The organism is Gordonia sp. 852002-51296_SCH5728562-b, from assembly GCF_001665475.1.
Taxonomy (GTDB): domain Bacteria; phylum Actinomycetota; class Actinomycetes; order Mycobacteriales; family Mycobacteriaceae; genus Gordonia; species Gordonia sputi.
This window is the reverse complement of record NZ_LZMI01000084.1, coordinates 1-57,671: the sequence shown is the minus strand read 5'-3', so window position 1 is coordinate 57,671 and position 57,671 is coordinate 1. Positions and strand designations below refer to the sequence as shown.

At 64.5% G+C, this 57,671-nt stretch carries 48 protein-coding genes (1 of these 48 running past the window's edge); 18 read left to right on the top strand and 30 right to left on the bottom strand.

Annotated elements, in window-relative coordinates; all coding sequences use genetic code 11:
* A protein-coding gene (locus A5766_RS15715; protein WP_005205445.1) for a fatty acid desaturase family protein crosses the window boundary here: on the top strand, positions 1 to 718 show its 3' portion. The gene continues 524 nt to the left of window position 1, outside the view; 718 of the gene's 1,242 nt are visible here — the last part of the coding sequence; the start codon falls outside the window, past its left edge; it ends in the stop codon at positions 716 to 718.
* Between the two features lie 225 nt (positions 719 to 943).
* Here the strand turns inward: A5766_RS15715 and A5766_RS15710 are convergent, their stop codons facing one another.
* Positions 944 to 2,149, bottom strand: a complete 1,206-nt coding sequence (locus A5766_RS15710) for a PucR family transcriptional regulator (protein WP_197501476.1) — start codon at positions 2,147 to 2,149, stop codon at positions 944 to 946.
* A gap of 143 nt (positions 2,150 to 2,292) precedes the next feature.
* On the opposite strand from A5766_RS15710, the gene A5766_RS15705 reads away from it, so the two are divergent.
* Positions 2,293 to 3,822 (top strand): flavin-containing monooxygenase, encoded by a 1,530-nt coding sequence (locus A5766_RS15705; protein WP_064905324.1) that lies wholly within the window; start codon positions 2,293 to 2,295, stop codon positions 3,820 to 3,822.
* Between the two features lie 68 nt (positions 3,823 to 3,890).
* On the opposite strand, the gene A5766_RS15700 is transcribed toward A5766_RS15705, so the two are convergent.
* From A5766_RS15700 to A5766_RS15690, 3 genes are all read right to left on the bottom strand, one after another.
* Positions 3,891 to 4,541 (bottom strand): DUF3558 family protein, encoded by a 651-nt coding sequence (locus A5766_RS15700; protein ID WP_039855383.1) that lies wholly within the window; start codon positions 4,539 to 4,541, stop codon positions 3,891 to 3,893.
* The gene (locus A5766_RS15695; RefSeq protein WP_005205451.1) at positions 4,542 to 4,970 is read right to left on the bottom strand and encodes a hypothetical protein; all 429 of its coding nucleotides are present in this window, start codon (positions 4,968 to 4,970) and stop codon (positions 4,542 to 4,544) included.
* Between the two features lie 206 nt (positions 4,971 to 5,176).
* Positions 5,177 to 6,820: a DUF6777 domain-containing protein gene (locus A5766_RS15690; RefSeq protein WP_005205453.1), complete on the bottom strand. Its 1,644-nt coding sequence runs from the start codon at positions 6,818 to 6,820 to the stop codon at positions 5,177 to 5,179.
* A gap of 260 nt (positions 6,821 to 7,080) precedes the next feature.
* Here A5766_RS15690 and A5766_RS15685 point away from each other — a divergent pair, with 260 nt between their 5' ends.
* The gene (locus tag A5766_RS15685) at positions 7,081 to 7,713 is read left to right on the top strand and encodes a pyridoxamine 5'-phosphate oxidase family protein (RefSeq protein WP_442902962.1); all 633 of its coding nucleotides are present in this window, start codon (positions 7,081 to 7,083) and stop codon (positions 7,711 to 7,713) included.
* 107 nt (positions 7,714 to 7,820) lie between these two features.
* Here the strand turns inward: A5766_RS15685 and A5766_RS15680 are convergent, their stop codons facing one another.
* Entirely contained in the window at positions 7,821 to 9,578 is a 1,758-nt protein-coding gene (locus tag A5766_RS15680; RefSeq protein ID WP_064905348.1) for an AMP-binding protein, read from the bottom strand.
* Positions 9,579 to 9,689: 111 nt separating this feature from the next.
* On the opposite strand from A5766_RS15680, the gene A5766_RS15675 reads away from it, so the two are divergent.
* Both A5766_RS15675 and A5766_RS15670 read left to right on the top strand, forming a co-directional pair.
* Positions 9,690 to 10,493 carry a LuxR C-terminal-related transcriptional regulator gene (locus tag A5766_RS15675; protein WP_064905320.1) on the top strand — a complete coding sequence of 268 codons (804 nt, stop codon included), beginning with the start codon at positions 9,690 to 9,692 and terminating at the stop codon, positions 10,491 to 10,493.
* Between the two features lie 2 nt (positions 10,494 to 10,495).
* Entirely contained in the window at positions 10,496 to 11,290 is a 795-nt protein-coding gene (locus A5766_RS15670) for an IclR family transcriptional regulator (RefSeq protein WP_064905318.1), read from the top strand.
* 151 nt (positions 11,291 to 11,441) lie between these two features.
* On the opposite strand, the gene pcaC is transcribed toward A5766_RS15670, so the two are convergent.
* From pcaC to A5766_RS15640, 6 genes are all read right to left on the bottom strand, one after another.
* A complete protein-coding gene (gene pcaC, locus A5766_RS15665) occupies positions 11,442 to 11,810 on the bottom strand; it encodes a 4-carboxymuconolactone decarboxylase (protein WP_005205463.1) in 369 nt (122 codons plus the stop codon).
* Positions 11,807 to 13,045 carry a lyase family protein gene (locus A5766_RS15660; RefSeq protein ID WP_064905316.1) on the bottom strand — a complete coding sequence of 413 codons (1,239 nt, stop codon included), beginning with the start codon at positions 13,043 to 13,045 and terminating at the stop codon, positions 11,807 to 11,809. The genes pcaC and A5766_RS15660 overlap by 4 nt, the downstream gene beginning before the upstream one ends.
* Entirely contained in the window at positions 13,042 to 13,593 is a 552-nt protein-coding gene (gene pcaG / locus A5766_RS15655) for a protocatechuate 3,4-dioxygenase subunit alpha (RefSeq protein ID WP_064905314.1), read from the bottom strand. Before pcaG ends, A5766_RS15660 begins: the two co-directional genes overlap by 4 nt.
* Complete coding sequence (gene pcaH, locus A5766_RS15650) at positions 13,590 to 14,432, bottom strand: protocatechuate 3,4-dioxygenase subunit beta (RefSeq protein ID WP_197501473.1); 843 nt, start codon at positions 14,430 to 14,432, stop codon at positions 13,590 to 13,592. The genes pcaG and pcaH overlap by 4 nt, the downstream gene beginning before the upstream one ends.
* Positions 14,417 to 15,604, bottom strand: a complete 1,188-nt coding sequence (locus A5766_RS15645) for a 4-hydroxybenzoate 3-monooxygenase (protein WP_064905312.1) — start codon at positions 15,602 to 15,604, stop codon at positions 14,417 to 14,419. The genes pcaH and A5766_RS15645 overlap by 16 nt, the downstream gene beginning before the upstream one ends.
* Before the next feature lie 152 nt (positions 15,605 to 15,756).
* Positions 15,757 to 16,026, bottom strand: coding sequence for a DUF7218 family protein (locus A5766_RS15640; RefSeq protein ID WP_064905309.1), 270 nt, complete (start codon positions 16,024 to 16,026; stop codon positions 15,757 to 15,759).
* Between the two features lie 187 nt (positions 16,027 to 16,213).
* On the opposite strand from A5766_RS15640, the gene A5766_RS15635 reads away from it, so the two are divergent.
* Positions 16,214 to 16,732 (top strand): Rho termination factor N-terminal domain-containing protein, encoded by a 519-nt coding sequence (locus tag A5766_RS15635; RefSeq protein WP_064905307.1) that lies wholly within the window; start codon positions 16,214 to 16,216, stop codon positions 16,730 to 16,732.
* A gap of 26 nt (positions 16,733 to 16,758) precedes the next feature.
* Here A5766_RS15635 and A5766_RS23980 read toward each other — a convergent pair whose 3' ends face one another.
* Positions 16,759 to 16,923: a hypothetical protein gene (locus A5766_RS23980; protein WP_082965535.1), complete on the bottom strand. Its 165-nt coding sequence runs from the start codon at positions 16,921 to 16,923 to the stop codon at positions 16,759 to 16,761.
* Positions 16,924 to 17,088: 165 nt separating this feature from the next.
* Between A5766_RS23980 and A5766_RS15630 the strand changes: the two genes are divergently transcribed.
* Positions 17,089 to 18,144, top strand: coding sequence for an alcohol dehydrogenase catalytic domain-containing protein (locus A5766_RS15630; protein ID WP_064905305.1), 1,056 nt, complete (start codon positions 17,089 to 17,091; stop codon positions 18,142 to 18,144).
* A 10-nt stretch (positions 18,145 to 18,154) separates the two neighbouring features.
* Entirely contained in the window at positions 18,155 to 19,450 is a 1,296-nt protein-coding gene (locus A5766_RS15625) for a helix-turn-helix transcriptional regulator (RefSeq protein ID WP_231894672.1), read from the top strand.
* A 125-nt stretch (positions 19,451 to 19,575) separates the two neighbouring features.
* Here the strand turns inward: A5766_RS15625 and A5766_RS15620 are convergent, their stop codons facing one another.
* The gene (locus tag A5766_RS15620; protein WP_064905303.1) at positions 19,576 to 21,381 is read right to left on the bottom strand and encodes a sigma-54-dependent Fis family transcriptional regulator; all 1,806 of its coding nucleotides are present in this window, start codon (positions 21,379 to 21,381) and stop codon (positions 19,576 to 19,578) included.
* A gap of 191 nt (positions 21,382 to 21,572) precedes the next feature.
* Here A5766_RS15620 and A5766_RS15615 point away from each other — a divergent pair, with 191 nt between their 5' ends.
* The 9 genes from A5766_RS15615 (at position 21,573) to A5766_RS15570 (ending at position 33,417) form a co-directional block, all read left to right on the top strand.
* Entirely contained in the window at positions 21,573 to 23,174 is a 1,602-nt protein-coding gene (locus tag A5766_RS15615; RefSeq protein ID WP_064905301.1) for a flavin-containing monooxygenase, read from the top strand.
* A 46-nt stretch (positions 23,175 to 23,220) separates the two neighbouring features.
* Positions 23,221 to 24,426: a serine hydrolase domain-containing protein gene (locus tag A5766_RS15610; RefSeq protein ID WP_064905299.1), complete on the top strand. Its 1,206-nt coding sequence runs from the start codon at positions 23,221 to 23,223 to the stop codon at positions 24,424 to 24,426.
* 276 nt (positions 24,427 to 24,702) lie between these two features.
* Positions 24,703 to 25,797 carry an S-(hydroxymethyl)mycothiol dehydrogenase gene (locus A5766_RS15605; RefSeq protein ID WP_064905297.1) on the top strand — a complete coding sequence of 365 codons (1,095 nt, stop codon included), beginning with the start codon at positions 24,703 to 24,705 and terminating at the stop codon, positions 25,795 to 25,797.
* Positions 25,794 to 26,423, top strand: coding sequence for an MBL fold metallo-hydrolase (locus A5766_RS15600; protein WP_064905295.1), 630 nt, complete (start codon positions 25,794 to 25,796; stop codon positions 26,421 to 26,423). Before A5766_RS15605 ends, A5766_RS15600 begins: the two co-directional genes overlap by 4 nt.
* A gap of 204 nt (positions 26,424 to 26,627) precedes the next feature.
* Complete coding sequence (locus A5766_RS15595; protein WP_442902964.1) at positions 26,628 to 27,917, top strand: MFS transporter; 1,290 nt, start codon at positions 26,628 to 26,630, stop codon at positions 27,915 to 27,917.
* 102 nt (positions 27,918 to 28,019) lie between these two features.
* Complete coding sequence (locus A5766_RS15590) at positions 28,020 to 28,478, top strand: DoxX family protein (protein ID WP_064905291.1); 459 nt, start codon at positions 28,020 to 28,022, stop codon at positions 28,476 to 28,478.
* 55 nt (positions 28,479 to 28,533) lie between these two features.
* Entirely contained in the window at positions 28,534 to 30,327 is a 1,794-nt protein-coding gene (locus A5766_RS15585) for a SulP family inorganic anion transporter (protein WP_064905290.1), read from the top strand.
* Positions 30,324 to 31,838 carry an ATP-dependent DNA ligase gene (locus A5766_RS15580; RefSeq protein WP_064905288.1) on the top strand — a complete coding sequence of 505 codons (1,515 nt, stop codon included), beginning with the start codon at positions 30,324 to 30,326 and terminating at the stop codon, positions 31,836 to 31,838. The genes A5766_RS15585 and A5766_RS15580 overlap by 4 nt, the downstream gene beginning before the upstream one ends.
* 1,288 nt (positions 31,839 to 33,126) lie before the next feature.
* A complete protein-coding gene (locus tag A5766_RS15570) occupies positions 33,127 to 33,417 on the top strand; it encodes a GIY-YIG nuclease family protein (protein ID WP_064863110.1) in 291 nt (96 codons plus the stop codon).
* A gap of 53 nt (positions 33,418 to 33,470) precedes the next feature.
* On the opposite strand, the gene A5766_RS15565 is transcribed toward A5766_RS15570, so the two are convergent.
* The 13 genes from A5766_RS15565 to A5766_RS15505 all read right to left on the bottom strand — a co-directional run bounded on the left by A5766_RS15565 (position 33,471) and on the right by A5766_RS15505 (position 51,659).
* On the bottom strand, positions 33,471 to 34,268 hold the full coding sequence (locus tag A5766_RS15565; RefSeq protein ID WP_156527472.1) for an IclR family transcriptional regulator: 798 nt from the start codon (positions 34,266 to 34,268) through the stop codon (positions 33,471 to 33,473).
* Positions 34,269 to 34,430: 162 nt separating this feature from the next.
* The gene (locus A5766_RS15560; RefSeq protein WP_064864781.1) at positions 34,431 to 36,005 is read right to left on the bottom strand and encodes a GMC family oxidoreductase; all 1,575 of its coding nucleotides are present in this window, start codon (positions 36,003 to 36,005) and stop codon (positions 34,431 to 34,433) included.
* A complete protein-coding gene (locus A5766_RS15555) occupies positions 36,002 to 37,549 on the bottom strand; it encodes an APC family permease (RefSeq protein ID WP_064864784.1) in 1,548 nt (515 codons plus the stop codon). Before A5766_RS15555 ends, A5766_RS15560 begins: the two co-directional genes overlap by 4 nt.
* A 17-nt stretch (positions 37,550 to 37,566) precedes the next feature.
* Positions 37,567 to 39,072, bottom strand: coding sequence for an aldehyde dehydrogenase family protein (locus A5766_RS15550; protein ID WP_064905284.1), 1,506 nt, complete (start codon positions 39,070 to 39,072; stop codon positions 37,567 to 37,569).
* Positions 39,069 to 40,781 (bottom strand): BCCT family transporter, encoded by a 1,713-nt coding sequence (locus A5766_RS15545; RefSeq protein ID WP_064905282.1) that lies wholly within the window; start codon positions 40,779 to 40,781, stop codon positions 39,069 to 39,071. The genes A5766_RS15550 and A5766_RS15545 overlap by 4 nt, the downstream gene beginning before the upstream one ends.
* A gap of 31 nt (positions 40,782 to 40,812) precedes the next feature.
* Positions 40,813 to 43,269, bottom strand: a complete 2,457-nt coding sequence (locus A5766_RS15540) for a GcvT family protein (protein WP_064905280.1) — start codon at positions 43,267 to 43,269, stop codon at positions 40,813 to 40,815.
* Positions 43,270 to 43,577: 308 nt separating this feature from the next.
* The gene (gene purU / locus A5766_RS15535; RefSeq protein WP_064905278.1) at positions 43,578 to 44,426 is read right to left on the bottom strand and encodes a formyltetrahydrofolate deformylase; all 849 of its coding nucleotides are present in this window, start codon (positions 44,424 to 44,426) and stop codon (positions 43,578 to 43,580) included.
* 10 nt (positions 44,427 to 44,436) lie between these two features.
* Positions 44,437 to 45,036 (bottom strand): sarcosine oxidase subunit gamma, encoded by a 600-nt coding sequence (locus A5766_RS15530; RefSeq protein WP_064861280.1) that lies wholly within the window; start codon positions 45,034 to 45,036, stop codon positions 44,437 to 44,439.
* A complete protein-coding gene (locus A5766_RS15525) occupies positions 45,029 to 47,833 on the bottom strand; it encodes a 2Fe-2S iron-sulfur cluster-binding protein (protein ID WP_064905275.1) in 2,805 nt (934 codons plus the stop codon). Before A5766_RS15525 ends, A5766_RS15530 begins: the two co-directional genes overlap by 8 nt.
* Positions 47,830 to 48,096, bottom strand: coding sequence for a sarcosine oxidase subunit delta (locus A5766_RS15520; protein WP_005207632.1), 267 nt, complete (start codon positions 48,094 to 48,096; stop codon positions 47,830 to 47,832). Before A5766_RS15520 ends, A5766_RS15525 begins: the two co-directional genes overlap by 4 nt.
* A gap of 44 nt (positions 48,097 to 48,140) precedes the next feature.
* The gene (locus tag A5766_RS15515; RefSeq protein WP_064905273.1) at positions 48,141 to 49,349 is read right to left on the bottom strand and encodes a sarcosine oxidase subunit beta family protein; all 1,209 of its coding nucleotides are present in this window, start codon (positions 49,347 to 49,349) and stop codon (positions 48,141 to 48,143) included.
* Positions 49,350 to 49,356: 7 nt separating this feature from the next.
* Positions 49,357 to 50,388 carry a hybrid-cluster NAD(P)-dependent oxidoreductase gene (locus A5766_RS15510; protein ID WP_064905271.1) on the bottom strand — a complete coding sequence of 344 codons (1,032 nt, stop codon included), beginning with the start codon at positions 50,386 to 50,388 and terminating at the stop codon, positions 49,357 to 49,359.
* On the bottom strand, positions 50,388 to 51,659 hold the full coding sequence (locus A5766_RS15505; protein WP_197501479.1) for an aromatic ring-hydroxylating oxygenase subunit alpha: 1,272 nt from the start codon (positions 51,657 to 51,659) through the stop codon (positions 50,388 to 50,390). Before A5766_RS15505 ends, A5766_RS15510 begins: the two co-directional genes overlap by 1 nt.
* Before the next feature lie 400 nt (positions 51,660 to 52,059).
* On the opposite strand from A5766_RS15505, the gene A5766_RS15500 reads away from it, so the two are divergent.
* The gene (locus A5766_RS15500) at positions 52,060 to 53,769 is read left to right on the top strand and encodes a flavin-containing monooxygenase (protein WP_064905341.1); all 1,710 of its coding nucleotides are present in this window, start codon (positions 52,060 to 52,062) and stop codon (positions 53,767 to 53,769) included.
* On the opposite strand, the gene A5766_RS15495 is transcribed toward A5766_RS15500, so the two are convergent.
* The 4 genes from A5766_RS15495 to A5766_RS15480 all read right to left on the bottom strand — a co-directional run bounded on the left by A5766_RS15495 (position 53,766) and on the right by A5766_RS15480 (position 57,574).
* Positions 53,766 to 54,662: an anti-sigma factor gene (locus A5766_RS15495; protein WP_064905267.1), complete on the bottom strand. Its 897-nt coding sequence runs from the start codon at positions 54,660 to 54,662 to the stop codon at positions 53,766 to 53,768. The two genes, A5766_RS15500 and A5766_RS15495, sit on opposite strands and share 4 nt — an antisense overlap.
* Positions 54,655 to 55,224, bottom strand: coding sequence for an ECF RNA polymerase sigma factor SigK (gene sigK / locus A5766_RS15490; protein WP_005207638.1), 570 nt, complete (start codon positions 55,222 to 55,224; stop codon positions 54,655 to 54,657). Before sigK ends, A5766_RS15495 begins: the two co-directional genes overlap by 8 nt.
* A gap of 152 nt (positions 55,225 to 55,376) precedes the next feature.
* Positions 55,377 to 56,207 (bottom strand): DUF1295 domain-containing protein, encoded by an 831-nt coding sequence (locus tag A5766_RS15485; RefSeq protein WP_005207639.1) that lies wholly within the window; start codon positions 56,205 to 56,207, stop codon positions 55,377 to 55,379.
* Positions 56,204 to 57,574, bottom strand: coding sequence for an SAM-dependent methyltransferase (locus tag A5766_RS15480; protein WP_064905265.1), 1,371 nt, complete (start codon positions 57,572 to 57,574; stop codon positions 56,204 to 56,206). Before A5766_RS15480 ends, A5766_RS15485 begins: the two co-directional genes overlap by 4 nt.
* Positions 57,575 to 57,671: the final 97 nt, after the last annotated feature.

Genomic DNA, 57,671 nt, shown 5'->3' with positions numbered 1-57,671 from the left:
GGGCGTGGCGCTGCACCACCTCGAGGCGGAGAAGCTTCGTACCGGCCAGAAGTCGTATCGCGCTGCGCTGAAGGACCTTCGGGTCATCGGGCGGAAGGTCGGGAAGCAGGCCGCCAAGGACTACCTGATCTTCCCCGCGCTCGCCGGACCGAACTGGTTCACCACGCTGACCGCCAACGCGACTGCGAACTTCATTCGCAACTACTGGTCGTACGCAGTGATCTTCTGTGGTCATTTCCCCGATGGGGCCGAGAAATTCACTGTCGAGGAGTATGAGGAAGAAGATCAGCCCCGCTGGTACCTGCGACAGATGTTGGGATCAGCCAACTTTCGCGCAGGCCCGCTGATGCGCTTCATGAGCGGCAACCTCAGTCATCAGATCGAGCACCACCTCTTCCCGGATCTGCCGAGCAACAGGTACGAGGAGATCGCGGTCCGCGTGCGCGAACTGTGCGACAAGTACGACCTGCCGTACACGACGGGTTCGTTGCAGCATCAGTACTGGTTGACGTTTCGCACAATTGCCAAGCTGTCGCTGCCCAACGCGATGCTGAAAGCCAGCGCCGACGACGCGCCGGAGACGGCATCGGAGTTGCGGTTCAACATCATTGAGGGGACCAAGACTCACTTCGGCGTCGACCCGCAGACCGGCCGCAGGCGCGGGCTGCGCTCGGCCCTGCGGGAGCTGCGGTCGTCGCGGGTGGCTGTCAACCGCTGATCGAGCTTGCCTACCGCTGATCGAGCTTGCCCGCCGCTGATCGAGCTTGTCGAGATCCGTCGGGTCGAGCTTGTCGAGACCACCTCCTCGCTGGGGTGGTTTCGACACGGCTGCTCGCTCCGCTCGCGGCCTGCTCAACCAGCGGTGGGTGCCCGCTGCGCTCGTCGTCCACTCAACCAGCGGTGGGTGATCGAGCTTGCCCGCCGCTGATCGAGCTTGTCGAGATCACCCCCGCCAGCGCAGCACCTCCAGCGCGACGCCGACGTCGAGCAGGCTCTCGTCGAGCGGACGGGGCAGTAGCTCGTCGGCGCGGGCGAGGCGTCGAATCACGGTGTTGCGATGCGTATAGAGCGCTTCTGCGGTGCGAGAGGTGTTGCACTGCAGCTTGATCCAAGTTCGTACTGTGTCGAGTAGAGCTGACTCGGCATGTGCGAACTCGCCGAGAGTGTCGTCGACGAATGCCGCGGTGTCCTCGGCGGACGACATCAGCAGCGAGACCAGCCGGACGTCGTCGTACCTCACGAATCCGTGCGAGCCGCCTAGCTGCGCGACGATGCGCTGGGTCGCGAGCGCTTGGAAGTGGCTGTTGCGAAAGCCGTCGACACCGTCACCCGTTCTGCCGACGGCGACGTCGATCAGCGGGGATGGCGAAACACGCGCGATGTGTGTCTCATCGGTAGGCAGCCACATCCACAGCGACGCGGCGCTGGCCACGACGGTGAGTCGGTTGGCGCACCCGGCCGAGGCGGCGAGCGTGTCGGCGGCAGATTCGAGTTTTGCGGCCTGTTCGGGATGTGTGCTCCACAGGACCAACGCGGTGTGCGGGCCGAGGAGTCGGTAGCCGAGTTGGGTTTCGGCGCGGTCAATGGGGATGGGTGCGCCCTCGAGTAGCAGGGCAACCGCTTCTCGACGCTGCGCGTGGGTGCCGCGGGTGAGTTCGCCGCGTTCGCTGCGCATCCTGTTGCTCGTGGCCTCGACAGTGTCGTCGATGTAAGTCGAGATGGAAACGAGTGTGATGTCGAGGAGTTCGCGCAGTTGTTGTGGGTCGTCGGTGAGGGTGAAGCAGACCTGCATCCACAGCCGCCATGCGACGCTTTGTGCGGTGCGGAAGGCGTCGAGCGCTGATTCATCGAGGCCGCGCCGGACGAGGTCGCGAGCGGTGGTGAGGATGTCGGGGCTGATCTCGGCGGGTACGCGTTCGCCGGGATGGATAACGTTGCTCCTCGCCCAGCGCAGGGTGTTCGCGAGGTTGGTGCGTCGCGTTCCCTCGGCGAGCACAGGGTCGTCGGCGATGGCCTTCATGCGCATACCACCCAGTGAAGCGTCGTGGATGGCTTCGATCCACTCCTCGGGCGGGTCCAGGATGAGTTCGGCGCCGCGTCGGATCAAGCTCTTGATCTCGGGGGATACGTATGGCCACTCATCGGACATCCGAACAGTATGCACCTTGCGCGACCTTCATCGTGGGCACTTGGCACCTGGTGCGGCGGCGAGGTGTGACGCACTCTGGAATGTAACAACGTATGGTGTCATATTTGCCGTGCGGGAAGTCGAGCAAACCTAAGGAGGCGCAGGTGCCCACAACAGCCACACCTGTCGAAACGTTGGACGTTCTGATCGTCGGGGCGGGTGTCTCCGGTATCGGGGCCGCTCACTATGTGACCAAGGAGATGCCGCAGAAGACCTACGCGCTTCTCGAGGGCCGCGAGTCGATCGGTGGCACCTGGGACCTGTTCCGGTATCCGGGTATCCGTTCTGACAGTGACCTGCATACCTTTGGATTCGAGTTCAAGCCGTGGGTCGACAAGCAGTCGATCGCCGACGCCGACCGCATCATGCAGTACCTGCGCGAGGCCGTTGACGAGGACAAGATCAACGAGCACCTGCGCTTGCAGCACAAGGTAACCGCGTTGAACTGGTCGTCGAATGAGCAGTTGTGGACGGCCGAGGTCGATCGCCTCGACACCGGTGAACACATCCAGCTGAAGGCTCGTTGGGTGTACTGCGGGTCGGGCTACTACAACTACGACGAGGGATTCACACCCCACTTCGAGGGTCGCGAGCGGTTCACCGGGCAGGTCGTGCATCCGCAGCACTGGCCGGAAGATCTCGACTACAAGGGCAAGAAAGTCGTCGTGATCGGAAGTGGCGCAACGGCTGTCACGCTCCTCCCCGCGATGGCGAACGAGACCGAGCACATCACGATGCTCCAGCGCACGCCCACCTACATCCTGCCGCTGCCCAAGCACGACCCGTTTGCCAACGTGGCGCGACGCATCCTCGGCGACGAGCGCGGCTATGCCGTTGCGCGGTGGAAGAACATTCTGCAGCAGCGTGTGTTGTACGAAGCGGCACAACGATTTCCGAAGACGTCGCGCAAGGTGATCCGCAAGGTTAACCAGGTTCTGCTGCCCGACGGATACGACGTCGACACGCACTTCAATCCGCCGTACAACCCGTGGGATCAGCGGTTGTGTGCGGTCCCGGATGCCGACCTGTTCAAGACGATTCGCTCGGGCAAGGCGTCGGTGGTCACCGATCGAATCAAGTCGTTCACCGAGAAAGGCCTCCTGCTCGAAAGCGGTACCGAACTCGAAGCCGACATCGTCGTGACCGCAACGGGTTTGAACGTACGACTTTTCGGTGGGATGGAATTGTCGCTCGACGGCGAGCCCGTGGTGCTGCGTGACCACGTCATCTACCGCGGCATGATGCTGAGTGGTGTTCCGAATCTCGCACTCGCCGTTGGGTATACGAACTCGTCGTGGACGTTGAAGATCGGTCTGATCGGCGAGTACTGGTGCAGGCTCATGGCGTACATGGATGCGCGTGGGTACCGCGAGGTGGCGCCTGTAGTGGACCCGAACATGGAGACTCGCCCTGCGCTGGACTTCGGAGCCGGCTACATCAAGCGTGTCGAGGACCAACTGCCGCGCCAGGGTGCTGAGGAGCCGTGGAAGATGTCGATGAGCTTCTACAAGGACCGCAAGGCCCTGGGCGCTGACGTCGCGGACTTCGAGAACCTGCGGTTCAAGAGGGCTGCCTCGCCGGCTGGTGTCGTCTCGTCCGAGGGCTCCGAGCGCGTGGAGTCTGCCGTCGGCTGACCAATCTTCTTATGGCGCAGGCGCGGGAGTCCGAGGGGGCTCTCGCGCCTGCGCTGTGGGTGTCTCGTCTATTCGGGCATCTGATCGATAGTCGCGCGCGTGAAAGCGATTGCCTTGTCGCAGATTTCGTTGATGGGCGGAGCGTCAATGGAGATGGAGAGGTCGGTAACAACGATTGCGTCACCAGAGCGAACAAAGGTTGTGCACTCCGGGATGGATGGGGTCGTGGACACTGCCACACGACGGCCAGACATCGAAATGTCCGCTCTCCAAGTGACGAACTGTGCGTTCATCTGCTTGTACGTATCAAGGTCGGGTTGGTTGCCGACAAACTGAGAGAGAGAAGCGAGGTTTCGATCACTCAGTGACCACATGCAGCCCCGTGCGGTTTGATGATCAGCGGCGGCAGCGTCCCGCGCGGAGCGTGGGTCAAGGCTATTGGCGATTAGTATTGACTCGGTCGCTGCGGTGCAAGGTTCGTACGTAGTTCCATCATTCCCGTTACTCCATCTGCGCGGAAACTTGGTACTGAAGGGAAGGGAGCGCCCATGGTCATCGGTCTGCCGGATAGTGTTCGTTGAAGGCGTCGCTCCGATCGAAGAGGTAGGTGAGAATTCGGCCCTCGGCTGGCCATCAACGCTGTAGCACGAGCTGAGTGTGAATAAGCATGCCGAAAGCAGCAGGGTTTTTGTGACCCCCGAACTGAACGCAGAACTCATCTATGACCGCATGCCGTCTGCGGTGGAAGAGTCCGCATCAGCCAGTTCTGCGCCTGCCGATCGGCAGGCTTGTGCGAGTGAAGTCAGGTCACCAATTTGTTCCTGCAGGGTCGTTCGCCAGGAGCCAACTAGAGCGGTGAGTCGAGCGTGAACTTCGCGTCCTTCTACGAGTTCTCCGAAATGGTTAGTCCTTGCAACAGACTTTAACTGGGCGAGTGCCTCCTCCAACCCCGCCGCCCCGTCGGCGGCGACCTTGGCGCGTCGCTCCCAGTCGATGGTGTTGAAGCGGACGGTGCCGCCGTCGTCCGTGGTGTTGCCAGGTGGTTGGACGTACGTCATCGAGCTGCGTTCTTTGCCGTCGAGGTTCGCGATCCCGTCCTCGGACTGCAGGTTCACAACTCCACCGGGCATGGTGAAGAAGTCGGTCATGTCCTTACCCCCTCGCAGCAGACTGTCGCGCAAGCGCCAAGACAGTTAACCATGACAGTAGGTGGTCTGTGTGTCGGAATTGTCAGGCTGTGGATGAGCTCATGGCGGCCTGCCACGAAGCCCGACGTCGACCCTCGTCCCCGTCGCAAAGAAGAATCCCCTCCGAGGGCGGGTTGCCTCCGAAGGGGATCTCTCCGTGCGGTGTGTCAGCTCGTAGGAACTTCCGTCGTCGTGGTTGTTGTCGTCGTTTCTTCCGGAGTTGTGGTTTCCATCGTCGTCTCCGGTGTCGTCGTCTCCGGAGTGGTTGTCTCCGTTGTCGTTTCCGGAGTGGTCGTTTCGATCGTCGTTGTCGTCGTGGTGGTGCTCGACGTTTCGACTGTGCGCCAGGTCGCCGATTCGACGTCGACCGACACCGATGACGATGAGTTCTCGGTCAGGCCGAGCTTCCAGACCTGAGTCGTCGAGTCGGTCGATGAGGTGACCGATGATTTCTCCAGCGACGATGAGGACACCGTGCGTGCGACGTTGTCGCTGCAGGTGAGGTCGATCGTGCCGGTCGACGCGGACGTCGGTGCCTGGCAGCTCACGCTGCGATCATCGACGCGGAACGTAAAGCTGCCGATGGCATCTCCCGTTCCGGAGAACTGCGTCGGGCTGGGTGCGGCGCTGCTCGATGAGCTGGCACTCGACGATTCAGACGATGTCGACTCCGCTGCGGATGCGCCAGGAGTCTCCGACGCTGCAACGTTCTGCTGTTGCTCCGATGCGGCCGAAGAGTCGGGTGCACCTTCCGGCACACCACCATTCGACTCCGCACGCTGGGCAACTTCTGCGGCGGCTTCGGTGCTGCCGGCCCGCGCCAGCCCGTTTTCGGCTGCCGCCTCGTCGGACTTCGCGACGAACGGAGTGTTCAACGCGGCAGGAGTCGGCAAGGCGGTCGCAAGCGGCGGAAGACCACTCACGTCGATGATTCCGCCGACCGGACGTTCGAATTGCTGTCCATTGGCCAGGTTGAGCAGCGTGAGTACCGCCGCCGCTGGGGTTGCTGTGTTCTGCGGCGCCTGATTGATCACGGTCGTCGTGTTGTTGACGACGGTGACGTTCTGGTTGTTGTAGGCGATCCGAGTGACCTCATGCGAGTGGTAGTCGTGCCAGGGATGTCCGCTCAGGCGATAGCCGCCGAGGGGCGTCGACGCCGGCGGTGCAAGCGGATTGCCGCACGCGCATCGCACACGTGGGACACCCGCGCCGTCGACGAGAACCGCTGTGCCGGATTGCAATACCGACTGGAACGCGTAGGCGCTGCCACCCTGGTACGAGTGATTGGTCACCCACGTGTCGGCGGTCAACACGACCGGGGTGAGCGTGTTGAGGTAATAGGGAATCGAGGCGGTGTCGATGCCGAAGACGCTGGCCCAGGCACGGGCTTGGCTCGGGTTGTTGGACAGGTAGTTTCCGAGAGCTGCTGTGTCGCAGGTCGAATCGCCACCCGCGTACAGGCCGGGCTGAGTGCCGGAGACCACGCGAGCGCCATTGTCCGGAGCGCCCGAGCTCCGCGCGAGCTTGATATTGCTCGGCAGCTCCTTGTTGGTCAGTGCGACGTTGGGCCCGAACGGATCTGGGCCCGCCTCACCGGATGTCAGGAGGCTGAGGCCGGGTATGCGAAGGCCGCCGTCCTTGCCTCGCAACACAAGAACGAGAACAGTGGCCAGAACCAACGCGAACACCACGACGATCGCGACCAGAGCGATGGTGCGATTGCGTCGCTTCTGTTGGTCCCGCATCGGCTGGAACGGCCCGGTGGGTGGCATCGCCGGAGCGCCGAAGGTTCCGGAAGGGGGGTAAGACAATGGATACTCTCCTGGTGTGCAGACGTGTAAGCGCGCATCACCGGTTCCCGCGACCGATGTCAGACAGGCATCAGTATCGAAATGTCTGAATCGCAGGGCAACTGTTTGATCGTAAATTCACCCGTTCGGCCCAAGAACTCACATGTTCGGACTACACCGACCAGACCACGTCATTGTGCAAGAAGCGTCGAACTCGATAGCGACGGTGGGTCTCCGTAAACGAGTGGCGCCGACGGCGGTCGTCGCGAACGATGGTCGGTATGTCTACAGCCCCTGACACCCAGCCCGATGCGTTGACGACGTTGACCCGCAAACCCGAGCGTCAAGGCGATCGCGCATTGCTCGACGACATTCTCGACACGGCACAGGTCGGAACGCTCTCGACCGTCGTCGACGGGTGGCCCTGGTCGGTGCCGATGTTGTTCGCACGTGTCGGCGACGACATCATCCTGCACGGCTCCACCGGCGCAGGCGCACTGCGACAGGTGGGGTCCGGTTCTCCGGTCGCGTTCAGTGTGTTTCTGCTCGACGGAATCGTGGTGGCCGAGACGCTGTTCGACCATTCCGCCAACTATCGGTCGGCGGTGGTGCGTGGTGCGGCACGAAACGCAGAAGTTCCAGCCGAAGTATTGGATGCGCTGAGCGACAAGCTGATTCCCGGTCGCGTGGCCGAAACACCAACGACCACACGTAAGGAACTCGCCGCGACGACCGCGTTGCGACTGCCGATCGTCGACGGCGAGTGGATTGCCAAGGCGCGGACTGGCGGACCCGGCGCCGACACCGACGCATGGACCGGAGTGGTGCCCGTGCGCACGGTGTTCGACGACCCGATCACCTACACCGGCGACCCCGGCGCGATCCCGGCGTCGGTGCGCGCGCTGGTGGGGTGAGACAGCGTCGGGCGGGGTGGTCTCGACTCGGGTGCTCGCTGCGCTCGCGCCCGCTCGACCAGCGGGAAAAGGGTGCCTGCCCGACTAGCGGGGAAGGTGGCGGCCTGTCAGCGCTGACGCAGGACGAACCGCTGGATCTTTCCGCTCGGCGTCTTCGGCAGTGCGTCGACGAAGTGCACCGTGCGTGGGTAGGCATGCGCGGCGAAGCCGGTCTTGACCAACTGCTGCAGCTCGGTCTCCAAAGCGTCGTCGCCGCTGACGCCGTCGGCGAGCACGACGAACGCCTCGAGTACCTCACCGCGCAGGTCGTCGGGCCGGCCGACAACCGCGACGTCGATAACCGACGGGTGGGTGATCAGGACGCTCTCGACGTCGAACGGGCCGATGCGATACCCGGCCATGATGATGACGTCGTCGTCGCGGGAGCTGAAGAAGAAATTGCCGTCGGCGTCGAGGTGCCCTGTGTCGCCGGTGAGGTACCAACGGCCGTCCTCGGTGTAGCGCGATGCGGTCTTCTCCGGGGCGTCGAGGTACCCGGCGAACCAGTAGCCGATGCTGGCGGGGACGTCGATCGCGATCTGACCCGTGACGTTGGGTTCGCTGACCGGTGCGCCGGCGTCGCCGACGATTCCTGCAGCGAATCCGGGCATCGGCTGCCCCATCGAGCCGGGGATCAGTGGTCGACGCAGGTCGTCGGCCCAGTGATTGTTGATGAACATGCCGTGCTCGGTCTGGCCGTAGTGGTCGCGGACTTCGGTGCCGAGAGATGTTCTCGCCCAGGTGATCACATCGGGCGTGAGTGGCTCGCCCGCCGAGGATGCGCGACGAAGCGAGAATCCGTTGATCGCGGGGTTCTTGCTCAATGAGCGGTATACGGTGGGCGCGGCGGCGAAGTTCGTGACGCCGAGTTCGGTGAGCACGGTGGCGGTGACCTCCGGGGTGAAGCCCGCCTGCAGCAACACATTTGGCCGCCCGATCGCCATCGGACCGAGGATTCCGTAGTACAGGCCGTAGGCCCAGCCGGGGTCGGCGGCGTTCCAGAAGACGTCGGTGTCAGCGACGTCGAGTCCGTAGCGCATGTAGCAGGAGAACGACGCCAACGCGCGCAGCGGAACGGGCACGCCCTTGGGCGCACCTGTCGTGCCGCTGGTGAACAGCAGGATCAGCGTGCCGTCACCGCCGACGGAGACGGAGTGGTCGAGGGGATCGTTGTCGGCGATCAGAGCGTCGAACTGCTCGCCCGCGACGATCGTCGTGAGGCCGTCGATGTCGTCGAGCTTCGACGCCTGGCTCGGCTCGGTGATCACGATGGAGGCGCCGCCCGCCCGCAGTCGCATCTCGATCGCGGGGGTGGCGAAGGCGGTGAAGAGCGGAATGTAGACGGCCCCGAGCCGGGCGAGTGCCAGCAGCGAGACGACCAGCTCGGTGCGCTTACCCATGAGGACGCCGACACGGTCGCCGCGCTCGACACCCATACCGGCGAGCGCGGTGGCGAGGCGTCGGGACTCCGCTGCGAGCTGGCCGTAGGTGATCTCGACAAGCTCGATCAGCGGGGGTTGCTCGATCAGCGGGGGTTGCTCGATCAGCGGGGCCTGCTCGATCAGCGGGGGCTGCTCGGCGTGCGTGGAGTGCGGGGGTTGCTTGGCCTGCGGGGGCTGCTCGGGCTGCGCAGAATCCCGTAGCGAGACCGTGGTGAACGCGACGGCTTCGGGATCGTGGCGGTCTACCAGCAGCGACGCCGCGTTGGCGTCGGGTGAGCCGAAAAGCTCCAGCCAGGCGTCGAGGTCGGCGGTGACAGCCGGGGTCAACTGCGCCTGAATCGACTCGCGTCGCGCGCGGTCGCCGGCCAAGGACGTCTGTGTCATATCCACACCTTTACTGCCAGAGTAAGCTGAATCACATTCGAGAAGTGATTCTCGAATGTGACGTCGCATGGGCAGAACCCCCCGAAGAGGGGTCAGGAGGTAGGTGGTGACATGGCTGAGTCGTTGACAGCGCCGGTCACCGATGCGTTGCGTCGTCTGCGTCGCGGCACGGGTGTGTCGTTGGCGTTCGGTGGTGTGGTGCACGGCTCGCGCGGTCTGCGTCTCCGACATTTCGTCGGCGACACCTACGGTGCGTTGAACGGCGTTGCCGTTGATGCCGGGCACGGACTCGGCGGCAAGGTCATCGCGCTCAATCGCCCGATGGTCGTCGACGATTATCTGCGTACCCCGCGGATCACCCATCGGTACAACGCGATCATCGCGGCCGAGGGCCTGCGTGCGATGGCGGCCGCTCCGGTCATCGTCGAACGCAGGCCTGTCGCGGTGATCTACGGGGCATTGCGGACCGACGAGGCCATCGGCGACAGGACGTTGGACGCACTCGCTGTCGAGGCGCGGGAACTCGAACAGCAGATCGTCGCCTCGCGCGCGGCGGTCGCCGCCGACGCCGCTGTAGGCGATGGACTTCGAGATCGGATCACCGAGGCCTACGCACAGCTCCGCACGCTGGCTAGAGACGTCGACGACGACGCCGTCGCCGATCAGATCGCACGTATCTCCGACCTCCTGCTCGACGTCGAGTCGGACGGACCGACGACACTCACCCTGACCCGTCGCGAACAGGATGTGGTCACCCTCGCTGCACTCGGCTACACCAATGCGAGAATTGCTGAGGAGTTGAATATCGGAGTGCAGACCGCCAAGGGATACATGAAAGACGTATTGCGCAAGCTCGGTGCGTCGAGCCGGCTGGAAGCCGTTGTCATTGCTCGACGCTCAGGGCTACTTCCGTAGCTATGGCCGGAAACACTTCGGTGCCCGGAGCATCGGTTGCGGCGCGAACTCTAGCTCTACTCAGCACATTCGACGCGTCACATCGCGCGCTGACGCTCAGCGAGATGGCGCAGCGCGCCGATCTCGCGGTACCCACCGCACATCGGCTCGTCGGCGAGTTGGAACGGTGGGGTGCCCTTGTTCGACGCCCCGACGGGCGGTATGTCATCGGCAGGCGGGTGTGGGATCTCGGGCTGCTTGCTCCGATCCAGACCGGCGTGCGTGAGATCGCCGAACCGTACGTCTACGACCTGTACGCCGCGACAAAGGCGACGGTGCATATCGCGGTGCGCGAGGGAACGTCGGTGCTGTACGTGGATCGGATTTCCGGGAACGAGTCGGTGCCGGTGGTGAGCAAGGTGGGTAGCCGGCTACCGATGCCGCCGACCGGGGTGGGCAAGGTGCTGCTTGCGTACGCGCCCAAGGAGATTCGCGATGAAGTCATGGCATCGTTGACGCGGGTTACACCGCGGACTCTGATCAGTCCGCAACTTCTGGAGCAGCAGTTGCAGCGCGTGCGCGACGAGGGCTTCGCAACGACGGCTGAGGAGATGACCGCGGGCGCGTGTTCGATCGCGGTACCGGTGTGGGGACCCGACGGGGTGGTCGCGGCCCTCGGCGTGGTGGTCGGGACTCTTCGCGGAAACCGCCCGCGGCTTCTTGCTGCGCTGCAGGTCGCGGCGCGGGGCATCGGTCGGCAGCTCGGCGCTCCGGGGCCGGTTCCGCCCGAGCGCGCGGGGGTTGCCGACAGCGCGTAGGTGGTCTCGACAAGCTCGACCAGCGGTAAGGGCTCGACCAGCGGTAAGGGCTCGACCAGCGGTAAGGGCTCGACCGGCGGGGTGGTCTCGACAAGCTCGACCAGCGACTGAGGGCTCGACCAGCGGTTGGGGCTCGACCAGCGGCGTCGGGCTAGGCCTCTTCCGCGAACGTCTGCTGCGCGATGCGGAAGGCCGTATTGGCATCGGGCACACCGCAATAGATCGCCGACTGCATGATGACTTCCTTGATCTCGTCCAGGGTCAGTCCGTTGCGGCGGGCGGCGCGCAGATGCATCGCGAGTTCTTCGTGGTGCCCGCGGGCGATGAGCGCGGTCAGCGTGATCATCGAGCGGCTGCGGCGGTCGAGGCCGGGGCGCGTCCAGATGGTGCCCCAAGCGTATTCGGTGATGAACTCCTGGAACTCACGCGTCAGATCGGTTGCGGCAGCGGTCGCGCGGTCGACGTGGGCGTCGCCAAGCACCTCACGTCGTACTGCCATGCCGTCGTCGTAGCGGCTCATCGGGGCCTCTCTGCTAATCGGGTTCGGGTCAGCTCTTGTGCTCTGCGCAGCGTCGCGTCGACGAGAAGTGGTGCCACACCGACTGTTTCACCGCTCGGTTCATGGCCTGCGAGCTCGGCCATAGATCGTTGCTCCGACAACACCGCAGTCCCGGCGGCCGATAGGTTGAACGCCATCGCATCTGCATGAACGTTGAGGTTGCGTACCAGGTCCGTGGTCTGCGATGCCGCGACGACGCTACGCCGCAGCAGGATTCGCAGGGTTGCCCATTCCGCGTGCCAACTGCCGGGTGTGCGCTCGTCCACGGCGTCGGCCGACGCGAGCTGCAACGTCGACGCCAGCGCGGGAGCGGTCAGTGCGGCGCGTCGAATCAGCACCGACAGTACCGGGTTGGCTTTGTGTGGCATCGTCGACGACCCGCCGCCCGCACCCTCGGTGACCTCACCGATCTCCGACCTGCTCAGCGTCAGAACGTCGTTGGCGATGTGACTCCACGACGACGTCGCGGTGGTTGCCGCGGCCGCGAAGCGGGTGAACGGAGTACGTACGACGTGCCAAGGCGATGCTGCGTCGAGGTCGAGAAAGTGTGCGGCGCTCCGTGTCACCGCCAGCGCAGTCCCTTGCGAATTCGCTTGTGCAGCGGCTAATTCGACAAGTGCGGACAACGTGCCCGCGGCACCACCGAACTGGGCGGGGAACTGCAGTCCCGAGGTTTCGTCGTATGCGTCGAGGACGCCGTCGAGCCAGTGCGCGACCTTCATCCCGAAGGTCGACGGCACTGCCTGCTGGGTTAGCGTCCGAGCGATCTGCGGGGTCTCCCGGTGTGTGTCGGCGAGGTCGCTGAGCACATCGATCTGAGTGAGCAACTCGGCAGTGACGTGAGTGAAGGCGCGTCGTGATTCGAGGACAAGCGCGGCGTCGACGACGTCCTGGCTCGTCATGCCGCGGTGGAGCCACCTCGCAGCTGTGGGACTCAGGCCCTTGCGGAGCGCCGAGACGAGCGGGATGACCGGGCTGCCTCCGGCCTCGGCGTCGGCCGAGAGCTGATCCACATCGAGATTAGCTGCAGCAGAGCCCAATTGGTCGACGGAGACCATGGCGTCTGCCGGTGCCACCCCGTGTTCGACGAGGGCGCGAGACCACGCCGACTCCACGCGCAGCATCGCGTCGCGGATGGCGGCGTCGGTGAAAAGGTCTCCGGCCCGGTGGTCGCCGGGCCACAACAGATCGCTCACGACTTCCAGTGTTGCAGGAACACCGTCTCCGAATCGCCCTGTAGGTGAATGTCGAAGCGGTATCCGGTGTCGTCCGGGACCGCGATCAGTGTCGCCCGACGACCGGCATCAACACCCGAGAGCACGGCGTCGTCGTCGAGATTTTGGTGGCCAGGTACGTAGGCGCGGGTGAGCAGCCGGTCGAGCAGGCCGCGAGCAAAGACGCAGACCGCGAAGAACGGCGCCTCGCCGGGACGCGTCGCGCCCGGTGTGACGGTGCTGAACGAATAGTGGCCCGCCCGATCGGTTTTCGCGCGACCCCAGCCGGTGAAGGTGAAGCCGTCGCGCCGCAGGGAACCGGGGGCGGTCGGGATGCTGCCGACGGTGTCGGCTTGGCGGATCTCGATCAGGGCGTCGGGAATCGGCATGCCGTTGCCGTCGAACACAGTGCCGTGCAGACGAATTCGATCGGGATGACCTGATGGAACGAGTTCGTTGTCGCCCGGGTAGGGCAGGGCGTAGTGGAAGAACGGTCCGACCGTCTGGCCGGGTGTTGGGGCGAGGCTCATTCTGCTTCCTCCATCGGGGTGCGCGCGCTACCGGTGAGCACGATGTCCCAGCGGTATCCGGTGCACCATTCGTGCTGCGTCAGGTCGTGGTCGTAGTTGGCAACGAGTCGGGCGCGCGCGGCGGGGTCGACGATCGACTGGTAAATCGGGTCTAGGTCGAACAGCGGGTCGCCGGGGAAGTACATCTGGGTGACCAGTCGTTGCGTGAAATCGGTTCCGAACAGCGAGAAGTGGATGTGCGCGGGCCGCCACGCATTGTGGTGGTTCTTCCACGGGTACGGTCCGGGCTTGATGGTGGTGAAGTGGTAGTTGCCCTCGTTGTCAGTGAGGCAGCGGCCGACTCCGGTGAAGTTGGGGTCGATGGGCGCATGATGCTGGTCGCGCTTGTGGATGTAGCGCCCGGCGGCGTTGGCCTGCCAGATCTCCACCAATTGGTTGCGCACCGGACGGCCGTCGGCGTCGAGCACGCGCCCGGTGACAACGAGTCGCTCGCCGACGGGATCTCCGTTGGCCTGGATGGTCAGATCGGCTTCGAGGGGGTCGACGTCGCGCTGTCCAAATGCGGGCGCCCACAGTTCGATCCCCTCGGGGTCGGCGTGGTGCGGGTCCTTTGTTGGATGCCGAAGGATGCTCGAGCGGTAGGGGGTGTAGTCGAGTCGGGGCCTGAGTTCTTCAGCGGCTCCGGTGGTACGCTCGCGTCGGTATTCGGCTGCGAGCGAGCCGATTTCGGCGTTGATCTGGGCTTGTGTTCCTGCCGCGGCGTCGGACGAGATGACGGGTGGGGCGGCGTCAACGTCGGGTGCTGACTGCGCCTGACGCGGGATCAGTGGTGTGGCCATCCTGTGTAACCTTCTGCGAGATAGGTGGATCCGGCCTCGGACGAGACCAGGGTGGTGAGCTCACCGAGCTGTCGGAGCTCATCGAAGTCTGTGGTGTCGGGGATGCGGTGGAGCATCGTCGTCATCCAGTACGAAAAGTGTTGCGCCTTCCAGACGCGTTCCAGGGCGCGCGTCGTGTAGGAGTCGAGCGCGGCGTCGTCGTTCTTGAGGAGGGCGCGCTCGATGACGTCGGCGAGGACGCGGACGTCGGCGAGAGCCAGGTTGAGTCCCTTGGCGCCGGTGGGTGGCACCGTGTGGGCGGCGTCGCCTGCGAGGAGCAGCTTGCCGTCGCGCATCGGTGACTGCACGAAGCTGCGGAAGGGCAGCACACTCTTCTGGATGATCGGCCCCTCCTTGAGCGCGAAGCCGTCGCTGCCCGCAAGGCGGCGCTGCAGTTCTGCCCAGATGCGGTCGTCGGACCAGTCGGCTGGGTTCTCGGTGGGGGCGCATTGGAAGTACATGCGCTGCACGCTCGGGGTGCGTTGGCTGATGAGCGCGAAGCCGTGCGGCGATCGGGTGTAGATGAGTTCGGGTGCGCTCGGCGGCGCCTCGGCGAGGATGCCGAACCACGCGAACGGGTACTCCCGAAAGTAGCGCTGCGGGTCTTCGACGAGATCGCGGCAGATGCTGCGTGAACCGTCGGCCCCGACGACGAGTTCAGCGGTGATCTCGTGGCGCGCGCCCTCGGCATCGGCGTAGGTGACGTGTGGCTCGTCGCGATGGTCGGTGACCGCAGCGTCGGCGATTCCGTACCGCAGATCGCCGCCGTCGCGGGTGCGTGCCGCGTGCAGATCGATGAAGACGTCGGTCTGTGGGTAGAGCCAGCACGACGCCCCGACGAGCTTCTGGAAATCGATGCGGTGGCTGACGCCGCCGAAGCGGAGGTCGATGCCCTGATGCTCGTGACCGTCACGCAGGACTCTGTCGGAGACGCCCGAATCGAGTAGCAGTCGAACGCTGTCGCGCTCCAGAATGCCTGCGCGATGGGTGGTTTCGATCTCGTGGTGGGTTCGGTTGTCGATGACGACGCTGTCGATCTCGGCCACCGAGAGCAGATGTGACAGCGCGAGCCCGGCTGGGCCGCCACCGACGATGGCGACCCGCGTGCGTGTCGTGCTGGCGTAGCTGGTCATCTGTGACCTCCCTTCTGGAAGAACCATAGGGAGAGCTGGGTCACAGAACCTAGCATCAGATTCCACTGAGCGAAAAGGCGCAGCTAGAAATGCAGCATTTTGGCGTTCGACCGCTGGTTATGGGCGATTCGAAATGGCTCGGCGGCGCTGCCTCAGTGCTCGCGCAACTTGTCAATCAGGTCGTCCTTCTTGAGGTCCGAGTAGTTGCGTAGCCCGAGTTCCTTTGCCCGCGAGCGCAGTTCGTCGACAGTCCAGTCTTCGTACGATCCGGACTCGCCGCCCTTCTCGCCGATCTTCGAACGGCCCTGCGCGGCAGCGGCATTGGCGATACGGGCGGACTTCTCCTTGGAGTTGCCCTCGTCGCGAAGCTTCTCGTAGAGCTCGTCGTCTTTGATGGACGGCCCGGGATCGCGCTCTGGCATGGCTGCCTCCTCGTCGGAATGAATCTCGGATTGGGGCGTTTTCCACGCTACGCGCCGAGCGGGTACGCGACGACGTGCTCACGATCGCGACACGACAAGGTCGGCGATAATCCGCCTCTAGCAGCGGTGGAGTGCCTACCCTCGGGTACGGGGGTCCTGCAATCTACGGCGACGAAGGGCACAAGGCATGGGCGAGAAGAAGGCGATCAAACGTCTGCAGAAGCAGATCGGCGAACTCCAACAGAGCCTCGACGACGTGCGGAAGTTGGCAGAGAAGCAACTGGGCAAAGCAGCGAGCGAAACCGACGCGCTGCGTCGAGAACTCTTGAAGCGCATCGGAGCGATCTCCGGTGATTCCGACGACAAGAAGGTCGAGTCGTCGGACGCGCCGCGGGCCGTCGTCGCACCGAAACCCACACCGAGCGCGTCGGCCTCGAAGCCGAAGCCTGCGGCGAGTGTGAAGCCCGGTGAATCGAAGAAACCCGTGCCTAAGACAGCGACGCCGAAGACGGCGGCAACCAAGACGTCGACACCGAAGACTGCGGCACCCAAGGCCAAGCCATCTGGGACCACGCAGGCGGCGAAGTCGTCGGGAGCCAAGTCGCCGACGGTCAAGGAGTTGCGCGAGCAGGCGAAGGCCAAGGGCATCAAGGGTTACTCGTCGATGACCAAAGCCGAGTTGCTGAACGCGGTCGGCGGAGCGTGACCTCTGCCGATACCCCGTGGTGACGTTTACGGGACAGAGACGACCGACGCGGTGTCGTCCTTGGTGTTGGTGATATTGACGAGGCTGCCCGCATGATTCACGTTCAGACCACCGGGAAACTGGCCCACGGGAACAGTCTCGAGCGCCTTGTTCGACGTCGTGTTGATCACCGATATCGTGCTGTCGGCCATGTTTGAGACGTAGAACCCGCACTACTCAAGTGTGGGCCAAGGTTGTTCGTCTCAACATGAGATCGCGCTCGCGAAGCCAACCATCATTCATGCGGTTCATCGCATACTGGGATGGGGAATCCGGGGGACACGCCGCACCGTCGTGCGGCCCTAAGGAGGCCAGGTATGAAAGCGCTTGTCTATCACGGTCCGGGAAGCAAGGCGTGGGAGGACGTTCCAGATCCTGTTCTGAAGGACCCGACCGATGCGATCGTCCGCGTCGAGACGACGACCATCTGCGGCACCGATCTACACATTCTCTCCGGCGACGTTCCGGCGGTGACCAACGGGCGCGTGCTCGGGCACGAGGGCGTCGGAGTGGTCACCGAGGTGGGGCCGGAATGTACCCGCGTCAAAGTAGGTGACCGCGTCATCATTTCGTGCGTCACCAAGTGTGGCTACTGCGAATACTGCAAGCAAGGGATGACGTCGCACTGCCAGACGGTCGGCGGGATCGGGTGGATTTTCGGCCATCTCATCGACGGCACGCAGGCGGAGTTCGTGCGGGTTCCATTCGCCGACAACGGACTCATCCCGCTACCGGCGGGCGTCACGGCAGAGCAGGGCGTGATGCTCAGCGACATCCTCCCAACAGGTTTCGAGATCGGTGTGCTCTACGGGGCCGTCAAGGAAGGCGACGTGGTGGCCGTGATCGGTGCGGGGCCGGTGGGTCTCGCGTCGGTGATGACCGCCCGCTCACGCGGGGCGTCGAAGGTGATCGCGGTGGACGGCAACAAGTTTCGTCTCGAGCGTTCGCTGGACTTCGGTGCGACCGACACCATCGACATTCTCGCGGGAGGCAACGTCGTCGAACAGATCAAGGAACTCAGTCGCGGTGGACTCGGCGTCGACGTCGCAATCGAAGCCGTCGGTCTTGGCCCCGCGTTCCGCACGTCGCTCGACTGTTTGCGCCCCGGCGGACATCTCGCGAACGTCGGTGTGCACGGGAAGCCCGTCGAATTTCCGATCGATCGGGATTGGATCAACAACCTGACGCTGACGACGGGGCTGGTCAACGCGACGACTGCTCCCGAACTGCTCACGGAGATCGAAGAGGGAAAGATCGCGCCCGAGAAGTTCGTGACGCATCACTTCACCTTCGACGAGTTCGACCGCGCCTACGACACCTTCTCCAACGCTGCCGACGAGCACGCACTGAAGGTGATCATCAGCAACGGGTGACAATGGTGAGGTGACGATCGAAGGACTGTCCGAACGCTCGGGCGACGTGACGACCACGCTGTCGGCAAGCCGGTGGCAGCAGTTCGCGGCCGTCGTGGATGGTCCGTTGCCGCAGATCGCCGAACGCTTCTCGAGGTTCCTGGCATCGGCGTATCCGCACGACGCGCTGATCATCTACACCCGCGAGTGCACCGGCCGCCCACGCAAGGTGGCCGGTGCCCCGGCGGTCGTCGAGCGTGCGACCATCGCCGAACTCGACGCGATCAAGGAATCGGTTCAGCGAGGGGACACGCTGCGCGGACAGGCGGTAGTCGGCGGAGCGCGTCGAAAAGTTCTCGCAGTCCGCGATGCCACCGACACGTTGCTTGTACTGGTACCCAAGTCGGCCAAGTCGCAGGCCACGGGCATCGATGAACTCCTGACCGCCTGGTTCGCGCTGGTGGCGACATCGATTCGGCAGCAGGTAGCCCAGGCGAGTCCCGATTATCTGGCCGAGTCGCGGGCGGCGTCGACCGAACGGGCTCGGACGATCACCCAACTGACCGAAACACACGAGGACACATTGTCGTCGATTCTCGGGACGCTGCGATCGCGCGACCTCGACGACGCCGTCGCACGCACGGTTGCGGCGGAGACGGCGTCGGCCGCATTGATTGCGTTGCGGTCGGTCGGTGACACCGATCGCGCGCTTGCGACCGAACCGATCGGCGTTTCTTTTCGACGGCTCCGGGCCGAGCTCGAACCGGTGCTACGTGACCTCGACGCCGACGTCGAGTTTGTGGAACCGGGGGTCGACGCGACGTTGTCGGGCGAGATCGCGCACGCCGCGAGAGCCATCGTGCGCGCGGTCGCCGTGGCCGTCGCCGCCCAACCGGCCGTCGAACGGCTGCGGGTGGCGTGGGAAATCAGTGGTGACGATCTGGTCGTCGACGTACGTGATCGGGGTCGCGGTGAACTCGACGGCGACGCGTTATCGCGACAGCTCGCAGGACGGTTGCGCGCGGTTGATGGGACGCTGGACGTCGAGTCGATTGCCGGTTGGGGGAGCCGGGTGTGCGCTCGAATTCCGTTGGAAGCGAAGGTCTCTCGTCCCGAGAAGGATCTGCTCGCATCGTTGAATCCGCGTGAACTCGAGGTGCTCGGACATCTCGCGCTCGGTCGGCGGAACAAGGCCATCGCGGCGGAACTCGGCGTGAGTGAGAGCACCATCAAGTTCCACGTCGCGGCGATTCTGCAGAAGCTCGGGGTCACCAATCGCGGTGAGGCAGGGCTGCTCGCCGCAGGCGCCGGGATCACGGCGGGGTGATCTCGACAAGCTCGATCAGCGGGTAGGGCTCGATCAGCGGGTAGGGCTCGATCAGCGGGTAGGGCTCGATCAGCGACGGGGCGCTCGATCGGCGGTAAGGGCTCGATCTGCGTGGAGAGGGTAGATCAGATCCCGGTGATTCCATAGGTGTGGATCTTGCGGTAGATCGAACTGCGCGACATGCCCAACTGCTCTGCCGCACGAGCGCGGTTACCCGCGCACTCTCCCAGTACGCGAATGATGGCGTCACGCTCGGTGATCTCCAACGTGGTGAGCACCCGGTGAGCAGTGGTGCGGCAGAATCCCGGGAGGTCTGCGGCTTGTATCTCGCCGACTGGCCGCTGACGCAATGCGGAGCGCAGCGCCGCGTGTAGTTGGGTGAGGTTGTTCGGCCACGAGTAGGCGGAGATGATGCGCATGGCCTGCGGACTGATACGTGTATGGCGTCGCGGTGCGAGCATCGTCAGCACTCGTTCAACCAACGGGACCAGGTCTGGGCCCCGAAGTCGAAGTGGCGGAAGCGTGACGGACTCGTCGAATCGTCTGAGCAGACCACCGTAGTTTGTGTGGGCACCGCTCCGCGCCGGAGAAGCGGTGGCGGCGAGAACATATCCGGCCGCCAGCGCGTCGTCGACGAATCTGGCCACATGTGTTGGCGTGTGCTCGCCGAGTCGGTCTATGTGTCGTAGAACGACCAGGCCTCGTTCGTCGGTGATGCGCGGCAGCCGCGTCGCCGCGAGGCACTCCGGGGCGTCCGCCATGTCCAGGACCACGATCGGTGCGGCACCGTGTGCCAAGCGAAATGCGTCAGTCAGTACCGACAGACGGCCGGTACCCGGCTCCCCGAAAGCGACGACATTCTGGTTGTCGTTACACGAGCGCACGACGTCGTGATAGGCAGAAATCCATGCGGGACTGCGCATTCCGTGAGTCTCGGGCGCGAGTAGGGCCCCATTACGATCACGAGCGACACCTCTCCCTTCTCCTTGCGTGTCGGTGGCGTCCGCCGGTACGTGCTCGCGTCGCTCCTCGTCGACGACCAGTACAACTCCGACCACATCCCCGCTGCTGGTGATGTGCTTGGCGCGTAGTCGGAGCTGGCGCCCACCCTCTAGGGTGACGGTGTGTAAAGCGTTGTCGTGCTTGGTCATCAGGTACTCCGCGTACTGACCGATGGTCGACTGCTCTTCTGGGGTCAACAGTGAGCGGGCAGCCTCATTCATCATGACGGTCTCGCCGAGCGCGATCACCGCTCGGCTGGGTCGGGCGGCCGCGCGTAGGTACGTCTCGAACAATGCACGCGTGTCCTGACTTCGGTCGAGCAGCAGATTGCGACTGATGTCGGTTGCGGCCGACCGTACCAATGCGTCGACCAAGCTGTTCCAGCTTTCGGCCAACATGCTCGCGTCGAGCACACCGACAACCCGCCCGCTCAGGGGATCGAGGATCGGCGCTCCGGTACAAGCGAACTGGATCAATGACTGATTGAAGTGTTCGGAACCGACGACACTGACGGGTGCGCCGACCTCGAACACCGTGCCGACTCCGTTGGTTCCCACACTGCTCTCTTCGAACGAGAATCCGCGGTCGAAGTCGACCCGATCGAGAACTCGCCCGACTGCCGTTGAGCAATCGCGGCGGTCGATTATCCGGGCGCGGGCGTCGGTGAGCGCGATTGTCACAGGGACGTCGGACATATCGCCGGTGAGGCGTTCGAGCACCGGGCGCGCGCAGCGGACCAGACGGGAATCGAAGTCGATGTCGTCGTGGTACGCGACCTGATACCGGTCGGCGTCGAGTCCGGCGGACGCGCTCCTCGACCAGGATGCGGCGACTACGTCGCCGACGCCTGCTGCGCCCTGCGGTCCGTACTCCAAGAAGTCGGCGCGAGCAGCAGCAATACGCAGTTGTTCATCCCGCGTGTCGCGCACGTGCTGCTCCTTCCTGTAATGGCGTCCCCGCCGCTGTGACTCACAACACAGTCGATTATCCATCCGTCGATAGTCAAACGACCACTACCCGTCGGTCAGGTCCGGCGTCCCAATTTGGGACACATCAAGTCTGTGGGACAAGCCAAAAATTCATCCCTACGTGACCACAATCACAACAACGGAGGAAGACGATGTCAGACAGAACCATCGATGCGCTCGTGATCGGAGCCGGCGTGGCCGGGCTCTACCAGCTCCATCAGCTGCGAGAACAAGGCCTCGACGTCCGTGCGTACGACTCCGCGTCCGGCGTCGGCGGTACCTGGTACTGGAACCGGTACCCGGGTGCGAAGTTCGATTCAGAGGCCTACATCTATCAGTATTTGTTCGACGAGGACCTCTACAAGGGCTGGAGCTGGAGCAGCCGATTCCCGGGGCAGGCCGAGATCGAGCAGTGGCTCAACTACGTCGCCGACAGTCTCGACCTCCGTCGTGACATCTCGTTCGATACGACAATCGTCAGTGCCGTCTTCGACGAGAACACCAACCGTTGGACGGTCACCACCGACTCCGGGGAGACGGTCGACACTCGATATCTGGTTGCTTGCACCGGGATGTTGTCGGCGCCCATGTCGGACCTGTTTCCCGGCCAAAGCGAGTTCGCGGGGGAGATCCTGCACACCGCGCGGTGGCCGCGTGACGGCGTTGACCTCGAAGGCAAGCGCGTCGGGGTGATCGGCAACGGTGCGACCGGCATTCAAGTGATCCAGACCATTGCCGACCGGGTCGGTCAGCTCAAGGTCTTCATTCGGACACCGCAGTACGCCTTGCCGATGAAGAACCCGAGCTATGGGTCCGACGACGTCGCCGCATACAAGGCGCGCTTCGAGGAGCTACGCGAAAACCTGCCCACCACGTTCACCGGCTTCGAGTACGACTTCACCGATGCGTGGGCCGACCTCACGCCTGAGCAGCGTCGAGCTCGGCTCGAAGAGGACTACGACAACGGGTCGCTGAAACTGTGGTTGGCGTCATTCGCCGAGATCTTTTCCGACGAAGAGGTCAGCGAGGAGGTGTCGGAGTTCGTTCGGGAGAAGATGCGCGCGCGGTTGCAAGACCAGGAACTGTGCGAGCTGCTGATCCCCTCCGACTACGGCTTCGGTACCCACCGAGTGCCGCTGGAGACCGACTACCTCGAGGTCTACCACCGTGACAATGTGCAGGCCGTGCCGGTGAAGAACAATCCGATCACGCGAATCGTCCCCGAGGGCATCGTGCTCGAGGACGGAACGTTGCACGAACTCGACGTGATCATCATGGCCACCGGCTTCGACGCGGGGACCGGTGCGCTGACGCGGATCGACATCCGAGGTCGCGACGGACGTTCTCTCAAAGAGGACTGGGGCCGCGACATCCGCACGACGATGGGCCTGATGGTGCACGGCTATCCGAATCTGCTGACAACCGGTGCGCCACTCGCGCCGTCTGCTGCGTTGTGCAACATGACCACCTGTCTTCAGCAGCAGACCGAATGGATCAGCGACGCGATTCGGCACCTGAATGCGAACGGCAAGACCGTCATCGAACCCACCGAGGAAGGCCAGGACGCGTGGGTCGCTCACCACGACGAACTCGCCGACGCGAACCTGATCTCGAAAACGAACTCCTGGTACGTCGGTTCGAATGTTCCGGGTAAGCCGCGGCGTGTGCTCTCGTACGTCGGAGGTGTCGGGGCCTACCGGACGGCGACTCTGGAGGCGGCCGCCGCAGGGTACAAGGGTTTTGCGATCTCGTGACGAAAGTTATTGCCAAACAATTAGATTCACCGGAAGGACAGATGAGATGACTAGTTCGGTTACGGGCGTCGATCGTGGAGTGCTCCAACGCTCGGAAGATGCCGTGTTGCAGTCCGCGGTCGATGCCGAGATGCCGGTGGCAGGCGTCGTCGCGACGGTGACGGATCGCACGGGCAACGTCTACGAAGGAGCGGCGGGCACTCGTCGGTTCGGCGGCAAGGACGCGATCACCACTGACGACGCCTTCGCGCTCTTCTCCACCACCAAGGCGATTACCGCGACCGCCGCACTACAACTCGTGGAAGAGGGCGCACTCGACCTCGACAGTCCCGCTTCACGCTACGTGCCCGAGATCGGCGAGCTACAGGTGATCGAGGGTTTCGACGGCGGAGGTGATCCGATCCTCCGGGCACCGAAGTCGATTCCGACAACGCGTCAACTGCTCACGCACACCGGGGGTTTCGGGTATGACTTCTTCGACGAGGTCTACTCGAGGTTGGCCGATGAGAAAGGGCAGCCGAGTGTCATCACCGCGACCAAGGCTGCACTCACGACGCCGTTGCTGTTCGATCCGGGAGATCGTTGGCAGTATGGCACGAACATCGACTGGGTGGGGCAGGTCGTCGAGAGGTTGCGGGGTAAGCGACTCGGGGAAGTGTTCGACGAGCGGATCTTCCAACCGCTGGGCATCGAGAACATGAGTTTCGTTCTGCGCGATGACTTCCGGCCACGACTCGCCGAGATGCATGCACGCAACGCAGACGGGACGCTGACCCCGATGGACTTCGAACTGCCGTCGCCTCCGGAAGTCGACTTCGGTGGGCACGGTCTCTACGGCACCGTCGGCGACTACATGAAGTTCATCCGGATGTGGCTGAACGACGGAGCGGGCGATCATGGCCGTGTACTCAATCGGGAAACGGTCGAGATGGCAGTGCGGAACCATCTCGGTGACCTACCGGTAACCATGTTGCCTGGTGTGATTCCCTCGTTGTCCAACGATGCGGAATTCTTTCCGGGGCAATCGAAGTCGTGGTCGTTACCCTTCATGATCAACAACGAGGAGGCGCCGACAGGCCGCCCTGCGGGGGCACTCGGCTGGGCCGGACTGGCGAATCTGTTCTACTGGATCGATCGGAAGAACGGATACGGCGGATACTGGGCGACCCAGATTCTGCCGTTCGGTGATCCGACATCGTTCACGAAGTACATGGACTTCGAATCCGTGGTCTATCGCGCACTCGATCGCTAGTCCGAGAGCCGATACGTACACAACTCGTACCTGAGCGCGAGGCCGAGGCGACTATTGTCGCCGCCTCGCGCTCAGGTCGCAGTTGTGTACGGGCTGGCTGATCTCGACAAGCTCGATCGGCGGAAGGCGGCTCGGTCGGCGGGAAGGGGCGCGATCCATCGGGCCGCTGTACTTTCGACTAGGTAGAACCATCCATTCGGATGGATGCATGTCTCGTGCCATGCCACAAGACTGTGTTGAGTACAAGGTTCTCACCATCGAGAGGTTGAAAGCGGAATGTCGCAGACGGTCAAGGGAGTCATCTCGCGTAGCAAGGGCGCGCCAACGGAACTCGTCGACGTGGTGGTGCCCGACCCCGGGCCCAACGACGTCGTCGTCGATATCCAGGCGTGCGGTGTCTGCCATACGGATCTTGCCTACAAAGAGGGCGGCATCAACGACGAGTATCCGTTCCTCCTCGGGCATGAGGCGGCAGGCATCGTCGAGGCGATCGGTTCGGATGTCACGCACGTCGAGGTCGGCGATTTCGTCGTCCTGAACTGGCGTGCGGTGTGTGGTGAGTGTCGGGCGTGCAAGCGCGGGAAGCCCTGGTACTGCTTCGACACCCACAACGCGTCGAAGTCTATGACGCTCACCGACGGGACCGAACTGACGGCGGCGCTGGGTATCGGTGCGTTCATCGAGAAGACCCTCGTCCACGAGGGGCAGTGCACCAAGGTCAATCCCGAGACCGATCCCGCGGTCGCCGGCCTGCTCGGCTGCGGCGTGATGGCCGGCCTCGGCGCTGCGATGAACACCGGCAACGTTGGTCGCGGAGACTCCGTCGCCGTCATCGGTTGCGGTGGCGTCGGCGACGCCGCGATCGCCGGTGCGCGCCTGGCGGGTGCCACCAAGATCATCGCGATCGACCGCGATCCGGCAAAATTGCAGTGGGCAACCGAACTCGGCGCAACCCACACCATCAACGGCGCAGAAGTCGACGACGTCGTGACCGCCGTCCAGGACCTGACCGACGGATTCGGAGTTGACGTCATCGTCGACGCCGTCGGGCGACCGGAGACGTGGAAGGAAGCCTTCTACGCCCGCGATCTCGCCGGAACCGTTGTGCTGGTGGGTGTTCCGACACCCGAGATGAAACTCGAAATGCCGCTCGTCGACTTCTTCTCGCGCGGCGGATCGCTCAAGTCGTCGTGGTACGGCGATTGCCTGCCCGAGCGCGACTTCCCGATGCTCATCGACCTCTATGAGCAGGGGCGACTCCCGCTCGACAAGTTCGTCACCGAGCGCGTCGGACTCGGCGACGTCGAGGCAGCGTTCGAGGCGATGAAGGGCGGCAAGGTGCTTCGCTCGGTGGTAGAGCTGAAGTCATGAGCAACGCGAGCATCGACAACGTCGTCACGTCCGGCACCTTCTCGCTCGACGGTGGGACGTGGGACGTCGACAACAACGTCTGGATCGTCGGCGACGACAGTGAGGTCGTCATCATCGACGCCGCGCACAGCGCAAAGCCGATCCTCGACGCTGTCGGCGACCGGACTGTCAAGGCCATCGTGCTGACACACGGCCACAACGACCACATCACCGTGGCTCCGGAGTTGTCGAAGGAGACCGGCGCGCCCATCCTGCTGCACCCCGGCGACACCATGCTGTGGAAGGAAACGCACCCCGACGTGACGCCCGGCAACCTCGACGACGGGCAGGAAATCGACGTCGCGGGAACGACGTTGAAGGTCATCAACACGCCGGGACATTCGCCGGGCTCGTCGGTGATCTACGCGCCGGAGCTCGGTGTGTTGTTCAGTGGCGACACGCTGTTCCAGGGCGGACCGGGAGCGACAGGACGGTCGTTCTCGAGCTTCCCGAAGATCATCGAGTCCATCAAGGAAAAGATCTTCGTGCTCGACCCGGAGACCAAGGTCTACACGGGACACGGAGACGGCACGACGGTCGGTGCCGAGGCGCCACATCTCGAGGAGTGGATCAAGCGGGGTAGCTGAGCGCACTCAGAGCCGTGTTTCCGAGCCCAACTGCAGCTCGTAAACACGGCCTAATGCCCCGAAAACCTACCCACCTGCGAAGATCCCGATGGGCGGGCGCGTAACCTCTCCGCGGTGAGTGAAGCCACTGCCCCTGCAACGGGTTCTGCGCCCGTCGACCCCACTCGACCCGCAGTTCCGCGTAGCCGCATCGTGATCGCATCGATGGTCGGCACAAGTATCGAATTCTTCGACTTCTACATCTATGCGACTGCCGCGGTCCTCGTATTTCCGACGCTGTTCTTCCCGAAGGGCAACGACACCGCCGCGCTGCTCTCCTCGTTCGCAACGTTCGGTCTCGCATTTGTCGCGCGGCCGATCGGATCGGTGTTGTTCGGACACTTCGGAGATCGCGTGGGCCGTAAGGCGACCCTGGTCGGTTCACTACTCACGATGGGTATCGCCACCTTCGCGATCGGGTTGCTGCCCACGTTCTCCCAGATCGGTTATGCCGCACCGGCTCTGCTCGCGCTGCTGCGGTTCTGCCAGGGCCTCGGACTCGGCGGCGAATGGTCGGGGGCAGCACTGTTGGCCACCGAGACCGCAGAGAAGGGCAAGCGCGCCTGGGCGGCGATGTGGCCGCAGCTCGGTGCGCCGATCGGCTTCTTCTTCGCCAACGGCATCTTCTTGCTGCTGATGCTCGGAATGGACTTCGACGCCAAGAGCGCTGCGACCAACCACGCATTCCTGACCTGGGGTTGGCGAATTCCGTTCCTGGCAAGCGCAATCATGGTGGTCATCGGGCTCTACGTGCGGTTGAAGCTCACCGAGACGCCCGTGTTCGCCAAGGCAGTCGAAGAGGGCAAGAAGGTGCGCGCGCCGTTGGCCGAGGTCGTCAAGACCAGTTGGCGTCCGCTGATCGCCGGCACGTTCATCATGCTGGCCACGTACACGCTCTTCTACATCGTGACCACGTGGACGACCTCGTACGGAACCGGCAAGGTGACCGACGCGTCGGGCGTCAAGCTCTCCATCAGCTACGTCGACTTCCTTGGGCTGCAGCTTATTTCGGTGCTGTTCTTCGCAGCGTGCGTGCCGCTCTCGGGATGGCTCGCCGACCGTTATGGCCGACGCGTGGTGCTCTTGGTCATCACCGGTGCGATCGTCATCTTCGGATTGTGCTTCGGATGGCTGCTGCACCCGTCGTCGGTGACCGACGGCGTGATGCTGGGCTTCCTCGTTTTGGGTATGGCGCTGATGGGACTGACCTTCGGGCCGATGAGCGCGATCCTGCCGGAGCTGTTCCCGACGAACGTGCGCTACACGGGATCTGGGATCGCCTACAACGTCGCGTCGATCCTCGGCGCTGCCGTTGCGCCGTTCATCGCGACGTGGCTGGTTGCCGACTTCGGTGTGGCGTGGGTCGGTGTGTACCTCGCGGTGGCCGGAGTACTGACGCTCCTGGCGCTGTGGTCGGTCAAGGAGACGCGGTCGGTGGACTTGTCGGAGGTCTGAGCGTCGGGGTCTGAGTGCAAGGCATCTGAGCGCCGAACGCGATTCCCTCGGAATCGGGTTTCTGGGGTTGCGATGCGGGAACCAGACCTTCATAGTTAGGCAATGCTTACCTCACTTGAGAAGGTCGCGCCATGGGCGATCGGCCTATTTCGTATCGTCGTCGGCTTCCTGTTCTTCTGTCATGGCGCGTCGACGCTGTTCGGATGGCCGGTCGCGCCGTACGGCGGCGAGACCGCGGCGTTCGGGGTGTGGCCGTCGTGGTGGGCCGCGGCGATTGAGCTGGTCGGCGGCATCCTGGTCATGCTCGGACTCGGCACTCGCGCTGCTGCGTTCATCGGTTCTGGTGCGATGGCCGTTGCCTATTTCTGGAAGCACCAGGGCGACGGTCTGCTGCCCATAGCGAACGAGGGCGACTCGGCCGCGCTGTACTGCTGGGCATTGTTCCTGTTGGTCTTCATCGGCTCGGGGCGTCCCGCATTGGAGAACGTGCTCGCACGTAAGCGAGTGGAAGAGTCCGACGCCGCAGCATCGCAAGGCTCGGCAGTGCGCACCGCTGCCTGATCAACGCGGGTAACGTCAGCGGGGTGATCGAACCGCTGAGCTGGGGCGTACGGCAGTGAGCGGGACGCGGGCCGCCGGGTCGGAGCGCGCGTTCTCGACGTCGCTGGGACGCTTGCTGCCACCCGCGTTCCGCGGTTACCAGCGCGGGTGGTTTCGGGCGGATGTGCTCGCGGGCGTCACGCTCGCGGCCGTCGCCATTCCGGAATCGATGGGCTACAGCACAATTGCCCACGTTCCGGTGGTTGCGGGAATCTATACGATCATTCTTCCCACGATCGTGTTCGCAATTCTGGGTGCCTCACGGCTCATGGTGACCGGTGCCGACTCGGCAACGGCGGCGATCATCGGGTCGGGTATCGCGGGTATCGGAGTCGCTGGACTGCAACCGAACTCGCCGGAATGGTTGGGCTTCGCATCGCTGATCGCCATCGTGGCAGGCCTGATGCTGGCAGTGGCCAGAGTCGCGCGACTGGGTTTTCTCGGCGACTTCCTCTCCACCGCTGTGCTCGTCGGCTTCCTTGCGGGTACCGGGATAAGTGTGCTGACCGGGCAGATTCCCGGAATGCTCGGAGTCTCCGGCAGCGATGGTCGGATTTGGGAGCGCTGGGAACACCTGGCGCGCGAACTCGGCTCCATCAAATGGACTGCGGTGGCGTTCGCCGCTGCGACGCTGCTGTTGCTGATCGTAGGCAAGCGGTGGGCGCCCCGAATTCCGATGCCGGTCATCGTGGTGGTGGCGTCGATCGTGTTGGTGTACGTGTTCAATTGGTCCGACGACGTCCCGGTGATCGGTGAATTGCACGGCGGCTTCCCCGAATTCGGACTTCCCGACAACGTCACGTGGCGCGACATACCGAAAGCCGCGACGGTTGCGATTGGCTGCGCGGTGGTCATTCTCGCCCAAAGTGCCGCCACAGCACGAAGTTTCGCACAGCGTCACGGAGAGGATGCCGACGTCAATCGTGACATCGTCGGATTGTCGGCGGCCAACATAGTGGCGGGCTTCTCGTCGACCTTTGTGGTCAACGGCAGCCCAACCAAGACCGAACTGCTCGAATCCGAACGCGGTCGGACCCAGCTCGCCAACATCACGATGGCGCTGATCGCGCTGATCGTCGTGGTCTTCTTCGACGGCGCGCTCGCCTACATGCCGCACGCCGTTCTGTCAGCGATCGTCGCGGTGGTCGCGGTCCGGCTGATCGACGTCGACCAGTTCCGTCGAATGTGGCGAGTGTCGAAGTACGAGTTCACCATTGCCGTTCTGACCGCCGTGGTGGTGTTGGTCTTCGGTGTGCAGAACGGAGTGGTCGTTGCGATGGGAGTGTCGCTGCTGGCGATAGTGCGCAGGCAGTACCGTCCCGAGCGGTTTGTGGTCGGAGTTTCCGACCACGGACGTCGTCGCCGATACGAATCGGCGAAGCCTGGCGCAGAGTCGATGCCAGGACTCATCGTGTTCCGCTACGACGCGGATCTGTTCTACGCCAACGCCAGTCGCTTCTCCGATGAGGTGGCCGCGCTGGTTCGGGCGGCACCGCACCCGGTGCGTTGGCTGATACTCGACTGCACAGTGATCGGCGACGTCGATTACACGGCCTCGGTCATGCTGAAGGATCTGATCACTTTCGTGCACAAGCGAAATGTTCACTTCGTCCTCGCGGGCGTCGACCCAGAACTCGGCGACACACTCTCTGATGAGCGAGTGCTCTCGGAGCTGAACTCCGACCACGTGTACCCGACGGTCGGCGCCGCGGTGCGTGCGTACGAGGCGGAGTATCCCGACGCGGTGGAGGCTGCGCGGTCGGAGGGCTCGTCGGATGTGGCGCCGGATGCATGGAAGCGGGAGTCATGAAACTCGGGCAGATCGTCGAAGCGTCGAAGCAGATGGCTGCGACCCGATCACGCAAGGTCAAGACCGCCGCATTGGTGGATCTGCTTGGTGCTGCGTCGAAGGACGAACTGCCGATCGTGGTCACGTGGCTCTCCGGTGAAGTGCCGCAGGGCAAGTTGGGTGTCGGATGGCGGTCGTTGGCGAGCCTCGACGTGGATGGCGCCGAGGTGTCGAGACTTGATGTGATCGACGTCGACGACGCGTTTGAGCAGCTTGCTGCGGCCAGGGGAGCGGGGTCGGCGGCACTCAGAAGTAGCGTGTTGACAGAGCTTTTCACGAGTTCGACGCCGCCCGAACAGGACTTCCTGAGACGGTTGCTGACCGGTGAACTGCGGCAGGGATCGTTGGCGGGGCTGATGGTCGACGCGGTGGCGCAAGCGACGGGTCAGCCCGTCGACTCGGTGCGACGCGCGCACATGCTCACCGGATCACTCTCGGAGACAGCGGTATTGGCCGCGCACGGTGGTGACGAAGCGTTGCGTGGAGTGCGACTTCAGGTCGGCCGGGCGATTGCACCGATGCTTGCGACTCCCGCCGACGATCTACCGAGTGCGCTGGCTGATCTCGGCCCCGACGCCGTTGTCGACTTCAAGCTCGACGGGGCACGAATTCAGGTGCACCGCAACGGCGGTGACGTGTGGGTGTTCACGCGCACATTGCGGGACGTGACCGATAGGGTTCCGGACCTTGTCGACGCCGTGCTTGGGTTGCCCTGCGAATCAGTCATTTTCGACGGCGAGACGTTGATGCTCAGCGACGATGGCCGACCGCGACCGTTCCAGGAGACGATGAGCCGGTTCGGATCTGCAGCAGATGAGGCGGATCCTCGGCTGCTGCAACCGTTCTTCTTCGACTGCCTGCATCTCGACGGCCGTGATCTGATCGACCTGCCGCTGTCGGAACGACTCGAAGCGCTCGACGAGGTGGCACCAGGACTCCGCATTCCATCGGTCGTAGACCCCGATGTCGAAGCGGCGCAGGCACAATTCGACGCGGCCATCGCAGCTGGCCACGAGGGAGTCATGGTCAAGTCGCGCAGCGGTGTGTATGCCGCGGGGCGTCGTGGGCGGACGTGGCAGAAGGTCAAACCGGTGCACACGCTCGACCTCGTGGTCCTCGCTGCCGAGTGGGGATCCGGGCGTCGACGAGGCTGGCTGTCGAATCTGCACCTGGGCGCACGTGACCCCGAAGGCGGGCCGCCGGTGATGGTCGGCAAGACGTTCAAGGGTCTGACCGACGAGATATTGCGTTGGCAAACCGCGGAATTCCCCAGGTACGAGGAGTCACGTTCGGAGTGGGCGGTCTTCCTGCGACCGGAGATCGTCGTGGAGATCGAACTCGACGGCGTGCAGCGCAGTTCAAGGTATCCGGGCGGGGTCGCACTGCGGTTCGCCCGAGTGCTGCGGTACCGGCCCGACAAGACCGCGGCCGACGCCGACACGATCGACGCCGTGCGGGCGCTGCTGCCGTAGGGGGCGCTCGGCGGCCGAGCCACGCTTCGCTGGTCGAGCTTGTCGAGACCACCCCACCGCTGGTCGAGCTTGTCGAGACCACCCACCCCGCCGGTCGAGCCTCCACCCGCTGGTCGAGCTTGTCGAGACCACCCACCGCGCTGCCGAGCCACACACCGCTGGTGATTTCGACTCGGCTGCTCGCTCCGCTCGCGGCCGGCTCAATCAGCGGAAGGGCCCCGCGCCAGCCTCCGCTGGTCGAGCTTGTCGAGACCACCCACCCCGCCGGTCGAGCTTCACCCGCTGGTCGAGCTTGTCGAGACCACCCACCGCGCTGCCGAGCCACACACCGCTGGTGATTTCGACTCGGCTGCTCGCTCCGCTCGCGGCCGGCTCAATCAGCGGAAGGGCCCCGCGCCAGCCTCCGCTGGTCGAGCTTGTCGAGACCACCCACCCCGCCGGTCGAGCTTCACCCGCTGGTCGAGCTTGTCGAGACCACCCACCGCGCTGCCGAGCCACACACCGCTGGTGATTTCGACTCGGCTGCTCGCTCCGCTCGCGGCCGGCTCAATCAGCGGAAGGGCCCCGCGCCAGCCTCCGCTGGTCGAGCTTGTCGAGACCACTCTTCGCCGGCCGATCCCTCCCGCCGCTGGTGATTTCGACTCGGCTGCTCGCTTCGCTCGCGGCCGGCTCAATCAGCGGAAGGGCCCCGCGCCAGCCTCCGCTGGTCGAGCCTCCACCCGCTGGTCTAGCCTCTACCCGCTGGTCGAGCTTGTCGAGACCACTCATCGCTGGTCGATCCCTCCCGCCGCTGGTGATTTCGACTCGGCTGCTCGCTTCGCTCGCGGCCGGCTCAATCAGCGGAAGGGCCCCGCGCCAGCCTCCGCTGGTCGAGCCTCCACCCGCTGGTCTAGCCTCTACCCGCTGGTCGAGCTTGTCGAGACCACTCATCGCTGGTCGATCCCTCCCGCCGCTGGTGATTTCGACTCGGCTGCTCGCTTCGCTCGCGGCCGGCTCAATCAGCGGAAGGGCCCCGCGCCAGCCTCCGCTGGTCGAGCCTCCACCCGCTGGTCTAGCCTCTACCCGCTGGTCGAGCTTGTCGAGACCACTCATCGCTGGTCGATCCCTCCCGCCGCTGGTGATTTCGACTCGGCTGCTCGCTTCGCTCGCGGCCGGCTCAATCAGCGGAAGGGCCCCGCGCCAGCCTCCGCTGGTCGAGCCTCTACCCGCTGGTCGAGCTTGTCGAGACCACCAAGCGGCCTGTGGATAGAGAATCTCGGCAGCAGATCTGTGGGCGCATAGTTGTCGGATGAGCGGCTACATGTACATCCTCGAGTGCTCTGACGGCAGCTACTACGTGGGCAGCACACGGAACGTCGAGTCCAGAGTCGAGCAGCACAACTCCGGGCAGGGGAGTCGCTACACGCGCTGCCGGCTGCCAGTTCGGCTTGTTTATCAACACGAATGCTCGACCATCGCAGAGGCGTACGCGTTGGAGAAGCGCGTCCAGAACTGGTCCCGTGGGAAACGGAAGGCTCTCATTGCTGGGGATTACGTGCTGCTGCAACAACTCTCACGCAACCGACAAGGCGGGGCGTAGGTGCTCGCAGCGGGGTGGTCTCGACAAGCTCGACCAGCGAGCGGCGACGGGCGTCAGCCGCGGTAACCCAGGCGGCGGCTGACCGTGTCGGCGGCGTGCACGACGCCCTCGGCGAGATGGGGGGCGTCGGCGGGGTCGAGGCGGTAGCGCGGGCCCGAGATGCTCAGCGCCGACACGACCGCGCCGGTGCTGTCGCGGACTGGGGCGGCGAGGGCGACGAGCCCGACCTCGAGTTCCTCGTCAGCCAGCGCCCAGCCGCGAGCGGAGGAGGCGGCGAGGTCGGCGATGAGCTGACCGAGGTCGGTGATGGTGTTGTCGGTGAAGCCCGGTAGTTCGTCGGAGTAGAGTAGGCGCAGTTCTCGTTCGCTCAAGCCGGTGAGTAGTGCCTTCCCCGACGACGTGGCGTGCGCGGGTGACGGCTGCCCGATCCAGGTCTTCAGCGCAACGCTCGACGAGCCCTGCGACTCGACCACGTTGATGGCCTGCGCGGCGTCGAGGACAGCGAGATTGGTTGTCTCCCCGGTCTTCCTGGCCACGTCGTCGCAGACGTCCTGACCGAGCTTGGCGAGATCCATTGTGGCGGTTGTCGATCCGGCCAATCGCACAACCGTGAAGCCGATGCGATACTTCCGGCCACCCGGCGCCTGCTCGACAAAGCCGCGCGATTCCAGCGATGCCACGATCCGTGAGACCGTCGACTTGTGGACTCCGAGGGCGACTGACAGTTCGGTGATGCCCGCTGCGCCCGCGTCGGCGATCAGCTCCATGATCTGCAGCGCGCGGTCGACGGACTGCACGGCGCCACCTGCGGTCTTGTCGTGGTCGGGTGCGTCGGTGGACATGATGCTCATGAGCCTACCTGTCGATTCCGTTGGGTTGAGGCTGCCGGCCACTTACCCAATCTGTACGTACACAATCTGGTCGTGAGCGGGCCGCCATCGAGATAATCTCCTCGGCCTCGCGCTGAGGTACGACTTGTGTACGTACCAGGCGAACTCGACACGAGTCAGCGCTCATTGGCTTCGGTTCGCCTCCTTGATGAGGTCGGCGCACTTCTCCGCCATGGTCATCACCGTGATGTTCGGGTTGACGACGGGCAGTTTGGGCATCGCCGACGCGTCGACAACCCGCAAACCCGAAACGCCCTTCACCCGCAGCTCGGGATCGAGCACCGCCAGCGGATCCGACGCCGCTCCCATCCTCGCGGTACCCGCGGGGTGGTACACGGTGTTGTGCGTCTTGTGCATGTAGTCGATCAACTCGTCGTCGGTCACGGCGTCGAGCCCCGGTGCCAGTTCGCGAGATACCCACTCCGACAACGGACTCTGCGCACCGATCTCACGCGCGAGCCGGATACCGGCGAGCATCACCCGCTCGTCGTGGCCCTCGGGATCGGTGAAATAGCGCGGGTCAACCCGGGGCCGGTCGCGGAAGTCGCGCGACCGCAGTCGCACCGTTCCCCGGGAAAGTCCCTGCGTCACATTGGGTGTGAGGCAGAACCCCGACTCCGTGGTTGGGTAGCCCCATCGGAGTGTGTTCATGTCGAACGGCACGCTGCCGTAGTGCATCATCAGGTCCGAGTGGTCGAGGCCGTCACGTGTGGTGGCAAAGAGGCCGATCTCCCACCACTGCGTCGACTCGGTGACCATCGGCTGCGACGCCTCCCAGAACACCAGGCCCTCAACGTGGTCGTCGAGGTTCTCGCCGACGCCGGGCGAGTCGACACGCACCTCGACTCCGACCTCGCGCAGGTGGTCCGCCGGTCCGATCCCGCTGAGCATCAACAACTTCGGAGTGTCGATGGCCCCCGCGGTCACGATGACCTCGCGTCGTGCGTCGACGGTGTCGTATCCGCTGAGATCCGGCCGCAGGAACGTGACACCGGTGGCTCGTAAAGAGTCGTCGATGACGATCTCGCGGACCCAACTGTTCGTCAGCACAGTCAGATTGGGTCGCTTGTCGAGGATCGGATGCAGGTAGGCGTGCGATGACGACATGCGTTCGCCCGCTTCGTTCGCGTTGATCTGCAGCCAGCCGGCGGCATTCGGGTGCCAATCGTCGCGGTTGAATGCGACGGTCTCGAGGCCGAGCTTGGCGGCCGCATCCAGCACCGCTTGCCCGCACGGGTCATTGGGCGGCACGTCGCGCAGCCGGACGGGGCCATCGTGTCCGTGCGGATAGCCCTGGTATGTCCCGTCAGCGACGTTGTTCTCCACGCGCGCGACGTAGGGGAGTACGGCTTCGGGTCCCCAACCGGTCGCGCCCATCGCCTCCCAGTCCCGTAGTCCCTGCGCGAGAGGCCAGAAGGCGATACACGAGTTGTGCGACGAACATCCGCCGAGCACCTTGGCCCTGGCGTGTCGTAGAAAGCTGTTGCCCTTCTCCTGCGGTTCGACGGGATAGTCCCAGTCGTAGCCGGAGTCGAGTAGGTGCATCCAGTCGGCCAACACCAGGATCGCCGGATCGTCGACGTCACTCGGTCCGGCCTCGATCAGACAGACAGTGACGTCGGGATCTTCGGAAAGCCGTGCGGCGAGAACACATCCGGCGGTTCCACCGCCAGCGATCACGTAGTCGTAGGTAGTCACTGCGCGGCCTCCGTGGCGATGCCGTTGGTGCTCGAATGCGATGCCAGTACACCGATGTTCCGACGTCCAACGGTGAAGTACCAGAGCAACCCGAGCCCGAGGATGATGCCGATATAGACGAATGCACCCCACGTGTTGAACCACGGTGTGCCGTACACCGCAGAGCGCGGCCATGCCAGGTTCAGTGCCATTCCGATGCCCCAGACGACGGCCAGCAGGTTCACCGCCAGACCCCACCGCCCCATCGTGAAGTAGCCGCCCTCGGCGAGATCCTTCGGTGGCCACTCACCTCGAAAACGCTTGAGCAGCATGGGCATCGTGACCAACAGATATGCGAGGTAGATCATGATGATCGCGATCGACGTCAGCACCGTGAAGATCTTCGGCTGACCGATGTTGATCACCAGTATCAGCACCGCGAGAATTCCGATGACGAAAGCGGGAATGACCGGAGTCTGACGCTTCGGGTCGACCTTGGCCAGATGAGAGCCGAAGGGCAGCGCGTTGTCGCGGGCCATCGCAAACATCAATCGGATCGCCGCCGTGTGCACGGCGAGTGAGCAGACGACGACCGCGATGACGATGGCGACGAGGAAGATCTTGCCCAGCGGTCCCCACATCACGGTTTCGACGATGTACTGCAGGCTGCCGTCTGGCTGACCAAGCTTGGGATCGTCAAGATCCGGGCCGGCCATGATCGCGAAAACGAGTATCGCACCGCCGATGACGAACGACGCAAGAATCGCGCGCAGGATCGCCTTCGGCGCGGTGCGTCGTGGTTCGACGGTCTCCTCGCCGAGCGAACTGGCGGTGTCGAAGCCGTACATCACATAACCCGACGCCAGCGACGCGACGAGGAATGCACCAAGGTAGCCGCCACTCTCGCCTGCCCCGTACCCGTGTGTGGAAAAGAAGACCTGCGGGCCGCGGGTCACGTTGCACGCCAGGATGATTGCGATGAGTACGGCTGCGATGAGTTCGACGAAGACGCCGACACTGTTGATCAATGCCATGAGCCGTACGCTCCACGCGTTGATGGCGGTGGTGAGGGCCACCAGGATCGAGCCGAGGATCACCGCGTTGACCGCGTACGACGTCGGCGTGGAACCGTCGCCGTAGATCTGGAAACCGCTCCACAGTCTCGGCAGATTGAGCTGTAGCGCCAACACGACGGCGGCCAGGGTGACGATCGACGCCGTGAGCATCAACCAGCCCGCCGACCACCCAACCAACTGCGTGCCCAATCGCTTTGCCCAGTTGTATACCGACCCTGCGACCGGGTACTTGGCTGCGAGCTCCATGAAACACAGTGCGACACAGAGCTGTCCGACGAAGACGATCGGCCACGACCAGAGATAAGCCGGTCCTGCGGTCCCGAAGCCGAAGTAGAACAGCTGGAAGGTCCCGGTAAGAATGGAGATGTAGCTGACGCCCGCGGCGAAGCTGGCGAACTTGCCGATACTACGGTCGAGCGACTGTTTGTATCCGAAGTCTTCGAGGCCGTCGGCCTCGGAAGTGGTTGTCGGCGTAGACTCTGTGGCCATTGTTCCTCATCGCGTGATCATTCCGGTCCGAACCACCGCGACGCCGACGGCGCGGTGTTGTGCCAGATGTGCTTTGTTTCTTGGTATTCCGCGAGCCCAGTCGGGCCCAGTTCGCGTCCGTTGCCGGACTTGCCGAATCCTCCCCATTCGGCGGCTGGTGTGTAGTAGCCGAAGTCGTTGAGCCACACGGTTCCGTGTCGCAGACCGCGAACCATCCGTTCGCCGAGCGCGGCGTCGGAGGTGCGGACTCCCGCGGCCAAACCGTATGCGGTGTCGTTTCCGAGTGTGAGCGCCTGCTCCTCGGTCTCGAATCGTTCGACGGTGAGGATCGGTCCGAAAGTCTCGTCGCGGACGATCGTCATAGACCGGTCGCAGTGGTCGAAGATGGTGGGGGAGAAGAAGTATCCGCCCGGATCGAGATCGTTGCGATCCGGCCGTCCGCCGCCGCAACGCAGCACGGCGCCTTCGTCCTTGGCCGACGCCACGTAGGCGTGCATCTTGTCGAGTTGTGCCTGCGACACCAGGGGGCCGGTCTCGCTGGTCGGATCGAGTCCGTCGCCCATGCGAATGGTGCAGGCGCGCTGGACGAGAGCGTCGACGAAGTCGTCGGCGATGGAGGACTGCACGATGAGCCGTGTGCCCGACGAGCACACCTGGCCCGAGTGTAGGAACACCCCGGTGAGTACCTGGTCGACCGACGATTCCCAGTCGGCGTCGTCGAAGACGATGTGCGGGTTCTTTCCGCCGAGTTCGACGGCGACCTTGGTGACGTGTTTGGCGGCGGTCTCCGAGATCACAATGCCGGTCTGCAGGCCGCCCGTGAACGAGATGAAGTCGACGTCGGGGTTGTCGGTGAGCGCGGGACCGAGAACGGCTCCGGACCCCTGCACCAGGTTGAGTACCCCGGCGGGGACTCCTGCCTCCTCGCACAGCCTGACGAAAGCGATCGTCGAAAGGGGCGTCACCTCACTGGGTTTGGCGACCATGGTGCAACCTGCTGCGAGCGCGGGGGCGATCTTCCACGAGATCTGCAGGAGCGGATAGTTCCAGGGCGCGATGAGAACGCAGACCCCGATCGGCTCGCGCACCACTCGGCTGATCACGGCGGGGTTGCCGACGTCGACGAGCCGATCGGCAGACGTCTCGACGAGCGAGGCGTAGTAGCGGAACACCGACTCGACGTCGTCGATGTCGATCTCACTCTCCGCCAACGTCTTTCCGGTGTCGAGTGTCTCGATGTATGCGAGGTCTGCTTTGTCGCGGACCAACAGGTCGGCGATACGGCGTAGAAGCGCTGCTCGCTCGGCGACCGGCGTCGCAGGCCATTTGCCGTCGTCGAACGTCGTACGTGCAGCGGTGACGGCGGCTGTCGCGTCGTCGGAGCTAGCCTCGTCGACAGAGATGAACTCGGTGCCGTTCGCAGGGTTGATCAGCGCGCGGACGCCGCCGTCGGAGGCGGGGCGCCACGTGCCGTCGATGTAGAGCTGATGCGTGCCGATCAGCCCCGCGAGCGGTTGGGTCATTCGGTTCTCTTGCCTTCCGTAGTTCCCGCGTCTTCCGTTGCGGACGGGATGGTTTCGACGGTGCCGTTGACGAAGGGAGCGATCGGGTCGCCGGTTTCGGGGTCGAGCACCGCGAACTCGCTGGTCTCGATCTTGACAGCCTCTTCGCGGATGTGCTCGTCGACGCGATCGGAGAGCAGACCACGAGCGACGATCAACGGGTCGCGGCGCAAATCCATGTACAGCGACACGCACATGCCGACCATCACCAACACGAACGGCAGCGCAGCGATGATCGCCATCTGTTTGATGCCGTTGAGCCCGTCGTCGCCGCTGACCGCGAGCAGCACCGCGGCGACCGCGCCGGTGGATACACCCCAGAAGATGGTGATCCACCTACTCGGTTCGGGCGAACCGCGTTGCGAGAGCGTACCCATCACCAACGACGCCGAATCCGCGCCGGAGACAAAGAAGATGGCGACCAGAATCATGACGAGCGCGGAGGCTATCGCCGTCCAGGGCATGTTGGCCAAGACGTCGAAGAGCGTGTCCTCGCTGGCGCTGGTGTCGGGATCGAAAGGCAGCTTGCCGTCGGTGAATTCACGTATCGCCGATCCGCCGAAGATGCAGAACCACAACAGCGACACCACAGTTGGCACGATCATCACGCCGACGACGAACTCACGGATGGTGCGGCCCTTGGAGATCTTCGCCAGGAACATACCGACGAAGGGGGTCCAGGACACCCACCATGCCCAGTAGAAGATGGTCCACGATGCCAGCCAGCTCTCACCGTCGGCGTCGACCGTCGCGCCGGATCGTGCGGAGAAGCCGAGGGCGTCGTTGGCGTAGGCGCCCATCGTGGTGGGCAGGAGGTTGAGGATGAATACGGTGGGGCCAACGACGAACACGAACACCGCGAGGATCAGCGCCAACACCATGTTGATGTTCGACAGCCACTGAATTCCCTTGGCGATACCCGACACGGCCGACGCGACGAAAGCGGCGGTCAGCACCGCGATGATCGTCACGAGGACCATGGTGGACGGATTCTTCACCCAACCGACCTTGTCCAGGCCCGAACCGATTTGCAGCGCACCGAGTCCCAGTGAGGCGACGGTTCCGAACAGCGTCGCGAAGATCGCGAGGATGTCAATGATCTTGCCGACTGGGCCATTCGCCGAATTGCCAAGTAGCGGAGCGAAAACCGCACTCATGAGCTGGCTTCGGCCAAGGCGATAGGTGGAGTATGCGATGGCCAAGCCGACGACTGCGTACATCGCCCACGGATGAAATCCCCAGTGGAACATGGTGGTTGCCATCGCAACCTGTACGTCGCGAGCGGAGTATCCGGGCGGTGCCTTGACGAAGTGGAACAGTGGTTCGTATGCGCCGAAGAACATCAAGCCGATGCCCATGCCTGCGCTGAACATCATCGCGATCCAGCTCACCGTGCGGTACTCGGGTTTGTCGCCGTCCTTGCCGAGCGGAATGCGCCCGTACTTACTCAGGGCGAGCCAGATTGCGAAGATGACGAAACCGGTTGCGGTGAGGATGAACAGCCAACCGAGGTTGCTGGTGATCCAGTCGAGGACGGTCGACGAGACGGACGCGAGATTATGGGGCTTGATAAGACCCCAGATGAGAAACGCGATGATCAGTGCTGCCGTCGCACCGAACACCACCGGGTCGAGTGTGTAGCGTTTCCGCACATCATTCATGTTCGCCATGGCGCCTCTTTTCGCAGGTAGCGGTGGACACTTACTGCTTGATTCGAGCCATCTCGGGGTCGACCACCGGATCCGAGATCACTAAGGCACCATACGACGTGCGCAAGTAATCGACCGCAACGGCCGTGGAATCGGGCAGATCCGACGGCAGCCACGCGTACGCGAGACACGCGCCGACCGTCGGCGACCACCCTGCGCTCGTGACGTATCCGACGACGTCCCCGTCTACCCTGACCGGCTCCTTCCCGAGTACCACGGCAGCAGGGTCGTCGAACTTGAGGGTTCGCAGGCGCAAGGGGCATACCCGCTGGTCCAGGGCATTCTTTCCGACGAACTCGGGCTTCGACGACTTCACGGCGAAGCTCAGCCCGGCCGCGTCGGGGGTGTGTTCGGTCGTCATGTCGACGCCGGCGGATCGGTAGCCCTTCTCAATGCGCAGCGCATTGAAGGCGATCCGGCCCGCGGCAATGATGCGGTGCTCAGCGCCCGCCGCCATGAGGAGGTCCCACAAACCACGGCCGTACTCGGCGTCGGCGTAGATCTCCCACCCGAGCTCGCCGACGTAGGACACCCGCATGAGTGTCACGGGTACGGACCCAATGGTTGTCTGGACGCAGCGGAAGTACTTCAGGCCGTCGTTGGTCAGGCCGGTTGGCGTCAGTGGTGCGACGACGTCGCGAGCCGATGGGCCCCAGAGCCCGATGCAGCACGTTGCGCCGGTGATGTCTCGTAGTGTCACGCTGCGATCGGCAGGAAGGTGGCGAGACAACCAGTCGAAGTCGATCGGTCCGTTGGCCCCGACCTGGAACAGATCGGCGCCGAGGCGGGCGACCGTCAGGTCCGACCGCACGCCGCCTTCGTCGTCGAGCATGAGCGTGTAGGTGATGGAGCCGATCGACTTGTCGACATTGTTGGTGGTCATCCGCTGGAGGAAGTCGGCGGCCCCGGGGCCGGAGACTTCGTAGCGGGTCAGCGGTGTCATGTCGTACATCGCGACATGACTGCGGGTCCACGCTGCTTCCGCGACCGAGATGGGCGACCAGTTGCGTGCCGACCATGCGTCGCGCAGCGGGATCTGCAGGCCACCGGCGACGAGTTCGTCGAGTATCGGCTGATTGGCCTCGAACCACGCCGGCCGCTCCCACAGATTCGCGACCCAGAACTCTGCGCCGAGCGCGGCTTGCCGGTCGTAGAACGGGCTGGTGCGCACTCCGCGGGGCGCGGCAACCTGGTCGTGCGGATGGATGATGTCGTAGACCTCGACGAACGACTGCGAACTCGTCGTGAGGATGTAGTCGTCTGTGAGAGCGGCGTTTTCGAACCGGTACAGATCGAACTCGTGGGTGTCGACGCTGGGCGCGCCGTCGACCATCCACTCGGCGACGGTGCGTGCGATACCCGCGGAGTGTGTGACCCACACGGCCTCGGCGACCCAGAATCCCTTGAGGCCGCGATGTTCTCCGACGACGGAGTGCCCGTCGGGGGTGAACGAGAAGATGCCGTTGAAGCCGTCGTCGACCTTCCCTGTCGCGAGTTCTGGTATGAGCGTGATGGTTTGGTCCCAGGCTTCGGCGAAATCGTCTGGCGTGAACATCAGTTTCGACGGCATCTCCTCGAGCGAGACGGTCGAGTCGTAGTCGAGTGCGTTGACGTCGCTCGGCATCGGGCGATGACCGTAGTAGCCGATACCGAGGCGGTCGCCGTGCTCCCGGTAGTAGAGGTCGCGGTCCTGATGGCGCAGGATCGGCAGCGAGGCCTCTGCGACAGCAGAATTGGCGCCGTGGCGCGATTCGAGCGGCGTGGTGTATGCGTACTGATGCGCCATCGGGACGAGGGGGATGGTGAGCCCGACGCGGCGGCCGAACTCTCTGCCCCAGAAACCTGTGCAGCACACCACGATGTCGGCGTCGACGACCCCGGTCGCGGTGCGGACGCCACGTACCTCACCGTTGCATTCGACGACATCGATCACCTCGGTGTGCGGGACGAACCGCGCACCACGTGAGATCGCCCGCATCGCTTGAGCTTCTGCTGCCCGCAGCGCTTTGGCGAGACCATCGCGCGGCGTGAAGAACCCGCCGACGATCTGGTCTGGATCGATCAGGGGGTGGCGTTCGAGACACTCTGCGGGAGACAGGAGCTCATGTTCGACGCCGCGCGAGGCAGCCCAGCCTGCCTTGCGGTGGAGGTCGTCCAGGCGTGCCTCCGTGGTGGCAACCTCGAGCCCTCCGAGGTGACTGAAGCACCAGCCGTCGGGATGTGCGAGCGTGGAGAACTTCTCGAGGGTGTAGCTCGCGAGCTCGGTCATCGTCTTCGACGGATTGGTCGCGAACACGAGACCCGGTGCGTGCGAGGTCGATCCACCGGTGGCGAAGAGCGGCCCGCGGTCGAGGACTGTCACGTCGCTCCAGCCACGCGCGGTGAGCTCGTCGGCCAGCGAGGTGCCGACGATGCCTGCGCCGACGATGACGACTTTGGGAGTGGGCATGGGGTTTCCTTTTGGTGGGGGGGGTCTCGACAAGCTCGACCAGCGGGGGGAGCTCTCGACCAGCGGGTGGGGCTCGACCGGCGGTGGTCTCGACAAGCTCGACCAGCGGTGGGGCTCGACCAGCGGGTGGGGCGCTCGACCGGCGGGTGGTCTCGACAAGCTCGACCAGCGGGTGGCGCTCGACCAGCGGGTGGGGCGCTCGACCAGCGGGTGGTCTCGACAAGCTCGACCAGCGGGTGGCGCTCGACCAGCGGGTGGCGCTCGACCAGCGGGCGGGGCTCGACCGGCGGGTGGGGCGGGGCGGGCGGCTAGCTGAACACCACGGTGCTGGTTCCGTTCATGAGCACGCGGTTCTCGCTGTGCCAGCGGACGGCGCGGGAGAGCGCCAGGGCTTCGGCGTCGCTGCCGACCGTGGCGAGCCTGCGCGGGTCGTGGGTGTGATCGATGCGGATCACCTCCTGTTCGATGATCGGGCCTTCGTCGAGATCTGCTGTCACGTAATGTGCTGTCGCGCCGACATATTTGACCCCGCGTTGATGGGCCTGGTGGTAGGGCTTGGCGCCTTTGAAGCCCGGAAGGAACGAGTGGTGGATGTTGATCGCCCTGCCGCGCAGCTTCGCGCAGGTCTCGTCGGACAGGATCTGCATGTATCGGGCGAGGACGACGAGATCGGCGTCGAACTCGTCGACGGTTGCCAGGAGTCTTGCCTCGGCGTCGACCTTCGTGTCCGGTGACACCGGCAGATGTCGGAACGGGAGTCCGGCGGAGGTTGCCATCGGCTCGAGATCGGTGTGGTTGGACACGACCGCGACGAGCTCACCTCCGAGTGTCCCTGCACGCCAACGGAAGATCAGGTCGTTGAGGCAGTGGCCGAGTTTGGAGACCATGACGACGATCCGCGCGGGCGTGCGGTCGTGGATCTCGAACTGGGCGTCGATCCCGCTGGCGAGATGTTCGAACGCGCGGACCATGTCGTCCGCGCTGGATTGTCGCGCCGACGCGAATTCTGTTCGTACGAAGAGGGTATGCGTTGTCGGATCGTCGAACTGTCGGTGGTCGATGACCTCGCAGCCGTGGCTGAACAGGAACGACGAGATCGCATGCATGATTCCGCCGCGGGAGGGGCACCGCAGGGTGAGCGTGAAAGTCGAGGGCATGAGCGGTCTTTCAGGTCGGGGGGTTCGTGCGAGTGGGTGTCGTGTTAGGGGCTGTCGGAACCACATACTCGGCCGCGGCGTCGACGAGCCAGTCAGCGAGGTAGTCGGCGAACGACGAACGCACGAAGACCGTGTACGTGTCGTCATATTCGTCACGGTGGATCACGACGCCCGTCTGGGCCAGCAGCGTCGACACCGCACGCGAGGTCGGAAATGCGCTGTTGGACAGATCAATCGCGCAACCGTGAGCGAGGATGGTGCGGGCGTGGGGGCCGCCGAGGGTGAGCCGGGTGCGCTGCGCCGTCGCATCCATGACGTAGGTGTTCTCGCCTCCACGGGACACGACGTCGTCGAAGAAGGCGTGGCCTGTCACGCCCTCGCGATAGAGCAGCCACTCGGTGGGGCCGAGCCAGACCGCGACCTCACCGTCGTGGCGTCGTAGTTCGCAGACGCCCGGCAGGTCGAGTCGTGCGATGGCATCGGCGTCGGAGGTGCGGACGATCGACTGCGCCACAGGGGTTTCAGCCAGCTGCACCGCGGGGGCGAGCGCGTCGAATACCTCCTTCCAGCCGCTAAGCGGCGAGCGCGGTGTGAGCGAGATGTCAGCCATCACGACGTGTTCCTTCCTGGTCGACGAAGACCGGTGAGGTGACCTCGACCTCGACGAGGCGGTCACCGACGGGCACCGACAGTCGTGAACCGACCAGATCCCGGCCCCCCTTCACGAGCGCCAGCGCGAACGGCCGCCCGAGCTCGGCGCTGAGGTAGCTGGAGGTGACGTGCCCGAGCATCGAAACGGGTGGAGGTGGCAGCGTGCCGTCCGGACTGTGAGCGACGATCTGCGATCCCTCCGGCAACACCGTTGACGCATCGGTCGGCAGCAGCCCGATGAAGTGCTTGCGCAACGGATTACGGTCGGAGGCACGGGAGAACGAGCGCTTTCCGATGAAGTCGGACTTCTTCTTCGACACCACCCATCTCATGCCGAGGTCGTGTGGCGTGACAGTCCCGTCGGTGTCCTGGCCGATGATGGGGTACCCCTTCTCGGCGCGCAGCACGTGCATGGTCTCGGTTCCGTACGGCGTGATCTCGTATCGTTCACCGGCGTCGAGGAGTGCACACCACACGTCGAGTGCGTATCCCGCGGCGACGTTGACCTCGTAGGCGAGCTCGCCGGAGAAGCTGACGCGCCCGATACGGATCGGAACGCCGTCGAGAGTCGTATCGCGCCAGTCCATGAAGCCGAACGCGTCGTTGTCCACGTCGAGGTCGTCGAACACGGCACCCACGACGTCGCGAGACCGCGGACCCGCGACGGGGAACGTCGCTACGTGATCGGTCAGCGAGGTGGTGAACACCTGCAGCTCCGGCCATTCGGTCTGGTGCCACTCCTCCATCCAGTCGAGGATGGTCGCCGCGTTTCCGGTGGTGGTGTAGACGGTGTAGCGGTCGTCCGCGATGCGCATGACGGTGCCGTCGTCCTTGACCATGCCGTCGGGTCCACACATCACGCCGTAGCGGATCTTGCCGACCCGCAGCGTGCTCATCATGTTGGTGTAGAGCATGTCGAGGAAGGCGGGGGCGTCTCGCCCCGCGACGTCGATGACGCCGAGCGTCGAACCGTCGAGGATGCCGACCCCCGCACGGACAGCGGCACATTCACGAAGTACGGCCGACGCCATGTCCTCGCCGCCGCGCGGATAGAAGCGCGGACGCTTCCACTGGCCGACATCCTCGAACACCGCGCCGCGCTCACTGTGCCAGTGGTGCAACGCAGTTCGTCGAACCGGGTCGTAGCGATCGCCTCGGTCGCGACCTGCTAACGCTGCGAATGACACCGGGGTGTAGGGCGGACGGAATGTCGTCGTACCGGTAGCGGTGACATCGACGCCGAGCAACTCAGCGACGATGCCCGAGGCGACGATGCCCGACGTCTTACCCTGATCGTGTGCCGTGCCGATCGTGGTGTAGCGCTTGACATGCTCCACAGACGTCATCCCGGCGCCGACGGCACGCTCGACGTCGGTGACCGTGGCATCGCGCTGGAGATCGACAAACGATGTAGCGGCGTCGGATTCGGCTACCCGCCAACACACTTCCGTCGCGGCCGGTGTGCGCTCACCGACGTGCGGGATCGCTCGGAACTCGGGTGCGACGACGCCGAGCGCGCGGACGGCGGAGAGTCCTGCTCGACGCCCATCCGCCAGACATGATGGCGTGGTGAGCATTCCGGCTGCCGCTCCCGCGATCTCGGTGGTAGGAAGCATTCCCGTGGGCAGAAAGGCTGCGGCTGAGGCGTCGAAGGTCAGCGCACCGCGCAGCTGACTCCACAGGTGCGCAGCGGGATTCCAGCCTCCGGAGACCAGTACCGTGTCGCAGTCGAGTGACGTGTCATCTCGCAGGCGCACACCCTCTACCGAATCGGTGCCGAGAGCCTCGACCACGGCGTCGTTGGCACGCAGTGAGATGCCAAGGGCGGCAGCATATTCGGCCAGATCGGTCGACACGGTTGCCCGTACGTCGACGATCGCACGGACGTCGACTCCTTCCTGCGCCAACGCGAAAGCGGCGTCGTACGCGGCGTCGCAGGCGGTGAAGAGGACGGCGCTCGTGCCAACGAGAACGCCGTACCGGCGGAGGTAATCGGCGGCGGCACCGGCAAGCATGACGCCGGGTAGGTCGTTGTTGCCGAAGATGATCGGACGTTCGTGCGCGCCTGCGGCGACGACGGTGTGCCGCGCGCGGATGCGATGAATGCGCTGTCGTGAGATGTGCTGTGGTGCTTCCGTTCCCAGATGGTCGGTGCGTCGCTCGACAGCGAGGACGAACCCGTCGTCGTATGCACCGAATGCGGTGGTGCGGATCAGTCGGGTGGTGGTGGGCAGTGAGTCGAACTCGGCGACGGCCTCGGCTACCCAGGGTGCCCACGGTGTTGCGCCTCCGGGCTCGGCGCGCTCGTCGAGGAGCATGACCTGCAGACCTGCGCGGCCGGCGATCAGCGCCGCCATGAGGCCTGCGGGTCCGGCGCCGACGACGAGCAGGTCGGGATGGTGGTGCAGCGAGTCGTAGCGGGCGGTGTCGACGTCGAACGACAAGCGCCCCAGTCCCGGGACACCGTGCGCGACGAGTCCGGGGCTCAACTCGACTGTGGTCGCGGGGACCATCGGTTCGCTGTACGGAGCGTCGACGCCGATCTGCGCGGTGGCATCTTCGGCCCACGAACCCGTGACGCCGCGGGAGCGGTGGAGTATCACGCTGCTGGTGATCGAGCGAACTCCGTTTGCCAACAATGCCGATGCCAGTGAGTCGCCGGCGTAACCGGTGTAGGTGGCACCGTCGAAGACGAAGTCGATGGGTGAATTGCGATCGACTCGTCCGCCGGACGGAGTGCGGAAGGTCTGCGTCATCGGGCGGTCTCCTCGGACGGCGTCGGCACGATCGCGTAGGTGACGGTGTCGCGCTGGACGGTGAACCACTGCCGACAACCTGCGCTGTGGCACCAGCGTTCTGTCAGTGCGCCTTTCGGGTTGGGGCGGGAGAACAGATAGCGCGCCCACGCGGCGTCGTCGAGGTCGGCCGGCTGGCCGGGGTAGGCGACGCCCGCCGCGGCACCGTAGTGGAACTCGACTTCTTCGCGTGGCCCGCAGTGCGGGCAGGTGATGAGTTGCAACGGATCTCCTGGTACTCAGTGGCTGCGTTTTCAGTAACGGGGTTTCAGTGCGCTACCGCTGCGGCGCCGTGTTCGTCGATGAGCTCTCCGGTGGTGAAGCGCTCGATGGTGAACGGCGCGTTGATCGGATGTGGTGCACCGGTCGCGACGGTATGCGCGAGGCACCAGCCGACGGCCGGTGTTGCCTTGAAACCACCTGTGCCCCAGCCACAGTTGAGGAAGAGATTGTCGTACGGTGTGGCGCCGAGGATCGGTGAGGCGTCGGGGGTGACGTCGACGATGCCCGCCCATGTCCGGAGCAGCCTGGCTCGACCGAATATCGGGAACAGTTCGACGGCCGCCGCCATCTGGCGTTCGATGATGTGGAAGGCGCCGCGCTGGCCGTATCCGTTGTATGAGTCGACGCCCGCTCCCATCACAAGCTCACCCTTGTGTGCCTGCGAGACGTACACGTGTACCGCATTGGACATCACGACGGTGGGGTGGACGGGTTCGAGGAGTTCGGAAACGAGTGCCTGCAACGGATGGCTCTGCAGGGGAAGGTCGATGCCGAGTGGGTCGGCGAGCGTCGACGTGTGGCCCGCGGCGCACAGTGCCACGGTGCCTGCCCCGATACGCCCGCGGCTGGTGTTGACCGCGGTGACCTTGCCCCCGTCGGTCTCGAACCCGAGGACCTCGCAGTTCTGGATGATGTCAACCCCGGCGTCGCTTGCGCTGCGCGCGAATCCCCATGCGACCCAGTCGTGCTTCGCGATCCCGCCGCGCGGCTGAAATGTGGCACCCAGAACGGGATAGCGGATATCGGCGGAGGTGTTGACGATCGGGCAGACCTCGGCGACCTGTTTGGGATCGAGCCATTCGGCGTCGATTCCGTTGAGCCGGTTGGCTTCTACTCGGCGAACCGAGTCACGGACATCCTGCTCGGTGTGCGCGAGGTTGAGCACACCGCGTTGGCTGAATAGGATCGGATAACCGAGCTCGTCTTCGAGTCCCTCCCAGAGCTTGAGGGAATGCTCGTAGATCGCGGCGCTCTCGTCCCACAGGTAGTTGGAGCGAATCAGCGTCGTGTTGCGTGCCATGTTGCCGCCCGCGAGCCAACCACGCTCCAGCACAGCGACATTGGTGATCCCATGATTGCGTGCCAGATAGTGGGCGGTGGCGAGGCCGTGGCCGCCGCCGCCGACGATCACCACGTCGTAGTGGGGCGCGGGATCGGGGTTGCGCCAGAGGAAGTCTGGATGGGGGCTGGTCATGGGGTCCTCACAGATCGATCACGACGGGCGAGAGTGGTTCGGAGCAGCAGAGCAGGATCTTGCCCTGCTCGATTTCGCGGCGGTGGATTCCGCCCTGATGGTTCATCACGACGTCGCCCGAGGTCTTGGTCACCTTGCACGAGCCACACAGGCCGACACCGCAGGACGACGGGAGCGTGACTCCCGCAGCCGCCGCGGCGGCGAGGATCGTCGTACCTGCGCCGACGTGGATGCGGCGTGCGCGGCGGGTGAAGTCGACGCTGACGCCGTCGGAGGGAGCGCCGTCGTCGCTGGTTGGCAGCCGAAAGCCGAAGCTCTCCTCGTGTATTCGCGTCAGCGAACCTCCGGAGGCGACAAGAGCCGAACGGACACCCGCACGGAACTGGCCTGGGCCACAGAGGAAGACCTCCCTCTCGGCGAGATCGGGGCAGATGCGGGCGAGGGCAGCGGCGTCGATCCGGCCACGATGACCCGACCACGCGGCGCCCGAATCGTCGTCGGTGAGGCGCGTACAGGCAAAGGCGACAGCGACTTTGGGGTGAGTGACGGCGAGGTCGTCGAGCTCGGTGCGGAACGGGATGTCGTCGAGCGTGCGGGCGCTGTGGATGAAGACGATGTCGGGGGTTGTGCTGCTGTCGGAATCGGTGGCGGCCCGCAGCATCGACATCACCGGGGTGATGCCGCTCCCGGCGGAGATCAACAGGAGCTTGGTTGCGGCTGTGTCGATGTAGCTGAACCGGCCGAGCGGTCCGGACGCGGTGATGGTCCGACCTTCAGACATGTTGTCGTGCAACCAGTTCGACACGTGCCCACCGACTTTGCGTTTTACCGAGATCGATAGCGTGTCCGGGCGGGTGGGCGACGACGAAATCGAGTAACACCGTTCGACGACGCGCCCATCGATCTCGATTCCAACTGACAGGAACTGCCCTGGGTTGAACACGAACGTGTACGGCTCGACTGCGCGAAAGGTGAACGTCGCCATGTCGCGGGTGAGTTCGCTGCGGTCGACGCACACGAGGAGGTGGTCGGTGCTCATCACGCGCTCTCGGCAATCTGATCGGGTGTGGCGTCGGCGTCGAGTCCGAGGTTGACGCGCAGCCGTGTGATGTACCAGTTGATGAACGCCTCGACCTGGAACTCCGACGGTCCGTACGGACCGGGAACGTAGGCGGGATCGGCGATGCCCCGGTGCGCGAGCCGGACCAGGTCGGCGTCCTGCTGGTTGGTGATCTCCCAGACCCCGGTGAGCCGATCGAGGTCGTAGTCGGCGCCCTCGACTGCCGCGGCGTTGACCAGCCAGGTGGTGCGCACGAGCGTCTCGTCGGGCCGAATCGGTATGACGGAGAACAACACTGCGTGATCGCTGGTCACGTGCAACCACATGTTCGGTTGCAGGTGCATCGAGAGGCGGCCGAGTCGGCGGTCGGGTAGGTCGTCGGAGAGCGGGCGTGTGCACGCGGTGGTTCCGTCGAGTGTGAACGACTCGCCCGCGAGATCCATTGCTTCCCGCTCGATGTGGAAACCCGTTGGACGGGAGTCGAGTTGGGCGATGCGCCGATAGGGGAGGCCGAAGCGGGTCCACGTGTCGGTGAGTTCCGCGGTGACGCGTCGATAACGTTCCACGACAGCGGTGAGTCGGTCTGGGATGGCGTCGGAGTCGCTGTAGCCCCAGGTCGGGAAGAAGACGTTCAGGAGTTCCGGATGGCCGCCGCAGTGGTAGCACTCGCGGTTGTTCTCCATTGCGAGCTTCCAGTTTCCGTTCTCGATGAGATCGGTCTGCTTGGCGACCTTGGCCTCCGCGAGTCGGTGAGGCGCGAGGTACGGTTCGACGATGCGCGCGACGTCGTCGATGTCGGTGGGCGGGTCGTCGGCGAGGCAGATGAAGACGAGGCCGGCGATGGTGCGGACTGCGACGGAGCGGAGCGAGAAGCAGCGCTTGTCGAAGTCGGGTGCCTGGGCCTCGGCGTACATGAGGCGACCGTCGGTGCCGTAGGTCCACGAGTGGTACGAGCAGACAATGGTGCCGGTCGAGCCGTTTGCCTGCGTGATCAGGCGCGCCCCGCGGTGGCGACAGACGTTGTGATGGGCGCGGACGTTGCCGAGGTTGTCACGCGTGACGATGACCGATCGCGTTCCTAATTCGACGGTGACGTAGTCGCCGGGCTCCGCGATCTCGGCTTCGGCGGCGACGAAGAGCCACTGCTTGGCGAAGATCTCGTCGAGATCGACGTCGAACCACTTCTGGTCGACGTAGCACTGGCCCGGGAGACTCTGGCCGACGACGCGTGTGCCGATGACAGTGCACATGGCCGGGTCGGCTCGGTGTGCGGTCGACCGCGCATTCTGCTGGGGCGGGTCAGTGTGCATCGGCCATCGAAGTCTCTCTTGGCGGTGTGGGGGATCGCGGTGGCAGGCGTGGCGGGGGTCGGCGGCGACCCTTGCATTGACGGTTGCGTATAACGCAACGAGTAGCAACTGATGCAACAAGTGTGAATGCTCTGGTCCTGTCTGTCAATCGGGCGCAAGTAGTGATTTGGCGACGATTAAGGGCGATGCGCAATCCGTGTCGGGTTGGCCCGAATTGACCGGTGTGAGCCATTGACCTGCGGATATGCCATACCCGCAAGTGAGTAGGTGATGTTAGCCTTCCCTAAGTCTCGATCGGTTGGCCGTCGAATTCGACGCCCGGAAACTCGAAGGAATTGCCGTGAAGGTGTGTGTGGTGGGTGCGGGCCCGTGTGGTCTGACGACGATCAAGCAATTGCGCGACGAGGGGCACGACGTCGTCTGCTTCGACAAGAACACCGACCTCGGTGGCCTGTGGCTGCGCTACGAGGGCGACGACGAGCAGATGAAGGCCTACGACAACCTCATGCTCACGGTCTCGATGAAACTCATGGCCTACTCGGATCACCCGTTTGCCGACGGCCGCGTGTTCTACACGCGCGCGCAGTATCTGGAGTATCTGCGCGAGTACGCGGCCCGATTCGACCTCGCCGAGAGCATCACGTTCGGTTCAGAGGTCACCGATATCCGGCGTGACGAACAGGGCTGGACGGTGACTGTCTCACGCGAGGGTGCGACGTGGTCGGAGAGCTTCGACGCGGTCGCCGTCTGCTCTGGACCGTTCAAGACGCCCAACCGCGCGATCGCGGGGCTCGAGGGTTTCACCGGGGAGATCGTGCACTCGTCGGAGTACCGCAACAGCGACCGGTTCGCGGGAAAGCGGGTTCTGATTGTCGGCATGGCCGAATCCGGTGCAGACCTCGTGCGCGAAATCGGTGACGTGGCAACGGAATGCACTCTTGCGATCCGCTCCTACACCTACCTGTTGCCGCGTGTCTTCAACCGTACGAGGACGACCGACAACGGAACCGTGCGTGCGCACGCCCACGAGATGTGCCGGAGGTCGGCGGAGTATCCGTTAGTGCTCGACACCGCATGGGGCCGCAACTCGGTGATCAAGGCGCTGTTCCTGGCGATGTCGGTGGTGCTGGGTGTGTTCATCACTGCGGCAGGTGTGGTGCGCGCGTACGCGGGTAGGGCGCCGGGAGGTCGGCGCACCGTCGAGGCCGACGTCAATCCTCTCGGACAGCCGATGGAACCGGCGAAGATCGACGTGGACACGCTCGACAACGCGGCCAACTGGGACATGATTCGCACCTGGAATCGACGGTCGCATCCCGACGGCAGCTGGGCGCAGCGGGCCATCTTCTGCAAGAACGTCAGCTTCATCCCGAGTCTCGTCGACGGCCGAGTGACGTTGAACGACAGCGGAATCGCGGGTTCCGACGGTTCGACGGTGCGATTCCGCGACGAGAGATCGGCGGAGTTCGACGCGATCGTGCTGTGCACCGGCTTCACCACCGAGAAGTTGTCGATCGGCGATCTGCAGGTGAAGGACGGCAACGTGCGTAACCTCTACAAGCACTTCCTGCACCCCGAACACGACGGCACTGCGGCGTTCATCGGATTCGTCCGGCCGTTCTCGGGTGGCATCCCGATCTGTGCGGAGATGCAGGCGCGGTACTTCGCACGGTTGTGCAGCGGAAAGCTCGCCCCGCCGTCGAACATCGATGAACGCATCGGTCGCGAGAAGGAGTGGGAAGAGCACTGGACTGCGCTTAGTCCCGGCCACACGGAGGCAATCCCGTCGCAGGTGCTGTACCTGGATGCGCTCGCCAGCGAGATCGGTTGCCTGGTGCCGGCGTGGCGAATGATGGTGAACCCCAAGCTGTTCGTCCAGTTGTGGTTCGGCAGTTTCAACCAGTCGTGCTATCGCATCGTCGGGCCGCACAAGCTCGGGAAGGCTGCGATCGACGACCTGTACTCCGAGGCCGTCGAAAATCGTTGGCAGATGGCCGGTCAGTTGGCGTTACTGCAGTTGATGCCCACGCAACTGCGGCGCGGAACCTAGCTCAGTGGAAGTTCGGCGACAAAGCTGCTGGTCGGAGTCGTCGAACCACCGGGCGGCTCGACGGTGAACGCCAGCGCCTTCGCGTTTCCGATGTGCGGGATCACCGCGGTGGTCGACGGTGCTACGTCCTTGTCGGTCATGGTGCCCGCCGACGTTGCGCCCTCGGGCCCGACCAGCCACATCTGGTAGACCGTCCCGGACTTGGGTGGTGGCACGTCGTTCATGACCAGCACGCCCGCGTCTGCGCTCTCGGAGTATGCGACGGTCGCGCGGCCGGTGGCGACCGAACCCGACGAGGTGCGGATGTCCTTGGCGTCGAACACCTGCTGCGCGGTGGTCTGCTGAGGCTTGTTGTCGGACGAGAGATTGGCGCCGACGACCCAGCCGACGGCTCCGATCGCGACAGCCACGATGGCCGCAGCGGCGAGGTAGAGGAAGCGACGGTTGCGTTGGGTGGTCTCGACTCGGTCCTCCGCTGGCGCTCCGGACCGGCTCGACCAGCGGGAGGGGTCCGCTGGCGCTCCGGACCGGCTCGACCAGCGAGAAAGGTCCGCCGGCGCGTCGGGCCGGCGGGAGGCGTCCACGGCCGTCAGGCCCGCTGGGCGGGGCGCGGGGGCGTCGTCCTGGGGCTCGGTGCGGATGAGCTGTAGCAGGCGGTCGCGTAGTTCGGGTGGCGGCGCCGCGGATGTGGTGGAACTGACCGAGGCCATTGCCTCGCGGGTGAGTCGGACGTCGCGGTCGAAGGCGGCGCGGTCGGTGTCCGATGCCTTCGCGCGGCGTCGGGCGACCGAGTCGCGCTCGGCCGCACCGAGTGCGTCGAGACCGAGCATCGGGGCGAGGCTGACGAGGTTATCGTCGGAAGATGCTGGGGTGGTTGGCTTTTCGTCAGACATCACGATCTCCGAGGCATGAGCGGAGGCGAGCCATTCCGTCGCGGATGCGGCTCTTGATGGTGGGGAGCGCCACCGACAGTCGCTCGGCGACCTCGCGATAGGTGAGCCCCTCGTAGTAGGCGAGGCCGATCGATTCGCGCTGCACGTCGGTCAGCGTTTCGAGGCAGCCGCGGACCTGCGAGCTGGTCTCCCGTTTGTCGACGGCCTCGCTGACCTCGTCGAACGTCGAGGTGTAGTCCTGCGCTCCGTAGTTCTCCTCGCGGCGGCTGCTCGCGGTCTCCGATCGCACGCGGTCGACGGCGCGACGGTGCGCCAGGGTGATGAGCCAGCTCAGCGCCGAGCCGAGGTCGGCGCGGAACGTCGACGCTGACCGCCAGACCTGCAGGTAGACCTCCTGCGTGGTCTCCTCGCTGTAGCCGGGATCGCGCAGAACGCGCAGCACCATGCCGTACACGCGATGGCTGGTGAGGTCGTAGAACTCGGCGAATGCGAGCTCGTCTCCCGAAGCGATCTTCTCCAGAAGTGCGGGCAGCCGGTCGCCGGCATCGTGGTCAGCGGTCACCGACAGGCCTCTGCGTTCATCGCAGTTCACCCTAATTGGCGACGTGCCGACCCTCAACCACGCCAGACTCTTCAGTCCCGCCGGACTCGACGACGAGGTTGAACTCGACCAGGTCAAGCGGGTCGGAGGTGCGGGGGCTACGAGCGGGACGGTCATGGCGCATGACCCTGACTGCCCGCCCCCTCACGCGTCTTCGGCGGCAGGGGGAAGAAGTACGACGTGCGCTGCTGGTACTCGGGGTAGCCGTCTCGTTTGCTCATCGACTCTTCGAGCAGACGCGCGCCGGTTGCGTACACCAGGAAGTAGGTCATCACGACGGGTGAGAGCACGGTCAGAACTCCGGGCCACGCCGACGCGGCGATGAGCCACATGCCCCACCAGACGGCGGAGTCGCCGAAGTAGTTGGGGTGCCGCGTCCAGGCCCACAGTCCGCGGTCCATGATCTTGCCCTTGTTGGACGGATCGGATTTGAACGACGTCATCTGGGCGTCGCCGATCGCCTCGAACGAGATACCGATGGCCCAGACCACGATTCCCGCGATCAACACGATCCACCAGATTCCGTGCGTTGCGTGCGTGACCGCGGAAACTTGTAGCGGCAGCGACACGAACCACTGTGCGGCGCCCTGGGTGCCGAAGATCTTGCGGATCACGCGCCCGGCCGACGGGTTCTCGCCGAGAACCTTCGCGTAGCGCGGGTCTTCACCCTTGCCGCTAACCTTGCCGAGCATGTGCCATGTCAGTCGCAGACCCCACACCGTGACGGCGAGCGCCAGAATCCACCGTCGGGTGATGTCGCCGCCGCCGAGAATCAGTGCGATCCAGCCGATCCCGACGAATCCGAATCCCCAGATGACGTCGACCACGTTGTAGTGCCCCAAACGACGCCCCACCGCAAACGTGATCGCTTGCAGGACAACGATGAACAGCAACGACGCTCCGGTCACCACGCCGAAGCCCGCCCACCCCGTCAGTCCTGTCATGAGTCGGTGCTCGCGGCTGAGTCGTCATCACGGGTGAAGACGAGTTGATGCACGTCGAGGTAGCCCGCGCGAAATCCCGCCTCGGAGTAGGCGAGATAGAACTGCCACATGCGCATGAACGTCGAATCGAAACCGAGGGATTCGACGTCGGCGCGGCGAGCGGTGAAGCGTTCGCGCCACAGTCGCAGTGTCTCGGCGTAGTGATGGCCCATGGACAGGTTGTCGCGCAGGCGAAGTCGGGTGTGCTCTGCGGTGACGTCGCGCAGTGCGGGCAGTGAGGTGAGCTGCCCGCCGGGGAAGATGTACTTGTGCACCCAGGTATAGGTGTTCCGCGAGGCGCGCATCCTGTCGTGGGGCATGGTGATGGCCTGGATGGCGACGCGCCCGCCTGGCGCTAGTACGCGGTCGATCGTCGAAAAGTAGATGGGCCAATACTTTTCACCGACGGCTTCGATCATCTCGACCGAGATCACGGCGTCGTAGGTGCCTGTGACGCTGCGGTAGTCGAGCAGGTCTATCTGCACACGGTCGGCGAAGCCTGCCTCGTCGACGCGCTGCATCGCGAGCGCGCGCTGCTCGCTCGACAGTGTCACCGATCGCACGGTGGCCCCGCGTGCTGCCGCGCGCAGGCACAGCTCGCCCCAGCCCGTTCCGATCTCGAGGACGCGCGAGCCCGGGCCGACACCCGCGGCGTCGAGTAGGCGATCGACCTTGCGGCGCTGAGCATCTGCGAGGTCGTCGAATCCGACCTGGGAGGTCGGTTTGGGAGTCTGCGCGGCGTCTGCGTCGAGGGCCGGGTCGTCGAACAGGGCGCTCGAGTAGGTCATCGTCTCGTCGAGGAAGGTCGCGAAGAGGTCGTTGGAGAGGTCGTAGTGTCGCGCGATGTTGCTGCGCGTGTTGGCGGCGGTGTTCTCCTCGTCGGCGGGATGTCGAGGTAGGACCAGTGCGCGCAGGGTTTGCAGGGGCTTCGGGACGAGTCGGGCGACTCGTTCGGCGAATGGGGTGAGGACGCCGACGAGGTCGTCGGTGGTCCAGTCGCCCGCCATGAAGGACTCGCCGAACCCGATCAGACCGCCCGAGCCGACGCGGCGCGAGAACGCGACCGGGCGTCGAACGATCATGCGCGGCAACACGGTCTCGGTCTTGCTTCCGCGACGTGAGCCGTCGGGGAACTCGATGCGGACTCCGATTCCGGTGGTCGCGTGGCGGAAGAGCCACGCCGCGGCGCGTCCACGGACCCGCGCGGTCGCGCCGGTGGGTACGGCCGCGACGTCGGGCCAGCGCCGGGCGTCGGCCGCGGTGAGGTCGGTGTCGAGCGCGGGCGGCGGGGTGTCATGCGAGTCGGAGTCGGTGGCGGGACTACTCATCGGTGACCTTTCGGGTGGGGGTGGTCTCGACAAGCTCGACCAGCGGGTTGGGTCGACCAGCGGTGGTCAGCTCGACCAGCGAGGGTCAGCTCGACCA

Bases quoted from the DNA above. Each gene is read 5' to 3' on its own strand.
- A5766_RS15710 (WP_197501476.1), bottom strand. From the start codon at position 2,149: ATGTCCGATGAGTGGCCATACGTATCCCCCGAGATCAAGAGCTTGATC.
- A5766_RS15700 (WP_039855383.1), bottom strand. From the start codon at position 4,541: ATGAGTTCTGCGTTCAGTTCGGGGGTCACAAAAACCCTGCTGCTTTCG.
- A5766_RS15695 (WP_005205451.1), bottom strand. From the start codon at position 4,970: ATGACCGACTTCTTCACCATGCCCGGTGGAGTTGTGAACCTGCAGTCC.
- A5766_RS15685 (WP_442902962.1), top strand. From the start codon at position 7,081: ATGTCTACAGCCCCTGACACCCAGCCCGATGCGTTGACGACGTTGACC.
- A5766_RS15680 (WP_064905348.1), bottom strand. From the start codon at position 9,578: ATGACACAGACGTCCTTGGCCGGCGACCGCGCGCGACGCGAGTCGATT.
- A5766_RS15675 (WP_064905320.1), top strand. From the start codon at position 9,690: ATGGCTGAGTCGTTGACAGCGCCGGTCACCGATGCGTTGCGTCGTCTG.
- A5766_RS15670 (WP_064905318.1), top strand. From the start codon at position 10,496: ATGGCCGGAAACACTTCGGTGCCCGGAGCATCGGTTGCGGCGCGAACT.
- pcaC (WP_005205463.1), bottom strand. From the start codon at position 11,810: ATGAGCCGCTACGACGACGGCATGGCAGTACGACGTGAGGTGCTTGGC.
- pcaG (WP_064905314.1), bottom strand. From the start codon at position 13,593: ATGAGCCTCGCCCCAACACCCGGCCAGACGGTCGGACCGTTCTTCCAC.
- pcaH (WP_197501473.1), bottom strand. From the start codon at position 14,432: ATGGCCACACCACTGATCCCGCGTCAGGCGCAGTCAGCACCCGACGTT.
- A5766_RS15645 (WP_064905312.1), bottom strand. From the start codon at position 15,604: ATGACCAGCTACGCCAGCACGACACGCACGCGGGTCGCCATCGTCGGT.
- A5766_RS15640 (WP_064905309.1), bottom strand. From the start codon at position 16,026: ATGCCAGAGCGCGATCCCGGGCCGTCCATCAAAGACGACGAGCTCTAC.
- A5766_RS15635 (WP_064905307.1), top strand. From the start codon at position 16,214: ATGGGCGAGAAGAAGGCGATCAAACGTCTGCAGAAGCAGATCGGCGAA.
- A5766_RS23980 (WP_082965535.1), bottom strand. From the start codon at position 16,923: ATGGCCGACAGCACGATATCGGTGATCAACACGACGTCGAACAAGGCG.
- A5766_RS15630 (WP_064905305.1), top strand. From the start codon at position 17,089: ATGAAAGCGCTTGTCTATCACGGTCCGGGAAGCAAGGCGTGGGAGGAC.
- A5766_RS15615 (WP_064905301.1), top strand. From the start codon at position 21,573: ATGTCAGACAGAACCATCGATGCGCTCGTGATCGGAGCCGGCGTGGCC.
- A5766_RS15610 (WP_064905299.1), top strand. From the start codon at position 23,221: ATGACTAGTTCGGTTACGGGCGTCGATCGTGGAGTGCTCCAACGCTCG.
- A5766_RS15605 (WP_064905297.1), top strand. From the start codon at position 24,703: ATGTCGCAGACGGTCAAGGGAGTCATCTCGCGTAGCAAGGGCGCGCCA.
- A5766_RS15600 (WP_064905295.1), top strand. From the start codon at position 25,794: ATGAGCAACGCGAGCATCGACAACGTCGTCACGTCCGGCACCTTCTCG.
- A5766_RS15595 (WP_442902964.1), top strand. From the start codon at position 26,628: ATGGTCGGCACAAGTATCGAATTCTTCGACTTCTACATCTATGCGACT.
- A5766_RS15590 (WP_064905291.1), top strand. From the start codon at position 28,020: ATGCTTACCTCACTTGAGAAGGTCGCGCCATGGGCGATCGGCCTATTT.
- A5766_RS15580 (WP_064905288.1), top strand. From the start codon at position 30,324: ATGAAACTCGGGCAGATCGTCGAAGCGTCGAAGCAGATGGCTGCGACC.
- A5766_RS15570 (WP_064863110.1), top strand. From the start codon at position 33,127: ATGAGCGGCTACATGTACATCCTCGAGTGCTCTGACGGCAGCTACTAC.
- A5766_RS15565 (WP_156527472.1), bottom strand. From the start codon at position 34,268: ATGAGCATCATGTCCACCGACGCACCCGACCACGACAAGACCGCAGGT.
- A5766_RS15555 (WP_064864784.1), bottom strand. From the start codon at position 37,549: ATGGCCACAGAGTCTACGCCGACAACCACTTCCGAGGCCGACGGCCTC.
- A5766_RS15550 (WP_064905284.1), bottom strand. From the start codon at position 39,072: ATGACCCAACCGCTCGCGGGGCTGATCGGCACGCATCAGCTCTACATC.
- A5766_RS15545 (WP_064905282.1), bottom strand. From the start codon at position 40,781: ATGGCGAACATGAATGATGTGCGGAAACGCTACACACTCGACCCGGTG.
- A5766_RS15540 (WP_064905280.1), bottom strand. From the start codon at position 43,269: ATGCCCACTCCCAAAGTCGTCATCGTCGGCGCAGGCATCGTCGGCACC.
- purU (WP_064905278.1), bottom strand. From the start codon at position 44,426: ATGCCCTCGACTTTCACGCTCACCCTGCGGTGCCCCTCCCGCGGCGGA.
- A5766_RS15530 (WP_064861280.1), bottom strand. From the start codon at position 45,036: ATGGCTGACATCTCGCTCACACCGCGCTCGCCGCTTAGCGGCTGGAAG.
- A5766_RS15525 (WP_064905275.1), bottom strand. From the start codon at position 47,833: ATGACGCAGACCTTCCGCACTCCGTCCGGCGGACGAGTCGATCGCAAT.
- A5766_RS15515 (WP_064905273.1), bottom strand. From the start codon at position 49,349: ATGACCAGCCCCCATCCAGACTTCCTCTGGCGCAACCCCGATCCCGCG.
- A5766_RS15510 (WP_064905271.1), bottom strand. From the start codon at position 50,388: ATGAGCACCGACCACCTCCTCGTGTGCGTCGACCGCAGCGAACTCACC.
- A5766_RS15505 (WP_197501479.1), bottom strand. From the start codon at position 51,659: ATGTGCACTGTCATCGGCACACGCGTCGTCGGCCAGAGTCTCCCGGGC.
- A5766_RS15495 (WP_064905267.1), bottom strand. From the start codon at position 54,662: ATGTCTGACGAAAAGCCAACCACCCCAGCATCTTCCGACGATAACCTC.
- A5766_RS15485 (WP_005207639.1), bottom strand. From the start codon at position 56,207: ATGACAGGACTGACGGGGTGGGCGGGCTTCGGCGTGGTGACCGGAGCG.
- A5766_RS15480 (WP_064905265.1), bottom strand. From the start codon at position 57,574: ATGAGTAGTCCCGCCACCGACTCCGACTCGCATGACACCCCGCCGCCC.